General features: G+C 58.1%; 56 protein-coding genes and 1 pseudogene (2 of these 57 only partly in view). 14 read left to right on the top strand and 43 right to left on the bottom strand.

From position 1 onward, the window contains the following. The 8 genes from LCH97_RS06905 to LCH97_RS06940 all read left to right on the top strand — a co-directional run. Nucleotides 1–822, top strand: partial view of a nickel-dependent hydrogenase large subunit gene (locus LCH97_RS06905; protein WP_227304331.1) — the 3' portion only. The gene continues 624 nt to the left of window position 1, outside the view; only the last 822 of its 1446 coding nucleotides appear in the window; the start codon falls outside the window, past its left edge; it ends in the stop codon at nt 820–822. Nucleotides 823–830: 8 nt separating this feature from the next. Beyond that, on the top strand, nt 831–2159 hold the full coding sequence (locus LCH97_RS06910; protein WP_227304334.1) for a sensor histidine kinase: 1329 nt from the start codon (nt 831–833) through the stop codon (nt 2157–2159). Between the two features lie 127 nt (nt 2160–2286). After that, the gene (locus LCH97_RS06915; RefSeq protein WP_227304337.1) at nt 2287–2727 is read left to right on the top strand and encodes a GNAT family N-acetyltransferase; all 441 of its coding nucleotides are present in this window, start codon (nt 2287–2289) and stop codon (nt 2725–2727) included. Between the two features lie 320 nt (nt 2728–3047). Continuing rightward, nucleotides 3048–3626 (top strand): HupE/UreJ family protein, encoded by a 579-nt coding sequence (locus LCH97_RS06920; RefSeq protein ID WP_227304340.1) that lies wholly within the window; start codon nt 3048–3050, stop codon nt 3624–3626. Nucleotides 3627–4017: 391 nt separating this feature from the next. Continuing rightward, nucleotides 4018–5127 (top strand): hydrogenase small subunit, encoded by a 1110-nt coding sequence (locus tag LCH97_RS06925; RefSeq protein ID WP_017508539.1) that lies wholly within the window; start codon nt 4018–4020, stop codon nt 5125–5127. Beyond that, nucleotides 5127–6917: a nickel-dependent hydrogenase large subunit gene (locus tag LCH97_RS06930; RefSeq protein WP_227304343.1), complete on the top strand. Its 1791-nt coding sequence runs from the start codon at nt 5127–5129 to the stop codon at nt 6915–6917. Before LCH97_RS06925 ends, LCH97_RS06930 begins: the two co-directional genes overlap by 1 nt. Nucleotides 6918–7126: 209 nt before the next feature. After that, on the top strand, nt 7127–7831 hold the full coding sequence (cybH, locus tag LCH97_RS06935) for a Ni/Fe-hydrogenase, b-type cytochrome subunit (protein ID WP_227304346.1): 705 nt from the start codon (nt 7127–7129) through the stop codon (nt 7829–7831). A 145-nt stretch (nt 7832–7976) separates the two neighbouring features. Beyond that, nucleotides 7977–8258 (top strand): HigA family addiction module antitoxin, encoded by a 282-nt coding sequence (locus LCH97_RS06940; RefSeq protein ID WP_227304349.1) that lies wholly within the window; start codon nt 7977–7979, stop codon nt 8256–8258. A 3-nt stretch (nt 8259–8261) separates the two neighbouring features. Here LCH97_RS06940 and LCH97_RS06945 read toward each other — a convergent pair whose 3' ends face one another. Next, nucleotides 8262–8696, bottom strand: coding sequence for a hemerythrin domain-containing protein (locus tag LCH97_RS06945; protein ID WP_227304353.1), 435 nt, complete (start codon nt 8694–8696; stop codon nt 8262–8264). Nucleotides 8697–8999: 303 nt separating this feature from the next. Between LCH97_RS06945 and LCH97_RS06950 the strand changes: the two genes are divergently transcribed. Further along, the gene (locus tag LCH97_RS06950) at nt 9000–9677 is read left to right on the top strand and encodes a methyltransferase (protein ID WP_227304356.1); all 678 of its coding nucleotides are present in this window, start codon (nt 9000–9002) and stop codon (nt 9675–9677) included. Nucleotides 9678–9737: 60 nt separating this feature from the next. Here LCH97_RS06950 and LCH97_RS06955 read toward each other — a convergent pair whose 3' ends face one another. Continuing rightward, nucleotides 9738–10667 carry a L,D-transpeptidase gene (locus tag LCH97_RS06955; RefSeq protein WP_227304359.1) on the bottom strand — a complete coding sequence of 310 codons (930 nt, stop codon included), beginning with the start codon at nt 10665–10667 and terminating at the stop codon, nt 9738–9740. Nucleotides 10668–10750: 83 nt separating this feature from the next. On the opposite strand from LCH97_RS06955, the gene rlmD reads away from it, so the two are divergent. The 3 genes and pseudogenes from rlmD to LCH97_RS06965 all read left to right on the top strand — a co-directional run bounded on the left by rlmD (nt 10751) and on the right by LCH97_RS06965 (nt 13642). After that, complete coding sequence (rlmD, locus tag LCH97_RS06960; protein ID WP_227304362.1) at nt 10751–12346, top strand: 23S rRNA (uracil(1939)-C(5))-methyltransferase RlmD; 1596 nt, start codon at nt 10751–10753, stop codon at nt 12344–12346. A gap of 114 nt (nt 12347–12460) precedes the next feature. Further along, a pseudogene (locus tag LCH97_RS18850) lies at nt 12461–12631 on the top strand (hypothetical protein); the annotation flags it as partial. 12 nt (nt 12632–12643) lie between these two features. Beyond that, entirely contained in the window at nt 12644–13642 is a 999-nt protein-coding gene (locus tag LCH97_RS06965) for a tyrosine-type recombinase/integrase (RefSeq protein WP_255619307.1), read from the top strand. Nucleotides 13643–13760: 118 nt separating this feature from the next. Here the strand turns inward: LCH97_RS06965 and LCH97_RS06970 are convergent, their stop codons facing one another. From LCH97_RS06970 to LCH97_RS06995, 6 genes are all read right to left on the bottom strand, one after another. Next, nucleotides 13761–14366 (bottom strand): hypothetical protein, encoded by a 606-nt coding sequence (locus LCH97_RS06970; protein WP_227304368.1) that lies wholly within the window; start codon nt 14364–14366, stop codon nt 13761–13763. 3 nt (nt 14367–14369) lie between these two features. Next, nucleotides 14370–15905: a hypothetical protein gene (locus LCH97_RS06975; protein WP_227304371.1), complete on the bottom strand. Its 1536-nt coding sequence runs from the start codon at nt 15903–15905 to the stop codon at nt 14370–14372. Nucleotides 15906–16764: 859 nt separating this feature from the next. Further along, nucleotides 16765–17433, bottom strand: a complete 669-nt coding sequence (locus LCH97_RS06980) for a recombinase family protein (RefSeq protein ID WP_227304374.1) — start codon at nt 17431–17433, stop codon at nt 16765–16767. Nucleotides 17434–17567: 134 nt separating this feature from the next. Next, a complete protein-coding gene (locus LCH97_RS06985; RefSeq protein WP_227304377.1) occupies nt 17568–18170 on the bottom strand; it encodes a hypothetical protein in 603 nt (200 codons plus the stop codon). Further along, nucleotides 18160–18597, bottom strand: coding sequence for a hypothetical protein (locus tag LCH97_RS06990; protein WP_227304380.1), 438 nt, complete (start codon nt 18595–18597; stop codon nt 18160–18162). Before LCH97_RS06990 ends, LCH97_RS06985 begins: the two co-directional genes overlap by 11 nt. Continuing rightward, the gene (locus LCH97_RS06995; protein WP_227304383.1) at nt 18590–19597 is read right to left on the bottom strand and encodes a hypothetical protein; all 1008 of its coding nucleotides are present in this window, start codon (nt 19595–19597) and stop codon (nt 18590–18592) included. Before LCH97_RS06995 ends, LCH97_RS06990 begins: the two co-directional genes overlap by 8 nt. Before the next feature lie 224 nt (nt 19598–19821). On the opposite strand from LCH97_RS06995, the gene LCH97_RS07000 reads away from it, so the two are divergent. Further along, nucleotides 19822–20142, top strand: a complete 321-nt coding sequence (locus LCH97_RS07000) for a hypothetical protein (RefSeq protein ID WP_227304386.1) — start codon at nt 19822–19824, stop codon at nt 20140–20142. A gap of 211 nt (nt 20143–20353) precedes the next feature. Here the strand turns inward: LCH97_RS07000 and LCH97_RS07005 are convergent, their stop codons facing one another. The 17 genes from LCH97_RS07005 to LCH97_RS07085 all read right to left on the bottom strand — a co-directional run bounded on the left by LCH97_RS07005 (nt 20354) and on the right by LCH97_RS07085 (nt 43914). Further along, nucleotides 20354–23938, bottom strand: a complete 3585-nt coding sequence (locus LCH97_RS07005; RefSeq protein WP_227304389.1) for a pilus assembly protein — start codon at nt 23936–23938, stop codon at nt 20354–20356. A 265-nt stretch (nt 23939–24203) separates the two neighbouring features. Beyond that, entirely contained in the window at nt 24204–27839 is a 3636-nt protein-coding gene (locus tag LCH97_RS07010) for a pilus assembly protein (protein WP_227304392.1), read from the bottom strand. Between the two features lie 438 nt (nt 27840–28277). Further along, the gene (locus LCH97_RS07015) at nt 28278–31700 is read right to left on the bottom strand and encodes a pilus assembly protein (RefSeq protein WP_227304395.1); all 3423 of its coding nucleotides are present in this window, start codon (nt 31698–31700) and stop codon (nt 28278–28280) included. Between the two features lie 77 nt (nt 31701–31777). Further along, nucleotides 31778–32554, bottom strand: coding sequence for a DNA adenine methylase (locus LCH97_RS07020; protein WP_227305280.1), 777 nt, complete (start codon nt 32552–32554; stop codon nt 31778–31780). A 152-nt stretch (nt 32555–32706) separates the two neighbouring features. Beyond that, complete coding sequence (locus LCH97_RS07025) at nt 32707–33132, bottom strand: hypothetical protein (RefSeq protein WP_227304398.1); 426 nt, start codon at nt 33130–33132, stop codon at nt 32707–32709. Next, nucleotides 33129–33353 carry a tail fiber assembly protein gene (locus LCH97_RS07030; protein WP_227304400.1) on the bottom strand — a complete coding sequence of 75 codons (225 nt, stop codon included), beginning with the start codon at nt 33351–33353 and terminating at the stop codon, nt 33129–33131. The genes LCH97_RS07025 and LCH97_RS07030 overlap by 4 nt, the downstream gene beginning before the upstream one ends. A gap of 1 nt (nt 33354) precedes the next feature. Further along, nucleotides 33355–33984 (bottom strand): hypothetical protein, encoded by a 630-nt coding sequence (locus tag LCH97_RS07035; protein WP_227304403.1) that lies wholly within the window; start codon nt 33982–33984, stop codon nt 33355–33357. Nucleotides 33985–33996: 12 nt separating this feature from the next. Next, nucleotides 33997–34710 (bottom strand): phage tail protein, encoded by a 714-nt coding sequence (locus tag LCH97_RS07040; protein ID WP_227304406.1) that lies wholly within the window; start codon nt 34708–34710, stop codon nt 33997–33999. Further along, complete coding sequence (locus LCH97_RS07045) at nt 34707–35468, bottom strand: phage tail protein I (protein WP_227304409.1); 762 nt, start codon at nt 35466–35468, stop codon at nt 34707–34709. Before LCH97_RS07045 ends, LCH97_RS07040 begins: the two co-directional genes overlap by 4 nt. Continuing rightward, complete coding sequence (locus LCH97_RS07050) at nt 35461–36609, bottom strand: baseplate J/gp47 family protein (protein WP_227304411.1); 1149 nt, start codon at nt 36607–36609, stop codon at nt 35461–35463. Before LCH97_RS07050 ends, LCH97_RS07045 begins: the two co-directional genes overlap by 8 nt. Next, nucleotides 36606–36971 carry a GPW/gp25 family protein gene (locus tag LCH97_RS07055; protein ID WP_227304414.1) on the bottom strand — a complete coding sequence of 122 codons (366 nt, stop codon included), beginning with the start codon at nt 36969–36971 and terminating at the stop codon, nt 36606–36608. Before LCH97_RS07055 ends, LCH97_RS07050 begins: the two co-directional genes overlap by 4 nt. Before the next feature lie 69 nt (nt 36972–37040). After that, complete coding sequence (locus LCH97_RS07060; protein WP_227304417.1) at nt 37041–37661, bottom strand: hypothetical protein; 621 nt, start codon at nt 37659–37661, stop codon at nt 37041–37043. 111 nt (nt 37662–37772) lie between these two features. Further along, nucleotides 37773–38408 carry a phage baseplate assembly protein V gene (locus LCH97_RS07065; RefSeq protein WP_227304420.1) on the bottom strand — a complete coding sequence of 212 codons (636 nt, stop codon included), beginning with the start codon at nt 38406–38408 and terminating at the stop codon, nt 37773–37775. Nucleotides 38409–38410: 2 nt separating this feature from the next. Continuing rightward, on the bottom strand, nt 38411–39571 hold the full coding sequence (locus tag LCH97_RS07070; RefSeq protein WP_227304422.1) for a phage late control D family protein: 1161 nt from the start codon (nt 39569–39571) through the stop codon (nt 38411–38413). Further along, nucleotides 39559–39771 (bottom strand): tail protein X, encoded by a 213-nt coding sequence (locus LCH97_RS07075; protein ID WP_227304425.1) that lies wholly within the window; start codon nt 39769–39771, stop codon nt 39559–39561. Before LCH97_RS07075 ends, LCH97_RS07070 begins: the two co-directional genes overlap by 13 nt. Before the next feature lie 10 nt (nt 39772–39781). Further along, nucleotides 39782–40711: a phage tail protein gene (locus LCH97_RS07080; protein ID WP_227304428.1), complete on the bottom strand. Its 930-nt coding sequence runs from the start codon at nt 40709–40711 to the stop codon at nt 39782–39784. After that, nucleotides 40711–43914, bottom strand: a complete 3204-nt coding sequence (locus tag LCH97_RS07085; RefSeq protein ID WP_227304431.1) for a phage tail tape measure protein — start codon at nt 43912–43914, stop codon at nt 40711–40713. Before LCH97_RS07085 ends, LCH97_RS07080 begins: the two co-directional genes overlap by 1 nt. Before the next feature lie 29 nt (nt 43915–43943). Between LCH97_RS07085 and LCH97_RS07090 the strand changes: the two genes are divergently transcribed. Further along, nucleotides 43944–44204, top strand: coding sequence for a hypothetical protein (locus LCH97_RS07090; protein WP_227304434.1), 261 nt, complete (start codon nt 43944–43946; stop codon nt 44202–44204). A gap of 53 nt (nt 44205–44257) precedes the next feature. Here LCH97_RS07090 and LCH97_RS07095 read toward each other — a convergent pair whose 3' ends face one another. The 18 genes from LCH97_RS07095 to LCH97_RS07180 form a co-directional block, all read right to left on the bottom strand. Beyond that, a complete protein-coding gene (locus tag LCH97_RS07095) occupies nt 44258–44566 on the bottom strand; it encodes a phage tail assembly protein (protein WP_227304437.1) in 309 nt (102 codons plus the stop codon). Nucleotides 44567–44709: 143 nt separating this feature from the next. Then, on the bottom strand, nt 44710–45234 hold the full coding sequence (locus tag LCH97_RS07100) for a phage major tail tube protein (protein ID WP_227304440.1): 525 nt from the start codon (nt 45232–45234) through the stop codon (nt 44710–44712). Nucleotides 45235–45236: 2 nt separating this feature from the next. After that, on the bottom strand, nt 45237–46667 hold the full coding sequence (locus LCH97_RS07105; RefSeq protein ID WP_227304443.1) for a phage tail sheath subtilisin-like domain-containing protein: 1431 nt from the start codon (nt 46665–46667) through the stop codon (nt 45237–45239). After that, nucleotides 46657–46851, bottom strand: a complete 195-nt coding sequence (locus tag LCH97_RS07110) for a hypothetical protein (protein ID WP_227304446.1) — start codon at nt 46849–46851, stop codon at nt 46657–46659. Before LCH97_RS07110 ends, LCH97_RS07105 begins: the two co-directional genes overlap by 11 nt. Then, nucleotides 46848–47312, bottom strand: coding sequence for a Gp37 family protein (locus LCH97_RS07115; protein ID WP_227304449.1), 465 nt, complete (start codon nt 47310–47312; stop codon nt 46848–46850). The genes LCH97_RS07110 and LCH97_RS07115 overlap by 4 nt, the downstream gene beginning before the upstream one ends. Next, nucleotides 47312–47761, bottom strand: coding sequence for a gp436 family protein (locus LCH97_RS07120; RefSeq protein WP_227304452.1), 450 nt, complete (start codon nt 47759–47761; stop codon nt 47312–47314). Before LCH97_RS07120 ends, LCH97_RS07115 begins: the two co-directional genes overlap by 1 nt. A gap of 2 nt (nt 47762–47763) precedes the next feature. Continuing rightward, nucleotides 47764–48096, bottom strand: a complete 333-nt coding sequence (locus tag LCH97_RS07125) for a capsid cement protein (protein WP_227304455.1) — start codon at nt 48094–48096, stop codon at nt 47764–47766. Next, nucleotides 48093–48368: a hypothetical protein gene (locus LCH97_RS07130; protein ID WP_227304458.1), complete on the bottom strand. Its 276-nt coding sequence runs from the start codon at nt 48366–48368 to the stop codon at nt 48093–48095. The genes LCH97_RS07125 and LCH97_RS07130 overlap by 4 nt, the downstream gene beginning before the upstream one ends. A 9-nt stretch (nt 48369–48377) precedes the next feature. Then, on the bottom strand, nt 48378–49304 hold the full coding sequence (locus tag LCH97_RS07135) for a hypothetical protein (RefSeq protein ID WP_227304461.1): 927 nt from the start codon (nt 49302–49304) through the stop codon (nt 48378–48380). Between the two features lie 27 nt (nt 49305–49331). Further along, nucleotides 49332–50456: a peptidase gene (locus LCH97_RS07140; RefSeq protein ID WP_227304464.1), complete on the bottom strand. Its 1125-nt coding sequence runs from the start codon at nt 50454–50456 to the stop codon at nt 49332–49334. A gap of 89 nt (nt 50457–50545) precedes the next feature. After that, a complete protein-coding gene (locus LCH97_RS07145; protein WP_227304467.1) occupies nt 50546–50995 on the bottom strand; it encodes a hypothetical protein in 450 nt (149 codons plus the stop codon). Further along, nucleotides 50992–51426, bottom strand: a complete 435-nt coding sequence (locus LCH97_RS07150; RefSeq protein ID WP_227304470.1) for a hypothetical protein — start codon at nt 51424–51426, stop codon at nt 50992–50994. Before LCH97_RS07150 ends, LCH97_RS07145 begins: the two co-directional genes overlap by 4 nt. A 230-nt stretch (nt 51427–51656) precedes the next feature. Continuing rightward, a complete protein-coding gene (locus LCH97_RS07155; RefSeq protein WP_227304473.1) occupies nt 51657–52109 on the bottom strand; it encodes a phage virion morphogenesis protein in 453 nt (150 codons plus the stop codon). Then, on the bottom strand, nt 52106–52939 hold the full coding sequence (locus LCH97_RS07160) for a phage minor head protein (protein WP_227304476.1): 834 nt from the start codon (nt 52937–52939) through the stop codon (nt 52106–52108). Before LCH97_RS07160 ends, LCH97_RS07155 begins: the two co-directional genes overlap by 4 nt. Continuing rightward, nucleotides 52932–54398: a DUF935 domain-containing protein gene (locus tag LCH97_RS07165; protein WP_227304479.1), complete on the bottom strand. Its 1467-nt coding sequence runs from the start codon at nt 54396–54398 to the stop codon at nt 52932–52934. Before LCH97_RS07165 ends, LCH97_RS07160 begins: the two co-directional genes overlap by 8 nt. Continuing rightward, nucleotides 54395–56014, bottom strand: a complete 1620-nt coding sequence (locus LCH97_RS07170; RefSeq protein WP_227304482.1) for a hypothetical protein — start codon at nt 56012–56014, stop codon at nt 54395–54397. The genes LCH97_RS07165 and LCH97_RS07170 overlap by 4 nt, the downstream gene beginning before the upstream one ends. Further along, nucleotides 56014–56583: a DUF3486 family protein gene (locus LCH97_RS07175; protein WP_017507948.1), complete on the bottom strand. Its 570-nt coding sequence runs from the start codon at nt 56581–56583 to the stop codon at nt 56014–56016. The genes LCH97_RS07170 and LCH97_RS07175 overlap by 1 nt, the downstream gene beginning before the upstream one ends. Nucleotide 56584: 1 nt before the next feature. Continuing rightward, nucleotides 56585–56724 carry the 3' end of a hypothetical protein gene (locus LCH97_RS07180; protein WP_017507949.1) on the bottom strand. The gene runs 172 nt beyond the window's last position, so only the last 140 of its 312 coding nucleotides appear in the window; the start codon falls outside the window, past its right edge; it ends in the stop codon at nt 56585–56587.

The raw sequence follows: 56724 nt of genomic DNA on the forward strand, positions 1-56724 counted from the left end.
GCCGCCTGGGACAGCCCGGCAGCGCTGGCCGACTACGCCAGCCGCCAGCCGCAGGCCGACCTGGCGCGCTTTCTGCTGCTGGCAGACAGCCTGGGCCTGGCCACGCTGGGCCGCTGCGACGCGCCGCTGATTGCCGGCCCGGCCTACCTGGAAGGCGAAGGCAGCAGCGCCTGGGCGCCGGCCGGCGTATGGCAGCAAGGTAAAACCGACATACTGGATACCGCGCTGATCCGCGAACACAGCCGCCACGCCTGGCTGGTGGACTACGGCCCCACCCACCCGTTTGACGACGACACGCTGCCGGTGCCGGATAAAACCGACGCCTACAGCTGGAGCAAGGCACCACGGCTGGGTGGGCAGCCGGCGCAAACCGGCGCCATCGCCCGCGCCCTGCTGCGCCGCGACCGGCTGACCACCACGCTGGTGCAGGCGCAAGGCAGCACCGTGTACACCCGCGTGCTGGCACGGGTGCGCGAAATGGCGCTGCTGGTGCTGCAGATGCAGGCGTGGCTAGCCGCCATCGAGCTGGACGCGCCGTTCCAGACTGCGCTGCCGGCGCACCCGCTGTACGCCCGCGGCGAAGGCCTGACCGAGGCGGCACGCGGCATGCTGGGCCATTGGGTGACGCTGGACGGCAGCCGCATCCAGCGTTACCAGATCATTGCGCCCACTACCTGGAACTTCTCGCCACGCGACAGCGGCGGCCAGCCCGGCCCGCTGGAAGCCGCCCTGCTGGGCACCGTGGCCGACGACGCGCAAGCGCTAGCGGTGCAGCACATCGTGCGCAGCTTCGACCCGTGCCAGGTGTGCACGGTGCAGTAGAGGACCCCATGCCCGACAAACTCATTAGCAGCGCCGAAGCCACCCGCCTGGGTGGCGAGCTGGCCGAAGAAGCCTGGATAGACGTGATACGCCGCATGGACCAGGTGTACACCGAGCTGGTGCAATCGCAGGAAACGCTGGAAGCCAAGCACCGCGAGCTGGCCGACGCGCACCGTTTTACCGAAGGCGTGCTGGAAGCCATGACCGACGTGATGGTGGTATGCGACACGCTGGGCCAGGTGCGCCAGGTGAACCGCGCCATGGTGTCGCTAACCGGGCTGAGCGAAAGCCTGCTCACCGCCTGCAAACTCACCGACCTGGTGCCGGGCGAGGCCGAGCGCGAGCTGCTACTGCACAGGTTGGCCGCAGGCAATGCCGAGGGCAGCGATATCGAAATTGCGCTGATCGCCCACAACGGCGAATCGATACCGGTCACCTGGAATGTCAGCGCGCTGTTCGACGGCGAGCGCCGCTACAGCGGCTTTGTGGCGGTGGGCCGCCCGGTGGGCGAGCTCAAACGAGCCTACGCCGAGCTGAAACAAGCGCACGAGGCGCTGAAGGCGGCACAGGCGCAGCTGGTGCAGGCCGAAAAAATGGCGTCGCTGGGGCGGCTGGTGGCCGGCGTGGCGCACGAGCTGAACAACCCAATCAGCTTCATCGTGGGCAACACCCACGCCATGCAGCGCTACGCTGGCAAGCTGCAGCAGTACCTGGCCGCCGTGCACGCGGCCAACCCCGACGCGGCCACGCTACGCCAGCACCTGAAGATCGACCGCCTGCTGGCCGACCTGCCCTCGCTGCTGGACGGGCTGATGGAAGGCGCGCAGCGCAGCAGCGCGATTGTGGACGCGCTGAAACGCTTTTCTGCCATCGAAACCGACACCCGCCAGCGTGTGAACCTGGCCGAAGCGGTGCAGCGTGCGCTGCACTGGGTAGGCCAGGCGGCACCGCACCGCGTCGATGTGCACTGCCACGGGCTGGATGGCGCGCAGTGGGTCACCGGCTCGGCCAACCAGCTGCAGCAGGTGCTGGTAAACCTGATCCAGAACGCCTACGACGCGGTAGAAACGCAAGCGGCACCCGCATTGACACTAACGCTGGCCAGCGGGCAACACCAGGTGAGCCTGAGCGTGGCCGACAACGGCCCCGGCATTGCCGCGGCCAACCTGGCGCGTATCTTCGACCCGTTCTTTACCACCAAACCGGTGGGCAAAGGCACCGGCCTGGGCTTGTCGATCAGCTACGGCATCGTGGAGCAGCACGGCGGCACGCTGTCTGCGGCCAACCTGCCAGAAGGCGGCGCCTGCTTTACGCTGACGCTGCCGCAAGCAGGCTGACCGTGGCAAGGAGAGCGGCACCGGGTTAAGCCCCTGGCGCCGCGCGCAGCATGGCGGCGCGACATGACGCTACGATGGCCGTTAGTATGGCTGTTCCGCCACTGCGGCCAACCTTGGCACCACCGCCATGACCACCATGCTCACCTTCCCGCCCGCCGACAGCGACGACCTGACCGCCATCGACAGCCTTGTCCGCAACGCGATGGCCGAGCACTACCAGCGCCACCAGCTGGCCTGGGATAGTGCCGCCTTCCGGCTGCGCGCCGCCGACACCCGCTTCCACTGGCTGCAGCTGGGTAACACCCGTGTCGGCATCATCGGCTACCGGCCAGAAGCCAGCGCCGTGTATCTGGCCGAGCTGCACTTGCTACCGGCGTGGCAAGGCCGTGGTCTGGGCGCACAGGCGCTGGCCTGGCTGCGACAGCAAGCCGCCGGGCATAGCGAGCTACGGGTACGCACGTTTCACGACAGCCGCGCGCTGGGCTTTTACATACGGGAAGGCTTTAGCGTGGTACGCCAGGATGGCGTCTTGCTGGGGCTAAGCTGCCCGCTGCCGCCAGCGCCTTAGCAAAAGAAAACGGCCTGCATGGCAGGCCGCACAAGGCAGAAACGCACGGGACAAAACCTGAAGAACGGCGGCCACTGTAGCGCGCTGGCGTGACAGCGCGATGACACCCCGCCAGCAAAGGCGGCTACCGGCTGGCGCACCATAGTGCAAAGCCGCTTGCCAGCCGTTGTAACGCTAGCCGTTACAGCTCAGCCCCATCCCCTTGAAAAACAGCCACTTGCCCCGCCTGCCAGCCTTACCCGGGGCTGGCATGCTTCCTGCAGTGCCGCCACCATGCCCGGGCTAAAACGGGCAAGACACGCATCCACCTGGAGACACCAATGACCCCGACCCGCAGCTTGCTGGCTGGCACCCTTAGCCTGGCCGCCCTGCCCGCGCTGGCCCACACCGGCCACAACGATACATTTAACCTGCTGACCGGCATGGCACACCCGGTAGGCGGGCTGGACCACCTGCTGGCCATGGTGGCCGTCGGCCTGTGGGCCGCAGCCCACCAGGGCAAGGTACGCCTGGCGGCACCGGCGACTTTTGTGCTGGCCATGCTGGGCGGCTGCCTGCTGGGCGCTGCCGGTATCAACCTGCCTGCGGTAGAGCCAGGCATTGCGCTGTCGGTACTGGTGCTGGGCCTGATGGTAGCCGCCGGTAGCCGCGTGCAGGCCAGCATCGGCTTACCGCTGATTGCCGCCTTTGCCCTGGTACACGGCCATGCCCACGGCGCCGAAGCGCCGGCCGGCAGCCTGGCCGGCTATATGGCCGGTTTCGTGCTGGCAACCGCCGCACTGCACGCTGGCGGCCTGGTGGCTGGCCACACCCTGCTGGCCCGCGCCAGCCTGTGGGTTCGCGCTACCGGCGCCGCCATTGCCGCCAGCGGTGCCTGGCTGCTGGCGTCCAGCCTGTAATTCTGTTGCCGGCCGGGCTTGAAAACGGCCGGCGCATGCCTATCTAGCCAAGGCTGGTTGTACCCCGCGCGCAGCGCCTGCCCGACGGGCGCTGCACGAGTGGTATTGCCGCTCACACTCCTCCATCCAAACCTGGTTGTTATGCATGACAACAGCCGGGCAGGCCGCCCCCGCGCCTGCCCGGTATTTTTTTGCCCGCCCCTGCCGCACAGCTGGCAGCCAGTTGGCCGCACCCACTGCAAAGCCGCTTACCACCCCGCCGTAACACCACCAGCAAAACCAAGCAAAAACAGCCACTTGCGCACACCATCAAGCTGGCACGCTTCTTGTAACAGGCTGCCACCCATGTTGTAACCACCCCCCTATAAAACAGAATAAGGCAGAGACCACGATGGAGACTTTCTACCAGGCCATGCGGCGCCAGGGTGTTACCCGCCGCAGCTTTCTGAAGTTCTGCAGCCTCACCGCCACCTCGATGGGCCTGGGTTCGGCATTTGTGCCGCGCATTGCCCAGGCACTGGAAACCAAACCGCGTACGCCGGTGATCTGGCTGCACGGGCTGGAATGTACCTGTTGCACCGAGTCGTTCATCCGCTCGGCGCACCCGCTGGCGAAGGACGCCATCCTGTCGCTGATCTCGCTGGACTACGACGACACCATCATGGCCGCTGCCGGCCACCAGGCCGAAGCCATCCTCGAAGAGATCATGGCCAAGCACAAAGGCGAGTACATCGTGGCCATCGAGGGCAACCCGCCGCTGAACGAGGACGGCATGTTCTGCTTCCCCGGCGGCGAGCCCTTCGTGGAAAAACTGAAGCGCGTATCGGCCGACGCCAAGGCGCTGATCGCCTGGGGCTCCTGTGCCAGCTGGGGCTGCGTGCAGGCCGCCAAGCCCAACCCCACCCGCGCCACGCCGGTACACCAGGTGATTCTGGACAAGCCCATCATCAAGGTGCCGGGCTGCCCGCCCATCCCCGAAGTGATGGCCGCCGTGATCACTTATATGGTCACCTTCGACCGTATTCCGGAGCTGGACCGCCAGGGCCGCCCCAAGATGTTCTACGGCCAGCGCATTCACGACAAATGCTACCGCCGCCCGCACTTCGACGCCGGCCAGTTCGTGGAAAGCTGGGACGACGAAGGCGCGCGCAAGGGCTACTGCCTGTACAAGGTGGGCTGCAAAGGCCCCACCACCTATAACGCCTGCTCCACCGTACGCTGGAACGGCGGCGTGAGCTGGCCGGTGCAAAGCGGCCACGGCTGCATAGGCTGTTCGGAAGATGGTTTCTGGGACAAGGGCTCGTTCTACGACCGCGTCACCAGCATTCCGCAGTTCGGCATCGAGGCCAACGCCGACCAGATCGGCATGACGGTAGCCGGCGGTGTGGGGGCGGCCATTGCCGCGCACGCGGCGGTCAGCGCCATCAAGAGCACGGTGCTGAAAAAGCAGGACCTGAAGCCGCTTGACGACACCCAGAACAAGAACAAGGAGAACGTGTAATGGCCTACCAGACCCAAGGCTTTACCCTGGACAACAGCGGCCGCCGCGTGGTGGTAGACCCGGTAACGCGCATCGAAGGCCACCTGCGCTGCGAAGTGAACCTGGACAGCAACAACATCATCACCAACGCGGTATCCACCGGCACCATGTGGCGCGGGCTGGAAGTGATCCTGAAAGGCCGCGACCCGCGCGACGCCTGGGCGTTTGTGGAGCGCATCTGCGGCGTATGCACCGGCACCCACGCGCTGACCTCGGTACGCGCCGTGGAAGACGCGCTGAAGATCAATATCCCGGCCAACGCCAACCTGATCCGCAACCTGATGCAGGCCGCGCTGTACGTGCACGACCACCTGGTGCACTACTACCACCTGCACGCGCTGGACTGGGTAGACGTGGTGTCGGCGCTGAAAGCCGACCCCAAGAAAACCAGCGAGCTGGCGCAAAGCATCTCCAACTGGCCGCTGTCCAGCCCCGGCTACTTCCGCGACCTGCAGTCGCGGCTGAAGCGCTTTGTGGAAAGCGGGCAGCTAGGCCCGTTCCGCAACGGCTACTGGGGCCACCCGGCGATGAAACTGCCGCCGGAAGCCAACCTGATGGCGGTGGCGCACTACCTGGAAGCGCTGGATTTCCAGAAGGAAATCGTCAAGATCCACACCATTTTCGGCGGCAAGAACCCGCACCCGAACTGGCTGGTAGGCGGCATGCCGTGCGCCATCAACGTGGACGACACCGGCGCGGTGGGTGCCATCAATATGGAACGCCTGAACCTGGTAAAACAGGTAATCGACCGCACCATCGAATTCTGCGAGCAAGTCTACGTGCCGGACGTGATCGCCATTGCCGGCTTCTACCCGGAGTGGTTCAAGATCGGCGGCGGCCTGGCCAGCCAGAGCGTGCTGTCGTACGGCGATTTCCCCGACAAGGCCAACGACTACAGTGCGGCCAACCTGCTGCTGCCACGCGGCGCCATCATCAACGGCAAGTTCAGCGAGATCCACCCGGTAGACCTGTACGCGCCGGACGAGATCCAGGAGTTCGTTACCCACAGCTGGTACAGCTACGGCGACGACAAGAAAGGCCTGCACCCGTTTGATGGCATCACCGAGCCCAGATTCGAGCTGGGGCCGAACCACAAAGGCACCAAGACGCGCATCGAGTCGCTGGACGAGTCGGCCAAGTATTCGTGGATCAAGTCGCCGCGCTGGAAAGGCCACGCGATGGAGGTAGGCCCGCTGGCGCGCTACCTGATCGGCTACCATCAGAACAAGCCGGAGTTCAAGGAGCCGGTAGACGCGCTGCTCAAGCACTTCAACGCGCCGCTGGACGTGATGTTCTCCACCAACGGCCGCACCGCCGCGCGCGCGCTGGAATCGGTGTGGGCGGCGCGCCAGATGGCCAGCTTCTACGACCAGCTGATCGCCAACATCAAGAACGGCGACACCGCTACCGCCAACGTCGAAAAATGGGACCCGTCCACCTGGCCGGCATCGGTGAAAGGCGTGGGCTTTACCGAGGCGCCGCGCGGCGCGCTGGGCCACTGGCTGAAGATTGAAAACACCAAGATCGACAGCTACCAGTGCGTGGTACCCACCACCTGGAACGCCGGCCCGCGCGACGACAAGGGCCAGATCGGCGCCTACGAAGCCTCGCTGATGGGCACCAAGATGGCGGTGCCGGACCAGCCGCTGGAGATCCTGCGCACGCTGCACAGCTTCGACCCGTGCCTGGCCTGCTCTACCCACGTTATCGGCGATGACGGCGGCGAGCTCGTGAAAGTACAAGTGCGCTAAACGCATCGGGTTGGCCGCATGCGGCCAACCTTTGGCCCCCAGACCCGGCTGCCGCCACCGCACACCCCGGCGGCGGCCGGATCGCCGGAATGGCCCGCGGCGGGGGCTGCAATCCCCTGCCGCGGCGCTGCCGGTTCATTCAGAGCAGCGGCCACGGCCACGCTACTGCAGCACGTAGCGGGGGGGTGGCACAGACTCAGGAGCAAGCGATGAAAAGCTATGGTTTTGACGGCAACGCCCCACAAGGGCTGGGCCGCAAGGTAACGTCGGTTTACGTGTATGAGGCGCCGGTACGGCTGTGGCACTGGGTGACGGTGCTGTGCATCATCACGCTGTCGCTCACCGGCTATTTTATCGGCAAGCCGCTACCCAGCGTGCCGGGTGAGGCCACCTTCCGCTATGTGATGGGCTACATCCGCTTTGCCCACTTTGCTGCCGGCTACGTGCTGGCGGTGGGGCTGGTGGGGCGGCTGTACTGGGCCATTGTCGGCAACCACCACGCGCGCGAGATCATTCTGGTACCGGTGTGGGACAAGGCCTGGTGGCAGGAATTCTTCTTTGAAATCCGCTGGTATCTGTTTATCGAGCGCTACCCCAAGAAGTACATCGGCCACAACCCGGTAGGCCAGATCGCCATGGCCAGCTTTATCTGGGCCACGCTGTTCATGTGCGCCACCGGCTTTGCGCTGTACGGCGAAGGCACGGGCGATGGCAGCTGGGCGCATACCGCCTTTAACTGGGTGATTGTGGCCTTTGGCAACAGCATGGACGTGCACAGCTGGCACCGGCTGGGCATGTGGGCGATTTTGCTGTTCGTGATGATCCACGTGTACGCCGCCATCCGCGAGGACATCATGTCCAAGCAGAGCATGGTGTCTACCATGATCAGCGGCTTTCGCATGTTCAAGGATTAGGGCTGGCCGTGACAGCGTCTTGCTGTCACGCAGGCCCTGTAGCTACACGCTGGCCCGCCTGGCGGTGCCGGCAAACGATAGTTGTAGAGTGTGTGGGTAAGTTGGGCCGGGGGAAACCCCGGCCATTTTTTCAAAGGTTGGCCGCATGGCACACAAAATCCTTACCGCCCGAACCCCCATCGCCCCGGGGCGCTTTTTACACAGCCGCTTCTTGCGGCCTGCCGGCCTGACACAAACCGATGCCGCCAGCCGGCTGGGGCTGTCGCGCCGCCGCCTGAACGAAATCATCCAGGGCCACCGCGGCATTACCCCCGATACCGCGCTGCGGCTCTCGCTGCTGTTTGGCCTGCCGCCGCGCTTCTGGCTGGACCTGCAAGGTGACTGGGACCTGGCGCAGGCAAGGCGCAAGCTGCAGCACGCGGCTTGATACTCAGCCCCCGGCCGGGACACCCGGCCAACGCAATGCAAGCAGATCAGCGGTACTAAGCCGGCAAAACGGGTACAGGATGCTTTCTTCCTTGCTATGGTGCTGCCATAGCTGGCGTTGCAATACGCCAGCCAAGGGGGCGCATACGGCTTCATCGCGCTGCTGTACGGCCTGGTACAGCGCTTCCATCAGCTCGCGCAGCTGCTCGTGTTCATACCGCATCACTTCGGTGGGCCCGTTCTGCTGGCCATTTAACTGTTCGTACAGCGGGTACAGTACCTGCTCTTCGTCGGCAAAATGGCTATCCAGCTCGGCACAAAAATCGTGGCAGGCTTGCTGTGCCGGCACCCAGTGCTGCTGTGCTATATGGCACTGCAAGGCCTGGAACAACTGCTGGCAATGGTGGTGTGTCTGTATCAGATAGTCTTCTGGTTTCATCGGGTATCCAGTGTCCTGGTAGCCCTGGCAGCACCGTGCTGTACGGGCTGATTTCAGTATTGCACTGCGGGGGCACCCGCAACTGACGCGGATCAAATACGGGCCCACCTACCCGCACAGCATGAGAAAAACAGGCCAGCACAGGCCTGCGGGGCAGACTGTGCTACCATGCGGCCTCGTATTTTTCCGTTTCCCGCCTGCTTTACCCGATGTTCTCATCGCCCAAGCATCGCCTCTGCCCTTTGGTCGCGACGTCTGTTCGACGCACATAGAGTCCAGCTCGTACCGCACCAAAGGTTTGCCATGCCAGGCTATACAGTAAAAACCCAGCACGTTCGCGTGGCTGGGGCCCCCGATCTCGTCATCCGTTCCTTGCTGGACAACCAGCAGTACGCCGACCCGCTAGGCGAAGCCGCCGCGCTGGGTATTTCCGAAGCCAGCTGGCCGCTATTTGGCCTGGTATGGCCATCTGCACAAAAGCTGGCCGACCTGATGCAAGACTGGGAACTGGGTACGCAGCGCATTCTGGAAATTGGCTGCGGACTGGGGCTGGCCAGCCTGGTGATACAGCGCCGTGCCGGCAATATCACCGCCAGCGACTGCCACCCGCTCACCGCAGGTTTTCTGGCGGCCAACGTGGCGCTGAATGCGCTGCCGCCGCTGCCCTACCTTACCGGTAACTGGGGGCACAGCAACCCGGGCCTGGGCGAGTTTGACCTGATTATCGGCAGCGATGTGCTGTACGAGCGCGACCAGCCACTGACCCTGGCCGCATTTATTGCCCTGCATGCCGCCCCAGCCGCCCAGGTCATCATCATCGACCCGAACCGTGGCAACCGCAGCCTGTTTCACCGCCAGATGGCCTTGCTGGGCTTTACACTGAGCGAAACCATGATCGAAGCCCCGTTGTGGGACGGCACACCCTATCGTGGCCGCCTGCTGCACTACCAGCGCAGCCTGCCACCAGCCAGCGTGTGCTAGCCCATGCAAAAGCCCACCGCAAAGGTGGGCTTTTTACTGTCAGGCTGGCTTGAACGGATACTAGCCTGGGCTCACAACAGGCGCCTTGCTTTGCAAGGCACGCCCCTGTACCGGCACGGTTGCCTCCTGCTGCGAGGGCTCCGGGTCTACGCTGAGCCAGCGCTTGATGCTGAGGCCGCCGGTAATGGTGGCGCTGGCGGCATCCTTGCACGACAGGCATACCGGCTTGCCGGTGCGTTCGCGTATCGCCACATCCACACGGGCACCATGCAGCACCTTGGACTTGTCGCGTTGCCATTCCAGCAGTGTGTTGGCCAGGTGGCGGTAGGACGGGTCTTTCATGCCGTAGATATCACGATAGGCGGTGAGCCACAGCTCGCCGGCCTCGTCCTCGTTCAACACCAGAGGCTGGTAGGCAATGGTCACCTGGGCGCCATTATTCACCCAGTCGGCCAAGGCCAGCGCATTCTCGTTTTTCAAGCGGACACAACCATGGCTACGCACCCCGGGCACGCTACCTGGCTGGTTGGTACCGTGAAAGCCCAGGCCCAGACGCGGCTCGCCAAAACGGATGAATACCTTGCCCAGCGGATTATCCGGCCCAGGTGGTACTTCGGTTTTCACCGGCTGGCCTTTTTTGGCCATTTCCGCCTGGATGGACTTGGGGACATGCCAGGTCGGGTCACGGTGAATACCGGTAATGCTGTAGCTGCCGGTAGGCGTACGCGTGATCTGCTTGCCCACCGCTACCGGGTAACTGCGCAGCAAAACGCCATCCTGATACAGCAACACACGGGTTTGCGGCAGGTTCACCACCAGATGCTGGCCCAGGGGGGCGATATCGACATCCGGCTCGGGGGTGGACGCCCATACAGTGCTACTGATGAAGGCAAAGAGGGCAAGGCTGGGCTTGAGTGTCAATTTGGTACTTTGAACAGGTTGCAATAGCGAGGATGGTAGCAGATGCAGACCGATTTGTTGTATTGCCATGCGGCCAACCGGGCACCGTGCGTTTTGCTGTGGTTTCTGCGACAATTGCCGCCTTTGCCAACGCATTTTGACTTTAAAAAACAATGACTCAACAGCAACAAATCGCCCAGATCGAATCCCTGGACCATGAAGGACGTGGTGTTGCCCACGTCGAAGGCAAGACAATATTTATCGAAGGCGCACTGCCTTACGAAGTAGTTACTTACAGCAGCTTCCGTAAAAAACCCAGCTACGAGAACGCGGTAGCGGTAGATGTGTTGAAAGACAGCTACATGCGCACCCAGCCATCCTGTCCGCACTATGGCGTATGCGGTGGCTGCTCCATGCAGCACGTGGAGTTTACCGCCCAGGTGGCCATCAAACAGCGCGTGCTGGAAGACAACCTGGCCCGCATCGGCAAGGTTCGCCCGCAAGTGGTCATGACCCCTATCGCCGGCCCGGCCTGGGGCTACCGCCACCGCGCCCGCCTGTCTGCCCGCCTGGTAGAGAAAAAAGGCGGCGTGCTGGTAGGTTTCCATGAAAAGCGCTCCAGCTTCATCGCCGACATGAACGAGTGCCACATTCTGCCCAAGCACATCTCGGCGCTGATTACCCCGCTGCGCCAGATGATTTACCAGCTGTCCATCAACAACCGCATGCCGCAGGTAGAAGTGGCCGTGGGCTCGGACGTGGACATCCTGGTGTTCCGCAATATGGACGCCATCACCGATGACGACTTCGCCATCCTGAAAGGCTTTTCCGACCAATACAGCCAGCCAGGCCGCCCGCTGCAAATGTGGCTGCAGCCCAAAGGCCCGGAAACCTGCTACCCCATCTACCCGCTGGACGCACCACGCCTGACCTACCGCCTGGCCGACTTCAACGTGGAAATGCCGTACTACCCCACCGAGTTCACCCAGGTCAACCCGGACATCAACAACGTGATGGTCGCCCGCGCCCTGCGCCTGCTGGACCCGCAAGCCGGCGAACGCATTGCCGACATGTTCTGCGGCATCGGCAACTTCACCCTGCCGATCGCCCGTAGCGGCGCCACCGTGCACGGCATGGAAGGCAGCCAGGCGCTGGTAAAACGCGCCGTGGAAAACGCCACCCACAACGGCCTGCAAGACAAGGTGAGCTACGAGATGGCCAACCTGTTCGACGTGACCGAAGAATCGCTGGCAGCGCTGGGCAAGTTCGACAAAATGCTGATCGACCCGCCACGCGACGGCGCCATCCAGCTGGTAAAAGCCTTTACCGAGGAAACCGCCCCACAGCGCCTAGTGTACGTATCGTGCAACCCGTCCACGCTGGCACGCGACGCCGGCATTCTGGTCCACACCAAGGGCTACACGCTGAAATCGGCCGGCATCGTGAACATGTTCCCGCACACCGGCCACGTGGAGTCCATTGCCTGGTTCGAAAAAACCAGCCCGTGCAAGACCCATGCCGAAGTAGCGGAAATGGAAGCGCGCGAAGAAGCCGAGCGCGACGCCGCCCGTGCCATCGCCATTGCCGCCCGCGAAGTGCGAGAAACCCAGCTGGCCGAGCTGCGTGCCATCGAAAAGGCCGAAAAGCAGGCTGCCAAAGCCGCCCGCACCGCCGAGTTCCAGGCCCGCACTGCGGCCAACGCGGAAAAGCGCGCCGCTTTCGAAGCCCGCCAGGCTGGTGGTGATGCGGGTAGTGAGCAGGCGGAGTAAGCACCAAGGCGGCAGCTACAGAGTTCCGTCACTAGGCGACTGTTCCGATAGGGCCACCGACTGCATTAGATGATTTTTGTATCGCTCGACCCCAGTTTTACCCCAGAGCGAACCATGAAGATTCATCTAACTGATAGTGCAATCGCTAGACTAAAGACCCCGGTTGACCGTGTTGAGTACAAAGACACGAGGCTTCCGGGGTTTACTTTACGCGTAGGACGAAGGGCGAAGGTCTGGTACTTCCGGTCTACCATCAATAGAGAGCGTGTCAGCGTTAAGCTTGGAACATGGCCTATCGTGAGCGCTGACTTAGCAAGGGCGCGTTGCACTCACTGGCTTCAACTGAACAGAGATACCTACGCTCTTGGTACTAGCACTGCCACTTCAAATCCCGCCCCAACACTGCCCACCACACCAACGCTCCAAGAAGTGTACGAAGAGTACACAAAGTCAAAGCAATTAAGATCGACCACGCTTGCTACCTACGGCAAGACATTACGGCTATATCTTTCGGCCTATATAAATCAGCCTCTCACAGCTTTGACATCGAAAACAGTAAGAGCTATATACTCTGGACTAAAAAGTAAAATCTCAGTTGCCAAGGCGAATGCTGCTTTATCTCTCATTAAAGCACTATGGCGCTGGTGGAGTGCTACACAAGAAATTGAACTTCCCGATATTTTCACAGCACTAGCCGCATCAGGAGAAAAGAAAAAAACAAAAGCAAAGGATGACGTATTAATTGATAGTCAAATTCAAGAACTCGGAAGAAATTTAAACAAGCTCAGAGAACAAAAAAAGAATTTCATCCTCACAGGGCTTTATACAGGGCTTCGTCTATCAGAACTTCTAAGACTCACTCCTTCATCCATCGACCAAAAATGCAAAACCATCAAAATTGACAACACAAAGAATGGGAAACCACACACTTTACCGATTAGCACACATCTAATGAATGTCCTAATTGAGCTATGTAAGGGCAAGGCTAACAGCACTCCGTTGTTTCCAGCACAAGCTAAAAATTGGTGCTCCAGCATATCAAAATTAGTGAACATACCCTTCTCAGCACATACACTGAGAAGAACTTTTGCATCACAAGCAACCAAAATAAACATCAACGCCTACACCATTAAAGCACTTCTAAATCATCACGCAGGCTCTGACATAACTCAATTGCATTACATTAGATTAAATGTAGACGATCTCAAATCGCCAATGCAAAAAATCTGCTCACACATTAACAACCTAATATACAACACCAGCAATACTGACGAAATACACAAAACACCTATTTAACACACTACATCTGCTTAGCCAAACACAGAAAAATCAACAGCTTAAAAAATAAAACCCCTATTTATTGCAGCTTTCCAATCGGAAAAATACAATATTTAGGGGTCATTTATGAAGAAAATCAAGACTTATTATAAGAAATCAATGCCTCGAAAACTCTAGGCTCAATTCGACTCTTGTACTTATGAGCCAAATCAGATAGAACCTTGTTCTTTTTCGCACCATTGACACGAGACAAGGCATAGTTAATTTCCGGAGGAATAAGACAGCAAGTCTCAGCAGAGTACACCTTATATCCACCAGAAAACAAATCTTTATCAACATGAAAGTCTTCTTCATCACATCCAACTTGAGAATGCCACCATTTGGCGAAATTCTGAAAACAAAGGAACTCATCACTAATCCCAGTCCCCACATAAGACAGATTATTTTTATAATTAAAAGCAGTCGCCAAATAAATCCTACTTTTCCATGCCCGATAGCACTTGGCACAATCTTTGGGAGTGTACTCACCATGTCCTACATAACCCAACCCGTTAATCACCCGATCAAAAGGCGACTTAAACTTCCTGCTAATTAGCTTGGAATTATCGATCTCCAAATAAACCTTAGAACCAGTTTGAAAATCTGCAAAGACAACTATAGATTTATTTTCGTCAACCCACTCAACTACCTCAGCATAATTTTCATATTTATTCTTAAAACATTCACCAATCCAGACAGACATAATTCAATTCCAATGATTATAAACAGTTGCCCTACTAAAACCAGTCTCCCGCTGCACTTCAGACTTTGAGAAGCCTAAAACCTTCAATCTCTGCACTATTATATATGTTTCATCCGCTTTGGAATTCAGACCAACGAGACCAACATTGCCAACCTTAGCATCTGGCGCGTAATTATTTACGAAGTAGTCCATTGTGGGCTTATCAATAAAGACAAATTCAACAGGAGCGTTAGAGCTTGCGTCCCGCAACTTTGTACGCAAGCAAAACTGATACGCTGCTTCAAAGCTATTGAATACCTCAATCGCATCAATGATATTTACTGGATCACCCCCGAGAAATTGGCAAACCTCTTTTAGATGTGACTTTACTTCCCCATTGAGTCTTGAAACACCTAGCCAAATTGCCTTCTGAAAACCATTTCTATATAACTCAATATCATGAAAACCTTGGGTTTCAAGCTCGTGCTCAGAGTACCCATGTACATTAGCGCCTCCAAAAATATTGAGCCCATGACTAACATAAGCCGCTCTAACGCCAACACCTGAAAATACCCCATCAGCGATAGACTTAAATTTACAATCGAGTGCACCTGACTTATTCGCATTAGTAGCGTATATAAAATCACTAGTGAGCAACCGCTTGGACTCCTTACATATATCTTCAAAAATTCCATTTTTTGCGATACTAGACAAACCAGCTCGTTTTTTTAGAATTGCATGGCACAATATTCTTTTTGAATCATGCCTATTTCTAGCTGCATCTGGCTGTAAGATATCAGGAGCAGACTCCAGCTCCATTCCATACCACTCGCATGCAACTCTAGCAAATGGAGAATTTACAACATTTGAAGACATGAGATAGAAGTCTTTACAGAACCTAGCAATTTGCATAATAGGGCTTGGTGCATAACCATGAATAACAAACCCCCCGCCAGAAACCCGACTTCGTATAAGTGGGCAACCAGCCAGAGCAATCCATATCGCATTCTTCGTATGTTCATCACCATTCTGATAATCAGAATAGAAGCTCTTTAACCTTTTCCTATCTTGTGGAAACCAGTATCTTTTCTGCTCAAATCGTTCCATTTCGACAGGACGAAGATAAGCAAGCCAGCGATGATTCTCCACAACTCTGACAGAAACCCTAGCACTCAAAATAGGAGAAGGAACCTCATCAACAAAAATGACATATTCCCCCAAAATCTCTGAAAACGTGCCATCCAGTAATATACGCTTACCAATCATCTCAAGAGCTTTATGAGTCAAGACAATTACATGCCTTTTGGAAGAGTCTCTAATAGCCATAGAAAATAGCTCAGTGACACTTGGTTCACCATCGTGACTTACCAGCCCATAAATATTGGATAATCCAAAGCTCCTGCGGAGAATATTTGCCGTTTGGTGAACCATCTGCTTTGTTGGCATGGCAAGGATATACTTACCCTCAGTCGGGCTATCAGCAATATTTCGCATGACGTTATATGATTTACCACTACCACATACACCAGTAATAAACTTTATTTTTTTCTTTCTACTCATATACCTTACGTATCTTACTCGAAGCCTAGACCCAACAGGGTTAGTGTCTAATTTTGTCTAAAAGGCTTATAGAGAAATTTAGACAAAACTATAGCCATGCAAAAGCACTATAGGTTTATTGCCAATGCAATCTAGAGCTCAAATTGGATAACAACGCCCTCCGCAGGAGTCGCCTCGCCCGGCGAATTCGGGCGTAAATAACTACTACATAAAATCTTCCCACTCCTCATCGAGGCTAATCAGAGGAGCGCACCAATTTCAAAGAAAACCTATGCGAGGTCAGTGAGGACCGCATCATAGTTCCATCATCAAAAATTTGGCAATAAAAATTTCCAGCAAATTTATTTAACAGGTATCAAATATGTTTTGTTAAATAAAACTCCTCTCTAATTCTAAACATAGGTGTAAATTAAATATCGCCATCATTGTCATATTTTGATGAAAAATTAATCGCAATATCACAAAAAGCTATAGGTTGGAAAGGAAACGTTGCGATCTGGAATATTGAATTGAATTGATTTTTTTTAAGGGAAGAGGATTTTTGAACAGAAAAGTCCCAGATTTGATGCTGGATTCCCAAGGTGGGTTAGCGGTGCAGACTATTGGAAGTCACCGCTGAGCGGTGCATAGTGAGGGCTTTGGAAGGGAGAATGACATGCCGAACAACAGAAAATGCATATAAAATATCTGATATGCAATTACGATAGCATGATCTAAAGAGGGCCTAGGGTGGATATCCTAGGTGTCAGTTGTAAACTTTGGGGAAAGCGCTATGTATTTCTTTTGTTGCTTAGCAAGAAGGATGTATGCTATCCAGAGCAAATCACAATTTCGAAATATCAATAGGCAAGGTGATATCTCACAGGCTTAACTTTGCTAGGATGCGCTGTACTTGGAGTAGAGACCATACTCCTCCCTTGGCTGCTTTTATTCCCAATAGATTAAGCTCTTGGACCATAGCTCGTTGTGATAGGTGCCTAGCCTTCATCCCCACAAAAACACCTCTGAGTCTCTCTGAAAACTCTTTAGATGCTTTTTGACGATCTTCTATGTTTGGTTTCAGGTTCTGTGAACCTGCCTTACCAAGTTGAACGCCTCGTGCTTTAGCTGCTGCCAACGCGGCTTTCGTACGTACACTAATTTGATCACGCTCCCATTCTGACATCACTGCATGCATCTGGATCATTACTTTGTTAGCCTGTGGCATATCAGCAGCAACGAACTCAACACCGGTTTCTAGCAATCCCGAAACAAAATGAACATTCCTGGCCAATCGATCAAGCTTAGCTATGACTAGTGTTGCCCCATGCTTTTTGCACTCCCCAAGGGCCGCTTTTAGCTGGGGGCGTTTATCGATAGCATTTGCGCCTTTAGCAGTTTCTATCTCTTGAAATTCATCTATCAGCTCCCATGCGCCATTAGCTAAGAAACTGGCTACCGCCTGTCTTTGCGCCTCAAGTCCAAGACCACTAAGTCCCTGCTTCGTAGTGCTCACTCTGTAGTAAGCCACACACTTTCCGACCTTCATATCGCCTCCGACTACAATATAAAACGTTCATTTAATATGTAGTCATATTAGTCAACAAGAGCAGGAATGTAAATGTCTACGGGTAAATAAAAAAAACGACCTCCAAAATGAAGGTCGCTTCACAAAATACGGAGTCAGCTGCTTAACCATTCAACGTTTACTGAAAAATGCCTGACTAATATTTTCGAACCACTAGAGTGGGGATGCGTACTGGAAAATGAAAAATCTGTGATAGGCTCACATTTACAACAATAGGTTTTTGGCAATAACGAAAGATGCTCAAACCACTTTTTCATCTTAGTCACAATCCCCTGCTCTTTAAAATAGACCAAAAAACCAAGATATATTTGACGGCCTGTAGCATACCTATCTAATAGTTGATCCATTCCACTTTGAAGGTATGCAACACCATCCCAAATCTTTGCCTCACCATACCATTTCATGGCACTGCGTTGTTTAGGTTGAACGAGCATATCAACATGACCGCCTTGCGTTGGATCTTTCATAGCCACATAACCGCTTCTTTGTAAGCAAGAAACAATCTCTATCGATAACCTGTCTTCTCCATCTTCCGATCGTTCTTTTTTACCAGCCTCCAAGCTAACGATTATTTCATCAAGCTCTTTATAAAGCCTAGTGATAAAAACTTCCTCTGTTTCAGGGGCTATTATTTCCATAGTGCGTATCAGATCTACCGCTCCATACAGCGAGAGAAAATCTTCAAGGTCATGTCGCATTAGAATTACCTTGCAGATTACAAAGCAGCTGAAAGTCATCCTTGGACAATAAATACGGAAAAATCATGCTTGCTGCTGCTTTGGGTGAGTAGACTCTGGAGCCAAAATATAGATCAACCCCATTAATAACAGACTCTATATCAGAGTGACTAACATCGAAGCAATCATCATCATCGATTAGATGAAATTTTAAATCAAACAAGTTATTTTCAACGCAAAGAAAATCTATAATAATTTTCCAGAACTTTTTCTTATCAACACCAGCCGAAGCCATGACCGCTTCCAACTCGTACGCAGGAATATACAGTGGCTTGCAGCCAAGATATTTCAGACAGAGTGCAAAAAGGACCTCAATCTGTGGGCGACGATGCCCATAGTTTTTTGTGAGCGTTTCCCACAAAAGAGGGTTGTCTTGTTGACTAGACATATAAAGCTATTCTGTGTAGCGCGAATGCAAGTTCATTAAACGAACCCTGGGAGCTTAAAACAGCACAATGCATACCCCCTTGCCGGTGAAGTTGCTTACGAGTGCCTAGGATCTCAAATTCTACTTGACTGACAGTTTTAGTAGCTGCGCTGGGCAACCATGTCACTCCAATCTTAAAGGGACGAATTCCACCTCCAATAGCAGCCTTACCTTGTATATGGTAACCTTCATTTCTTAGATCAAGCTGACCAGGTTTTAGTTTTTCATCTCGAACCACACCAGTATTACATTCAAACTCCAGCCTATGAATAACCCCTTCATTTGGCTGCTGATAAATACCCTCGATAGCCGGATAAAAATCTATCATGCTTAATTTAGAAAAAGATGGGCAAACACCCCTGAGCTCAGTAATAAATGACGCCTGCAACTCATAGACGCTTTCTTCAAAAGTATACTTTTTATTATCAATAATAACATACAAAATGTCATTATGACTATCGTAAATGACACTATCAAAAACGGTAACTCTAACATTGGTTTTAATTCTAACAACAGAATCAGGAGTCCACAATTTCCTCTTTGTTTCAGGAATCAAGTCATTCCCAGAAAGTACATGTGTTTCGCCAGCCATTCTCGTACGGCAAAATGTATATGAATAAAATCTACCGTCATTTCTCTTATCAATTAAAGCATAGTTCTCGCTACCAAAACTTAGCGCAGTTTCAATAGACATACTTGAAACTTTTAGACCTTCAAGCTCAGCAATAAGATGCTCATTTGCATCAAAAGCGAAGATGGATTTATTGCCGAAACAAACAACATCCCGCAGCAGATCTAAGAAGAACACCTGCTCATTGCTATTTTTCGCAAAAATTTCATCCCATGACCTAGCTACAGGCTTTTTATGCGCCTTTAAAAAATCACATAGCAAAGAATGGGAGATGTGCTTTCTTACCAACTCAGCTAAATTTTGAGGAATTGAATTTGTTCTAGCATTCACGGCAGAGCTCCAGCAATTGATGTATTAGGTGCGATTAACATTTCTTATCATGGTGACAAGCACCTTCAGGCACACCCAATGAATGCCCTCATCATACCAAAGCCTTTGATCTTGTTGCCATGTTTAAGTGCTAGAATCCCCCAGTAGGATCCCAAATTTTGACCAACACAGAGCTGGACAAGCGTATACAAAAGTTCTTTTTGCACCCATAGCACATCGTGAACATGTTCCCGCACACCGGCCACGTGGAGTCCATCGCCTGGTTCGAAAAAACCAGCCCGTGCATGACCCACGCCGAAGTAGCAGAAATGGAAGCACGCGAAGAAGCCGAGCGCGATGCCGCCCGTGCCATCGCCATTGCCGCCCGCGAAGTGCGTGAAACCCAGCTGGCCGAGCTGCGTGCCATCGAAAAAGCCGAAAAGCAGGCTGCCAAAGCCGCCCGCACCGCCGAGTTCCAGGCCCGCACTGCGGCCAACGCTGAAAAGCGCGCCGCTTTCGAAGCACGCCAGGCTGGTGGTGACACCGCTAGCGAGCAGGCGGAGTAAGCACCAAGGCGGCAGCTAAACGCTGAAGCCAAATACTGAGGACAGCACCGGTTTACCCCGGTGGCTGTCCTTTTTTGTTGGCTGCTTCAGCTCATCACTGACAGGTCTCTTGCCTGATTGGGCAAGGGTTTGCGGGGGAAGAATTACCCAATCATTCCCCAAACCCTTTAAAAGGTTGGCCGCATGGGCAAAGCGCTGCCGGCCATACTGCTTACGGGGTAATGATCTCGCGCCAGCTGACCCGGCTTACCACCCGGTTCAGCACCTCATCCAGCTCCCCGCCAGTGCCACCTGAGGTCAGAGACAAGCCCAACGATACACGGCTGCCGGTTCTGATACGCGCCCTGCCTAGCGAACCGGCGGTACGCTTGCCCACAATGCGGCTGGCATTCGTCTGACTGCCGAGTGCACTTTTAACCAGCGGGTCATCAAAGCGCGGCTTGGCAAACACACCACCGGTACGATAGTTCAACCGCAGCAAGTAACCGCTGTCTTTACCGACCTCGCAGGCATTGGTGGCTGGCGCCGCAGGAATATAGGTTTGTACTTCCAGCCGCTTTTTGTAGTAGTCCAGCGCACCCACCACCCGCTCGCCAGAGGTAGGCAGGTCGATGTACCAACCCAACCAGTAGCTGCCCGCGGCATCGCGCTCGGCTTGCGGTTTGTCAAACGCCGGAAACGGATAGAGCTTATCGGTGCTACCGTCCGGGCGCAGAGTTTTGACAGCCGTACGGGCACGGCCGTTTTCATCACATGGCGAGCTGGCAATGGTGGCGGGCGGGTAAGCCAGCTTGTTATCCGAGCCTTGCCGATAGGTACCGGCCTCTGCACCAGTCAGGGTGATATCGGTCAGATACTGCGCCAGCAGCTCTTTGCGCTGGCAAATGCGGCCACCGTAGTCCCACAGCCCGTAAATGGATTGCTGGCTATCCTCGCCCTGGCAGCTGCCACCCAGCTTGTCGCAGTTGTCCAGATAGCGGCCGGTACCCACATACACCATCAAGCCCGGGCGGCTAGCTGTCGCAGTCGTCTGGGGGTAGTCCGGATGGGGTGCAACAACCGGGGCCGACATGATGGGCTGGACTTGGCCATTCGGGCCCAAGGCACGATACAGCAGCACCGGGCTGGTCTTGCCCCAGTCAGCCGGTTCTTTGGCAGACAAGTCAAACTTCCACACGTTGCCCAGCAAATCGCCTGCGTAAACCAGGTCTATCGTGCCGTTATTGTCCAGATCATAAGTGGCAATATCGGAAAGGCCATTACCACTGCCGGCGGCTGCCTGCAGACGCCAGTAGTTGCTGCCTTCGCCCCAGCTACTGATGCCACTCTTTACCGGCAAGATGAATAATGAAGCACTGCCCTGCTTGCTGTTGTAGCCATTGGGGGCCAACACATAGTCTTGGCCATCGTTCAGGCGGACTATTTGCGGTGTCAGGCCATGCTGCTTGCCCATGTGTTCGCTGTGCTGGCTGCCAAACTCCCAGCGCACCAGTTTTCTGGCGGTACTCAGATCTTCGGTCACCTGTGCTGGCTGGGTGATATCCAGCAGGAACATCGCCTCGCCACCCCGCCCCAGCGTGCCGGCCAGATAGGTGGCTACCGTCTTGTCTGTCTGGTTCACCGCCTCTGCCACGGATAGCGCACCATCAACGTAGTAGCTGTGCTGGTCTTTGTAGTTTTGCTGCGAAAGATTCTTCAAACGGGGCAGCAAGAGTGAGGGAATATAGGCAAAACGCTCTTCCCCCGTACTGGCATCAAAGGCATGCAGCATGCCGTCGTTTGCGCCCACATAGACCATGGCCGGCCGGTCTTGTGCTGCCTTGATCTTGTCGGATGGTGCGCCCACGTACACGGGTGCCGACCCGATGATATCCCCCAGCAGTGTGGTTCGTTGGCGATAGCCACTATTGCCTTCGAGGTCACCACTCCCCCGCAGATAGTCCACCAGGCTGGTATCCAGGTTGCTCGTCAGGCCGGCGAGTTTGAGGTGATCCCAGGTAAACGGACGTGCCAGGCTACCCGTACCGCCACCGCCCATCAGAATGACACGGCCCTTGCCTTTGCTTAGCTTGTCTGCAGCATTCCATTGCTGTGCCCCAACGGTAACAGAGCTACCCGTCTTGGTTAGCTTGAAGGCGCGCAAACTGCCTGTCCAGTTATCTGAATCAAAACCCGCCTGAAAATACAGCGCACCATCACTATAGACTTGCTGACTCATGCCACCGGCTGCCTGCGAGCCGGACATCTGGGTGATCTCGTTCAGTGCATCCAGCAATCCTTTGCGGAATTCGTCCGGGTTGGCCGCTGCGACAAACCTACCGCGAGTATTGACTGCGGCATGCAGCAGATCATCGATTTTGTTGATCTCTGCCGAATTAGGGGCTGGCCAGCTTTTGCTGCCTGCGGCCAACAAGGGGAGATCCGCCACCGGATCCAGCGTGCCTTTCAAGCCCAAAGACAAGCTGAAGGTCGTCATATGCTGCCAGGTTGCCGGGTTTTGCGTGGTTGGCCGCACGTTATTGGGCTGCGACGTTTTCAGGTCGTTCTTCCAGTATTTCATTGCCACATCTGCCAGCGTATTGCTGTGGGCATCAGGGTATGGCGCATCACTGAAATTATCGGTGTTACCGACATTGATGCTCTCGTCACTCCAGTAGCCATCCGTAGTCAGAATGGAAAACGCCCGTCGGCAGCTGACCCCGTCATTCCAGTAGTTATTCTTGAAATTTTCTCCAGACCACTGCAGTGCCGAGCGTAGCGGCGTACCCTGCTGATAAAGCTGTAAATTCAGCAAGCTATCAAAAAAATCTGTACGGTTTTGCCCGGTAAACCCACCGCTTGTTGGCACAGGAAGGTAAGAATTCCCATCCCGATTAATTGTGACAAAGCCTACACGGTACTCGGACCCCAGTTCGGAAAATGCCAAGGCGGTGCTGGCCTTGGCCGCCAGAATGCGCGAGCGGTAATACTGGAACCAGATGGCAAAATTGCGTGCTTCATCCGCAACGCTACGCCCCCAGGGAAACTGGTCGATTTCTTTCCCTACATCATCCTGCTGGCTATTCACCTGTGCCAGGTCGGTACGGTAGGCTTTGCTGCCCTGAATCTGGTAGCGGATATAGCTTTTGCGATCCTGGGCAGACCCCGTGCCTTTGTAGACATAAAACGTCATGGGCCAATAGCTTTGGCGCGTTATCACATCCCGCGTATCTGTCCAGTCACATGCGTCGTGGGTCTGGCAGTAACTCGGATTTCCAACACTATGCAGGGAATTCTTGGTATACCAGCGCCCCCAAAGAGACTGTCGCCGGGTCAGATTGATGACATCTGCCCTTTGGTACGCCGGGTTGAAACTGGCTGACTCAGGGTCATCGTAGCGCCCCTGCGGGGCATAGACCGAACCATCCGCATTGACCCAGGGCTTATAGGTCTGCAGTGGGTTGTAATACACGGCATTGTTGTTCGATGCACGCAGAAAGACTTCATAGATATTCAGCCCGCTTTGTGCCGGCATGTAGTACTGGTTCAGGCTGGCGTAATTACTGCCGCCATACACCACATTGTTATTGCTCGGCGGGAACAGGTAGCCGCTAGGGCTGCCTTTGGGCATATAGCTGTCGGGCATGATGTCCCACATCATCGAACCGGAATCATCGATCTGGTACATGATTTTCGGTTCTACCGTTCTGGTTGCCGTCAGCGGGGCAGGAGGAATATCCAGGTTACGGGCTGCGGCAAACGAAACCAGGCTCGATAACAAGAGTGCTACCAGGCGGAGCTGATGAGTAGAAGACATGAGCAGCGCGGCAATGAAGCCGAGTCAATAAGATTTATCGATATATGTCAAATGGTATCACCTATGCAGCATTAATGACGATGCGAATTACAAAAAGATATAGTGTCTCACCCAGCCCTACTCGCCTGTCGCTGGCTCGCACAACTCGACAACCTGACAAAACAAAACCCCACGCTATAGCGTGGGGTTTCCAATCACATCCAGAGCAAAACGCCTTCTTTACCCAACTCTCAGCAGCCGCGGTGGCAAGTCTGACGCCGTGTGATTAGTCGGCAATGATCTCGCGCCAGCTTACCCGGCTGACCACACGGCTGGACGAGCCCAGCTGGTTACACTCGATGGTACCGCTGACACCGGTGTTGCAGAGCACCAGCTTGTTCTTGTTGCCGGCCAGTGTTACCAGCAAAGAACCACCGTAGTTGACGCCTGTGGATAGCGATTGCCGGTTTGCCTTGCTGTCCCGGCTGGTGACGCGGCCATCGCCATCGGTATCCATCAATGGCTTGTCGGGCGCGGCACCATTGCTCAGGCTGACGATGGTGCGGAATGACGCCTCGCCTGCTGTCGAACACTCCTGCCGCAGACGGATGCTATCCACCACCACCATATCGGTTTTCAGTACCGACATATAAAACGGCGACGAGACGACCTGCTCGTTGGTAGTAAGCGGGATATACCAGCCTTTCTGGTTGGCCGCCATGCTACTGGTAGAGGTGCGCGAGTAACCGGAATCCGATGATGGCGTGGCATGGGCCAACAAGTTGCGCGGGTCGCCTACTGCGCTGCCATTGTCGTAAATGCCATAAATAGCGTGCCCGGTAGAGGCACGGTCTTGCTCGTCGTAATTGATACCGGTGCCAAACACGACAACCTTCTGCCCCCCCGCAGTCTTCATCAGTACAGGCGCGGCGGTAATGGGTTGGCGGCTCCCCAGCGTGGTGCCGCTCATGGTGTAGGCGGTAAACAGCGGGGTTGCACCCAGGGCCACGTTCCAGCTGGTGGGCGAGGCCGCGCTGATATCGAACTTCCATACATTGCCGTTCAGGTCGCCAGCGTAGAGATAATCCACGGTACCGTTGCCGTCGTCGTCGTAGGTGCTGACATCGGTAATGCCGTTTGGCGCATACAGCGGAGTACTAGACGGCGTGACCGTAAGCTTGAAGTAGTTGTCATTCAGTACCCAAGCTTGCCCGGCTGGCTTGTCCAGCATCAGCAGAAATACGCCCGCATTGCTACCCGTCTGGTTGATGCCGTTACCCAGCACCGCCGCCCAGCGGCCATTATTGAGCTTTACCAGCTTGGGCAGCGTCATCATATTGCCCAGTGTGCTGTCATTGGCCGACGAGAATTCCCAGCGTACGTTGGCCGCATTCATGCTGGTGGGGGTTGTGACGTCAATCGCGTAGATACTGCTGCTGCCGTAGCCGTCGGCCTTGGTAATGCCTCGGCCCGAGGCGCCAATCAGCAAGGTGGCTGCCTGGTTATTCAGGCAAACGTCCTTGATTACCGGGCTGCCATCATGCAGGCGTACGTACTCGTAGTCTTTTGCGGCCAACTTGGCTGCTTGCGGATAGACCGCAGAAGGCATGAAAGCAAACAGCTCTTTGCCCTGGTCTGCCTTGACCTTGTCGCCGTAGTTGAAGATATGCAGGAAACCGTCGTTCGCCGGCACGGCGTAAATGGACGGCCGCGCTTTTGCCGCTACAGAGAAGGTACCGCAGCCACTGATATCGACAGGCGCACCACCAAACGCCACCTTGGCCAGCTCGATTGGCCCCAGGCGGGCACTGCGGGTGCGATATGCCTTGCTACCGCTATTACCCGCATTGGTATTGTCGCCCATCAGATAGGCCAGACCGTTTGCATTCAGGCCGGTCTCGCTTTGCAGATAGCTGCTGGCGCTACTAAAGCTGATGCCCGTTTCATTGGTCTTGTTGTAGGCGTAAATATTACGGCCGCTGGCCGTGGTACCCAGTTGGGCCTCCAGCTTGGCCTTGGTGCTCCAGTCCAGGGAAAGGGAGCCGCTGTTCAGCACATTATTGGTCAGCGTTACCTTGTACGCCTCTACATCACCGTACCAGTCGGTGCTGTCGGTAGACGAGCGCTCGAAGGTGGTGCGGAATATATGGCTGCCATTATTGACATTGTTAGTGCCGGATGACACCGCCAGGCCAGACAGCGACGGCTTCACCGCCAGGGCTGCGTAGCTAAAGGCACGGTTCAGCGCTTTTACCAGGGCTTCCGGGTTGTTGGCGGGGGCGTAGTTGTCTGGCACGCCGTTGGGAAACGCACTGATGGTTTGTAGATCGCTGGACCATTCCGACTTCACGTTAGGTGTTTTGCTGCCGTCGTTGTCTTCGAAACCGCCCCACTTGGCCGCCAGGTAAAACGAGTTCGTGGTTTCGGATTTGTACGAGCCGCTTTCCACCACGTCGATCATGAACGCTTTGACGTGCTGCTCGCCGGATTTATCGCTACGTATATCAAATACATTGCCCCAGTACGCCAGGGCGGCAATATAGCCGGGCGAATTGGTAGAGCCGATATTGTCTGTACCACCACTACGAACGGTACTGAGCAAGGTGCTGACATTCAGGTCAGTATCATCGCTGGGCTTTCTGGGGGTTCCCCAGGTAGAGCCTGGCAAGTCCACATCGCCGTGTACGTTGACATCACCCAGATAGATAATGAAGTTGTTCTGGTCGGAGCTTTTGAGCGGGTCGTCCCAATCGGTAATGACAGGGAAGCTGTCTTTCTGGTTATTGTTGGTGATATTGGTGTAGGCGCTAAGGTTGCCCTTGTTGCGCAGGTAGCGCTGGGCCGCGTAATACAGCTCGGCGGCCGGGTCGTAGGATTTGTAGCCACCCTCACCAAAACGGTTCAGATAGTTCACCACGCCGCTATTGCTCACGCTACTGTTACTCGCATCGGTAGGGTCGGGGTTGGTATAGAAGACACCGGTTTTCGGGTCCCACTCGCGCCCCAGCGCAATGGTATTACCACCGTTGGTGGTAACCGTCTGGTAGCAGCCCGGGTATTTCAGCCGCGCGCGCAACACACCACCATCACGGTCGTAGCTGCTATCCAGCAGATAACTGAACACCCCTACCCGCATGGTTTTGGCGTACTTCTGGATCAGGCCTTCCGGCTTGTAGTCCACCACACCTGTAGACGGCGTATACAGTGTGCAGTTACTACCCATGGCAAAGCTGCTGGACTGCACGCAGGCACGTACATTCAGATCGTAAAGCGTGGTGTCACTGAACGACTGCCAGCTATAGCCGTTCCAGCGTTGATACGCTCGGGTAAGGTTCAAAGAAAAAGGGTTGGCGCTAGGGCGCGCCAAGGTAGCACTTACATTCTGATAGTACGTTGACGTACTGCTGTGCCCTGACAACAGTGGCAAATAGCCGCGAAAATCACCATAGCTACGCGAGGTATCGCCATAACCGTGCCGTGAAAAACGCAGAATCGTCTTGCCGGTGATTTCTTTTACCCGGTACCCACCGGTCAGGGTTTTACGGAAGATATCGGTAGCGGTGCCTGCCGCCCAGTTCAGGAAGTTGCCCGACCAGTAACCATCGTTACACGTACGGTAGGTACTATTATTTACCTTGCTTACCGGGTTGAAATAGTTCACCCCAGCTGTACTGTCATTGGTGACGTAGCTGTAGCACAGGCCAGAGTCGAAATAGCCCAGATACTCGTTGCTCGTGGTGTAGCCCGTCTGGTAGGCCCAGCCGGCAGTAGGGAACTCGATAGACAATGCCAGCAGCACATTGGGGCCGTCGGTATCCCCCGTACCGGCCAGCGGCGAGGTACTGGATGGCACAATAGCGTGGGCAAACCCAGCCAGCATGCAAATGGCGGATAGTTTCAGTCCGTTAAAAAACGATGTCATATCAAATCCGATAAGAAGCAAGGAAGCTAGCCAAGCTGCTTCATCGTAGTCGATAAGATCACGATTGGAAATAGCTTATAGAATGCAGATACAAAAACATAAAAATAAATTTAACCACGCGGCCATATTTAATAAACTTCCAATAGAAATGGCACCAGTTTATATAACTGGTGCCATTTCCATGAAACATCGCGTCACGTTTTTTATGAATCAATAACCAAAGCGTAGCGCTCGACCAACTGACAAAGTATTGTCACAGACTCAGGCCATCACTGGCGCTAGTAACATACACGTACCTGCATGATGATATGCCCCACAAGGCCCCGGCGGCAGACCGATGGTGCACTGCTCATGCGCGAGACTGCCGTCAGACACCAGCCACGCTGCGCCTGCCTGCCAAGCAGGTAAGGTGAACAAGCGAATGCCACACACCTGCCGCTAGTCCTGAATTACCTCTCGCCAGCTAACCCGCTTGGTGATACGGGAGGTGCCACAAGCGACAGGGCCGATAACGCTGCCGTTATAGCTAAGATAGCACTGGTTGCCTTGCTTGAAAGTATTGCGCCGAATCAAACCGTAGGAACCCGCCAATGCAAGGTTACCGGGGCCGCCAATACCGGCAGCCAACTGGCGTGCCTTTTCTTCCGTATACCCACGAGCCATTAGCTCCGCCACTAGGGCTTGTACTTCAGCAGTCAGTGGCGGGTTGATCACCCCCACCAAAGGCTTGCCGGTCAGACTAAAGTTATCGTATGGATAAGTGACATACTCGGACTCGCAGGCATCCGTACCTGACTTGCGGTAGTCGGTTTCAAAGATGACGCGGTTTTTACCGAACACCTCTAGGTTCACCACGTTTTCCTGCGGCAATTCCAGATCAACATAGAAACCCAGCTTGTAACTGGACAGACTATACGATGTCTTGCCATCCGGGCTAAGTAGCGTACGATCGCCGCTGGTGACACAAGCCGCGTTGTTTACTGCCGAACCGGGGTAGGCCAGCGCACCGTAGTCAAACACATGGCGGGTTTTGGGCAGGATTGTGGCAGGAAAGTGTTCCACGCCCACTGCGGCCAACTCGCTGCGTTTACAGATATAGCCTCCAAAATCCCAGATGCTGTATACGCTGCGGGTAGTAGATTCGCCGGTGCAACCCGCCGTGTCCTTGTCGCAGGATTCCAGGAACTTGCCACCGGAGAACGTCAGCACCAGGTTGGGCTTGCTGGCTGAGCGTGTCAGGCTAAGCGTAGGGTGCTGCGACAGCTGTGGCGCCAGTATCACCGGCTGCACCTGGTTATCCGGGCCGGTAGCGACAAAGATACTGCTCGCACTCCATTGATCTTTGTCGCTATGGCTGACATTAAAACGCCAGATATTTCCCTTGAGATCACCAGCGTAAATCAGATCGACCTTGCCGTCCTTGTTAAGATCGTAATACGAAAAGTCAGACAAACCGTTGGCCGCACTGGCATCTTCGACCACCATTTTCTTGTAGTTGTCTGCAGCCCAGCTGGTGCGTGCATTGACAGGCAAGAAGAACATAGCCGCCTTGCCCGCATTGCTGTTGTACCCATTGGGAGCAACTACGTACCAGTTGCCGTCATTCATCTGCAGAATCTGCGGCTGGGCAAAAGTGAGGCCGAAGTCACCATCGTCTGCCGAGGTAAATTCCCACTGCACCAAATCATTGGCTTTGGACTCCAACAGATTGGCAGGCGCGGTTACATCCAGCAAGAACAGGCTACGCCCGCCACCGCGCAAGCCACCAGCCAGCAAGGTTTTCCAGCGGCTATCAGCCCACGCAGCACTGCTATGCAGCTGGCCATCAACAAAGTAACGGTGGCTGTAATTGCGATCGGAGAGATCGATCAGCGGCGACTGCCCTACCGTAGATGACAAGAATACTTTTGGCACGAAGGCAAATTTTTCTACCCCGCTAGCGGCATCAAAACCATGCAGCATGCCGTCGTTAGCCCCGACATACAACATGGCTGCCCGGTTTTTATTGCTGCTGTAGAAGCTGGCGTAGCTACTATCACTACGAAAGCTACTCAGCGGCGGCCCAACGTAGGCCCCGCGTGAATGCAGGATATCGCCCAACTTGGTACGGCTACGAACGCGGAACTTGCCGGTAGTGGTGCCTTCGTTACTGGCACTACCGCGCAGGTAGTCAACTCGGTTGCTGGCTACGCCGGCAGCTTCAAAGCTTTCACGCAATGACGGCAGCAGGTTATAGGCGGGCAAGCCCAGGCTGGCGGCGGTAAACGGAATGGCTTTGACACTGCTGTGACTGACCCCGGCAATGATCTGCCGGTTGCCACTGGCTGGCAGCAATTCAGCGGCAGACCACAATGTGGTGGCAAACTTCTTCTGCGCGCTGTCATACTTTTTGGCTATCAGGCTACCCGACCAATCGGAGGAGTCGTAACCACCCGTATATTCCGCAGTATCGGTTTCCAGTTTGCTGCCACTGCCCACTGCCGGCACCAGAAATGGTGCCTGCTGCTGGATGGTATTGAAGATACGATCCAGCTGCTGCTCCAGCTCCAAAGGGTTGGTCGCCGAGGCATATGCATCAGGCGTACCATCGCCATCGGCATCCCACTGGCTATTGTCTACCAGCGCATTAGGATCCGTACCGGTTTTGGCATCGGTGTAGCCGCCATACTTCGCCATATACCACAGCGGCGACTGCAACCTCTCTACAGTGGCGTCGCCATTGCTTACCGTAAAGATACGGTCGAAGTTTTCCGGCAGGATCGGGCAATTACTGCGCCTCGGGCTGTTGTACAAGCCGTACAGCAGGCTGTAGTAAGGCTGGCCGGTAGAAATGCACTCGATACTGGTGCCCTTGTACCCGTTCCAGGTCAATGCCCACGGTTCGTCTTCTTTCTCGCGGATCACCAGATAAGGGCCGGTCTTGTTGCCATCACTGGCCCCGCCAAGCGGGCTAACACCGGAAATGATGAAACCGGCGTAAGTTTGCGCGCCATTGGCAGCATAGAACGTGTCTACCTTCACCCGCACGGTACTGCTGCTGTCCTTGCTGATACGGTAATCTGCAATGTGGTCTACGTCCCAGTCGCTACCGTCCTCAGAGTTTTCGAAGTTCACCCGGAAGCGGTAGCAGTTTGGCCAGGTGCAGCTACTGTCGCTCTTGAACAGGTAGTAATCCACAATGGACATGGTGTTGGCACCCGAGCGCGCGTACGGGATAAACGTTACCGTCTGCTGCGAAAACTTCAGTTCGACCTTGGGCAAGGAGTTGGACAGCGCAATGGCAAAGGTACGAATGGCAGGCTTGCTCTTGCCGGCAGGCACGGTGACATCCACGAGTGGCTTGGTACGGGCGTAGTAAGCGGCCATCGCGCCATAGAACCCGCCTTGACGGGTAGGTTCTTCCGGCGAAATGCCGCGCACATTAAAAGCACTGGCGAGCTTACCGGTTGGCAGGCCCACACTGTTATTGCTGCCAGCCACCTGACCGATCATGATGGTTTTCATCGCGCCGGCAAACTCCCTGTTCCACAGCGTGCCAGCCAGGGTGCTAACGTTCAGATCGCTCATGCCGGATTCGGCCCCCATGCTCTCGAACGGCGAGCCGGGCAACTGACTATCAAATGAGGACACCGCATCGCTAACCACGGTGATAAATGGTTTGGAGCACCAGTACTTGCCGGCATAGGGCTTGTAGCCGGCCCAGTTTTCCAGGAAATTGATGCCGATATTGTTTTTATCGATAGTGCTATTGCTACCCGCAGTAAAGTAGAAAGGGCTGGTTTTTCCGGCGTAGTAGCGCAGTGCTGAAGCGCGCCGCGAAAATTGAGCGCCATTCTGCGCGATAAATGGGACAGTTTTCATTTTCCAGCATTTGCAAAGGAATTTCACTTTTACAGCTCAAAGGGGCCATTCGGCCCCTTCGTCGTTTCTGTCAGTGATCACCAGTTGCGGATGATGAGCTCGCCCTTCCTGTCCTTGCTGCGGCCGGCACCGCCCACCGTGTAGTTGATGTCCACTCGGTCAATGGTCAGTCCGTCGAACGCCTGGCGCATTTCCGGGATGTCGTTGACCGAGATGATCATGCGGCCCTGGATGGTCTTGGCCAGCTCGGCCATGCGCTGGTACTGGTGCAGGCCGAAATCGACGCCGTAGCCTTCAGTGCCCCAGTATGGCGGGTCGCAATAGATCAGCGTGTGCTCGCGGTCGTACTTCCTGATGCAGTCTGCCCAGTCGAGGTTTTCGATGTAGGTACGGCTCAAGCGCAGGTGTGCGGCCGACAGGTCTTCTTCCAGGCGCAGCAGGTTCAGCTTGGGCGGGCTGGTGGTCGCCGTGCCGAACGATTGCGATTCGACCTTGCCGCCAAAGGCCATCTTCTGCAGGTAGAAGAACCGCGCGGCACGCTGGATGTCGGTCAGCGTTTCCTCGGGGGTGATCTGCAGCCACTTGAAGATTTGCCGCGAGGTCAACGCCCATTTGAATTGCCGGACGAACTCTTCCAGATGGTGGCGCACGACTCTATATAAGTTCACCAGCTCGCCGTTCACGTCGTTGATCACCTCGACCTTAGCCGGCTCTTTCAGGAAGTAGAGCGCGGCCGCACCGCAGAACGGCTCGACGTAGCAGGTGTGCTCCGGGAACAGCGGGAGAATGTGTTTTGCCAGGCGACGTTTACCGCCGATCCACGGCACGATGGGTGTTGCTGTTGCTTGTAACATCTGCAAGCCTCTTTCCAAATGTGAAAATCACCGATAGGCTTACCGAACCGTGGGCCTACGGTAGGCAGCCTTGGGATGACTTGCAGGCTATCTCTGCGGGTCAGCTGGCCGGGCGGGTGCTCCAACACCCACCCGGTCGCTGTCTTCTCTTCCTACGCGCTCAACAAGCGGCGCGCGTCGTTGTAGTGCAATCCCAACTTGTAGCGGGGACTCATCAGCCGGGCAACGGCGTCATCCAGGCTCAGGCCGTGCCGCATCTGCACCCGGTAGGCCTGCACCTCACTCCACAGCCGGTGCGATGCACACAAGGCGTAACCCAGCGAGTGCGCGGCCATGCCGGCTGGGGCGACAGCAAGGGTCAGGCTCCAGTGGCAGCCACCCACCAGCGCGAGCAGCGCTACCAGCAGCATGCCCACCATGCCCTCCTGGTACCACTGGATCACATGCTGGTACTCGTGGGCATGGATGCCGGCGTCGGCGCGGTACTCGGGGCGGATGCGCACGATTGGCCCGTTGGCCGTGCCGCCCACCCCGGAGGGCAGGCGGTCGGTATAGATCACCCAGTGGCGCAATCTCACGGCTTCACCGGCCAGACGACGTTGTCCAGGTCTTCGGCGGCTTCGGGCAGATCACGCAGCGCCTGACGGTAAGTGGCCCAGGCGGTCTTCTGTTCTGCGGTCAGCGGGGCATCCGGCATTTGAGTCCAATCGCACTCCCGCAGCAACAGACTACGGCGCTGACGTAGTTCAATGAGCTTGGCTTCACGGAATGCGGCCACGACTTGAGGGGTAATCTCCATCTCAACCTCCACGGATGTAATTGTTGGCGATCATCGCAGCAGCGACGGCTGTCATCGCATCGATTCGAATATCGTTTGCCGGGCTTGGATCGTCATGAACCAGATTCGCCAGATCCTGCGAAAACACATCAACGAGCGCCGGGTATGATGTAGTGACGGTGTAGTGACGGTCACCGAGCAGCCAGACAACGCATCGCTGCCCGAAGACGGACAAGGCAAAGTCGGCGACCGGAGACTGCGCAAAGACTGAATATGCAAATGAAACTGGAATTAAACGGGGAGGTAGCCCCCCCCACTCGCCATTTACCCCTTGTAGGCTCAATAGGAGGGCACCGTTAGACATGCCGTACTTGTCGCTATCACTATGAATGTAACGCAAGATGTTTATCTGTCCCAAGAATCTCCTGGGCAGATCAATCAGCACCGGATACCATTTGTTATTAGCACCGCCAACGTAGATTTCTTTCGAGAACGCATTGGCGAACTGGTCGTTCGCACCGTTCTTCCAGGCATCCAGCTCAGCTTTCTTCGCTTCCACCTTGGCATCAATGGCGGCCATTTTCCCGGCCACCTCGCTTGTCAAGTCACTTGCCGCCTTTACGAGCGCGCCAACCTGTTGTTCGAGACTCATGTGCATACTCCTTTACTGCTTGTTGAGAACTGGCTGCAGCACGATACGCTGCAAGTTGATTAGGGCGGCAGCCTGGGCTGTCGCCAGTGCGGTCTGCGCGGTGTGATGCTCCTGCTCAAGCGTGCGAAGCTGACGCAATGCAACGTCCGTTTCGGCATGAGCCTTGTCGTGCTCTGCCAAGCGCTGATCGATAGTGGCCAGGTGATCTGCTTGCTCGCTGGCTTTGTCATCACGCTTGAGCCCGCGCTGCATTTCACTGATTTGTGCGATGGCCAGCGCGGTGTATTCCTCGGCCATCGCCAGCGACAGCCCGGCTCCGGTCGACTGCACCGTGACGCTGTCCGCCGGTACCGCCGACAAAGTGAGGTCGTAGGCCAGCAGCAGGTCGACGCCGGCCGCTTTGTAGGCCAATGGCTTGTTCGGGTCGCTCCAGATCGCCAGCGTGGTGCCGTCGCTGAGGATGAACGCGACCTCACGCACCCAGAACTCGGCGTTGCCATCCGCCAGAGCGGTCAGGTGGATCTGGCGCGAGGTCAGGCGCTTGCCATCGGCCACCGGGTAGCGGGCGCGCTCGGACTGCAGCCGCGTCATACCCTGGTTCGGGGTGTACGCGGCGTCGCCGAGGGCGATGTGGGTGATCTGGGCCGACACGCCGTCGTTCGACGCGCGCCAGATCGCGTTGAGGCCGGCCTCGGTGATGATCGGCAAAAGTGGCGTACTACTCATTGGGCCTCCATGGATACGCGAATGATGGACAGCGGCCGCGCCGCGTTGGCGAGCCGCACAGGGTTGAGGGCGGCGGTCGGTTGCACGGCGGACGGCGTGCCGCTGACGCGGGCGACAGCGGCAGCCTGGCCAACACTGGCGAACCGCAAGGGCTGCTGCGCCGGCGTCGGTTGGACTGGCTGAACCTCGCTGCTCCAGCGGCCAACTGCTGCGCCCTGACTTGCGCAGGCAATCTGCAGGGGCTGGTCGAAACGCACGCCCACCTTGAAGTCGAAGCTGGAACGCACCGGCTTGACCATGTCGACCATGCGCTGTAGCCGCTCGTACAGCTCGGCCGTCAGTACTGGCGCGCCAGGCAACAAATTGCTGTTGACCCAGGCAGTCAGCGCGAAGGTATACGGCGCGGCCGGCTGCTGCTGCTGCCACCACTCCACCAGTTCCACGTCCACGTTCAGTACGCCGAACACTTCCTTCACCGCCCACACCGTGCCTTTGTAGCGGTGCAGCTCGACGGCCCGCTTGATCAGGCTGCGGCGCTGGTCGTCGGTGTTGGCCAGCAGCCAACCTTCGTCGCCCATCACATGCATTTGCTCGGCCAGTACCGGCAGCAGGTCGGCGCCGACCAGGTCGACCAGGTAAACCAGCAATGCCGACAGGTCGAGCTGAGAAAAGCGCTCGGTCAGGGTAGTGAGCGGGCCGAAGCGCGGGTCGTTGGCCAGCACGTTGGGCACGGCTGTCTGCTGTAGTCGATTAGCCATTGGTACCTCCTGCCAGCTCCACACTGATCCCGGTGCAATGTGCCCAGCCTTCGGGCGGTACCGCCAGTGCCTGCATCGGCGCCAACAGCTCTACCTGGTACACGCCGGGCACAGACAGCACCGCCACGATCTGCGATGGGACCGGGTCGCGGCCGAGGGCTGCGGACTGGGTGAGCGCGTAAGCTGCAGCCGCGTCGTGAGCAGCGTCCAAGGTGGTGCTGGCATCAGCACTGGTGAACAGAGTCAGGCGAGCGCGGATCGCGTAGGGGTATTCCACTGGTGGCAGCACTTCGACCAAGTCGGTCATCGGCCGCGTCTTGTCGGCGCTGCAGGTGGCGGTGACCGCTGCCAAGATGGGGGCACCCGGCAAGCCGGACTTCACAAGCGGGAACAGCCGCACTACGCCGGCAGGGACAGCGTTCTGCGAGACCAGCTGGCCGTTCTGTATCACCAGCTGCGGGCCCACCACCGCCACGTCGACAATGTCTTGGTGCGCGCGCAGGGCGTGATGGCGGTACGCCAGGCGGCTGCCGGCAACGGTGAACGACTCGGGGGCCAAGCGGATGCGATCGCGCAGGCGGTCGTCGGTTTCCTCGTCAGCCCCGCCCAGCGTCACGCCGAGGTTGGCCACCGTATCGACGTCGACACCCACGTCGTCGACCAGCGCATTCACCTGGCCCTGCAAGTAGCCGTTGGCGGCCGAGCCGGGCTCGACCGCTATCACGGCCAGGTCGGCATAGGTAGCGGCGGCCGGGACGATGATTTGGGCTTCGGTCTGGAACTGCACGCCGCTGCCGGTCTCGACGCGGGTCTCGGCGGGGATGGCCAGGCTACTTGCCAGGGCTTCGGTGAAGATCAGGCGCACGGTGCAGCGGGCGCTTTGTGCCGGCAGCCGGCTTACCCCCACCAACTCGCCCAGGTAGTCCAGCATCGGGGCGCGGGCGAAGGCCACCAGGTTCTGGCGGCCAGTGTCGTTGATGGCGGCGCGGGTGACGCTCTCGCGGTAGGCAATCAGGTCGATCATCAGGCGGTCGACATGGGCCGGGTACAGCGTTTTGCCGGTCATCGCCTCGTAGGCGCTGATCAGCTCCTGGGTGACCGCTGTCGGGTCGTCTGGAATGAACTTGGGGAGGTCGCTCACAGCGCTACCTCCGTCTCGATCTGTACGCCGTTGGCCAGGCGTGATTGCACACGCAGGCGGACGTGGCCAGGCGTGAGATGGTCGAACAGTACGCGCTCGACGGTGACACGCGGCTCGCCGTAGAGCGGGTCGCTGATGGCCTCTACCACCTCGCGCACCACGTGCGGCCGAGCGCGGTCCACCGGGTAATCGAGATACTGGTGCAGCTTGCTGCCAAACTGCGGGCGCAGCGGGTCGGCGCCCTTGGGCGTCCGCAGGATCACGCGGATAGCCTGGTGGATGTCGTCGAAGTTTTCGACGACGCCGTCCCCGCCAAGGGCGGGCTGCCAGTGCAGTGAGGAGATATCAGATAGCCGGGTCATGGCGACATGGTGCCGCCGTGACCGGCCGGGGGATATTAAAGAGGTTTAAGGCTTGTCAGTATGTCCACGCTATAGCCCTACTACTGAGGCACCCATTGCTTTGAATGCCTCGCCTGCTTGCTTGTTTACGAGGAGGGTCACACCAATGAACTCACAGTGCTCGACTGTACAATTCTCAAACACCAACACTCCTGTGAGGTATGTGTTCTCCGGGAGCACCACAAGACTTCCCGCCTCTATAAACCCACTGTGCACGTAGGATCCACCAAGTATGGCTATCGCACCCGGGCCTACGATCTTGCACCGTTTGAATAGTTTGTGTGAGTGAAGCTGCTTTCGAGGGAGGTAAAGGTCTGGCAGGTAAATGATTTGATCGGTAAAGCTTTCCGCTAACGGGTTGATACTGGTTCTCGGCTGCGTCAACGTTTGAAAGTAAGCGGACTCCGCAGACCGAAGGTTACCCAGCTTCACCAGAAAGAAGATGAGCGAGACAATACCAGCGGCAAAAAGCCCTATTGCCATCCACGCTAGTGGCCCGAGGGCAGAAAAGAGTTGAGATCCTTTTGCGAGTAAACCTGCCGTAGTGCCGCCACCAACTACAACCATCAGGGTGATGATCCGCCAAGCCCATTCGGCCGCCGATAAGTGGCTTTCAAAGATTCCAGTCCATTCGAAAAATTTCTTCATCATTATTTTCCCATCTGCAGAGCAAAACTGAGCGTATGTAGATGGTATTCTGAATGCTTAGGGTGGTCTATCGTAGTATCTCATTTGCTTCAATCGGTTAATTTAGGGCGCTGCTCAATGTGAGTGGTGGTTGGAGTTCCCGCCACCATCCATCACGCTACCGCTGGCGTGGATATTGCCGTCAACCTGGACGTTACCATCGACCTGCACGCCACCGCTGATTGTGGCGGCCGCACCAGCGCCACCAGAGCCGGCCATGCCGCCCTGATAGGTCAGTTTGCCCTTGACCAGCAGATTGCCGGTGGTTTCGGTGTCCGGGGTGTCGATCGTGACCTTGGTGCCAGCCTTGAGCAGGATCTCCGCGCCGACTTCGACGATCACCTTCTGGATGCCGCCCTTGACCGTCAGCACATGGCTGGCGCGGTCGTATTCCAGCTCGGTGTCGTCGGCAAAGCGGCGGTGCCATTTGTCGCGGCTGGCCACCGGCACCGCGTCGGCCTCGGAGAAGATGGCACCCAGCACCACCCCGTCTTCGCCTCGCGCATCCAGCAGCACTGCCACGTGCTCGCCCAGGTCGGGCAGCCAGTAGTCCTTATCGCGCTTGCTCTTGCGTGTCAGCACGGGCAGCCAGGCGGTGCGCAGGTTGTCCAGCTCGGGCAGGCGCACCCGCACGCGCATGGTCTTTTCGTCGACGGCGGCCACGGTGCCGAACTTCAGGGTCGAGCCGGCTTCGGTAAAGGTCTCGTTCATGGTCATTTCTTCTTGGTTGTCGTGCCTACCGCCTGCACTTTGCCGTCCTTCACGCCGTACACCATCATCCCCTTTGGCGCGGCCGGCTTCTTGCTGGTGCTCTTGGCCTTGGCTGCAGGCGCTACGCGCTTCAGCTCCAGTGTGGTCAGGTAGCCATCGCCGCGGCTGATGCGGTGGGTGGCGCGGGTGATGGTGTAGCTGCCGGACAGCTTGCCTAGGTCGGTCAGCGTGATCACGCTGCCGGCGGCCAACACCGGGTCGCCCTCGAGCGTGATCTCCATGCTGGTGCGGTCGAGCAGCCTGCGATCCAGGTGGGCGCGGGCCTGCGCCTCGGCGGCCTGCTTGGTCGGTGCGCGACGGGTCAGTTTGACGGTGTCGGCGCTGCTACCTTTGCCGGCATCGATGCTGCCAACCACTGTGGTCTCACCGTTTTTCACGCCATACACCACCTGTTTTTTCCGCCTGGGATCGTGGTACTTCACCTGGGCAGCGGCTGGCACGTCGCTCAGCTTGTCGGTGGCCTGCCAGTTGAGCAGCTGCACCGGGCCGTAGCTGCGTACAGCCTTGGCCAGGTGCAGATCAGCAGTCTTCCAGAACACTAGCTTGCTGTTGTTCTCAGTCACTTTGAAGGCGTAGCCGTACTCCCCGGCCAGGCGGGCGAGGAAGGCCAGATCGGTTTCGTGGTACTGCGTGGCCCGGTCGATGGCGATGGCTTCTATCTTGCCCACCAGCGTCATCTTGTGCCGTTTGGCGATGCGCTGGGCGATACCGGCCAAGGTTGTCTTTTCATACGCACCTGGCTTACGGGTACGCAAAGCCTTCTGCACACCGGTGGCCAGCGCGCGGATGCGGACAGTAGATGGCGGCGCCTGGTAGCCGACCTCATCAATGTCGAAGCGACCGACCGAGACCAGCGGCGCGCCCAGGTAGCCCAGCTTCAGCGTCAGCGCTGCGCCTTTGTCCGGGTACCAGCTGTCGAGCCAGCGGCCGTCGCTGTCCTCCAGCTCGACGTCCAGCTCGTCCGACTCGCCCGACAGATGGTCGGTGTAGGTGATGCCCAACACGAAGGGGGCGATGTCGGCGGTGATCGCCTTGCCGTTGTACGCCAGGTCGAAGGCCGGTGCCGGCACATCCGCCAGCCGGTAGTTATTCAGCGTTTCCATGGTGGCAGCGCCTCGAGCGCGGTGGCGGCCTCGGCCTCGATCACCGGGATGGCCAGGTTCAGGCCACCGGGCAGCACCTCGACGATGGGCACATGCGGGTTGGCTTCGATCAGCAGCGGCACGTGTTTGACGTCGCCGTAGTAGCGCCAGGCGATCGAGTCCCAGCGGTCGCCGTCTTTGGTTAGGTGATTCAGGTACATGGTGGGCCTATCAGGAAAGGGCGCTGCGCGTGGCAGCCTTGGCGGCGAGGCGGGCTAGCGGTTTGGCCAGCGCGTCCAGCTCTTGTTCGGTGCGATCGGTCAGACCGCCGGCCGCCGACAGCTTGCCCAGCAGGTTGCTGCCATCGGCGCCGGACAGCAGGCCAGGCAGCGAGCCCAGGTCGCTTTTGACCCGCGCCAGCCCCTTGGCCAACCGCCCGGCATCGCTAGCTGTGGCCGCTAGCTGCCCAAACTGCTGGATGCTGACCGTGGCCAGACCGAGGCCAGGCAACACGCCCTGGGCATCGCGCATCACGCCTGGCAGGCGGCCGATGACAGCCAATGGGTCGCGGCCAGCCAGGCTGCGCAAGCCCTGCACCGTTCGGATCACACCGCCGGAGGTAGCCAAGGCGCTCTTGGCGCGCGCCACCGCCAAGCCCAGGCCGCCCGCATTGGCCTTCAGTAGCACGCCGGTTGCCAGTGGAAAGCTCTTGGCCAGCGGCACCCGGCTGGCCGGCAACAGCGCGCTCGTGAGTCCCTGCAGCGCGGGTGCTTGGGGCTTACGCGCCTGGCCGGTGAACTCTTTCAGTGACAGCTGTGCCTCAGCAGCCAGCAGGCTGCCGGCACGGTCGGTATGGCGCCCCGTAGCTTGCAGGTCGGTAATGACGAAGCGCCCCTTGTAATCACCGTTGCCCAGCACCAATGCCAATGCTGCGCGAGACTGCATGGCCCCCCGCAGGCGGATCAGCTCGGCCTCCGGGTCGCAGTAGGTAGCGTGAAACACCAGGTCGATGCGGATTTCGTCCAGTTTGTCACCGACGAACTGCAACTTCGGCTTGCCGCCGATCAGCGCGTGCTCCGCGTAGTCGCTGCCGAAATGCGCCTCCATGCCATCGAAGTAGGTAATCAGGTCGAATTCGATTTCACCCAATACGGCATACATCAGCTGTTACCTCCATAGCTACGGCGTTTCTTGTCGGCCTCGTAGCGCTTCATCATTCGCTCGAACTCGGCAAAGGACAGCTGCATCGCCTGGCTGACCTGCTGCTGTACTTCCTTGGGCGTGCCCGGCTGCAGGGTGATCTGTGGGGAGAACACGATGTGCATGGCTGCCGGCGCGCTACCCGCTGTGCCCGTCGTCGGGGTTCCGGTACTGGCTTCTTTCACCCGCTCGGCCAGGCGCTCCCGCTCCGGGGTACTACCAGGTGGTACGACCGTGGGTAGACGTGGCACCAGCAGCGTTGGTGTGGCAGGTACGATGCGCTGGTGCACCATCTGCATGGTGTTGTTGATGGCCGGGAGCGCACCCAGGGTGGGTGCAGGCAAGGCTGGCTGGCCCCACGCGGTGGTCGTGGCCAGCGCCATGCCGGCGGTGGCCTTGGCTACCATGCTAGCGGTACGGCCAATGCCGATGGCCGCACCCTGGGCGATGTTGTCACCGAACCCCATAAAGACACGCGAAGGCGACTTGATGCCAAGGGTGCTGGTAAACCAACCCTTGATGCTGCTACCGAACTGGACGATGGTGTCGCGGGCTGCACCAAACTTTGTTTTGATGCCATTCACCAAGCCATCGACGATGTCACCACCGAGCCGAATGAACTTGCCCGGCAGATCGAACACCGACTTGACCAGCCGGCCAACCCACATGACCGCATTGGCAATACCCTGGCCAACCGCCACGCCAAGGTTTCTCGCCGCACCGCCGGTGTCGTTGGCTTGCTGGAAGATATTCTTTAGCCAGCCCCACACAGCACGCAAAGGGGGCATCAACGGGACGAAGGCGGCGCTGGCCACGCTGGCCAACTGACGGAATGCCGGTATCAACGGGGCGAGCCCCGAGCGTAACCCTTGCCACAGGCCGGCGAAGAAGCCCTTGATCGGTTGCCAGTACTTGTAAACCAGGAATGCGGCACCCCCGATGACGGCGACTGCAATACCGATGGGGTTGGTCAGCAGTGCAAGAGAGAACGCCCGTACCGCTACCGTCGCGGTACGAATGCCCGAAACCAATTGCCCACCGAATGAGGCCGCCAAACCCCGCAAACCTGCAGTGGTGAGCAGGTTGGTGCGCACCCAAGACAATGACGCAGCTGTCCAGGCCCGCATTGCTCTAGTAACCGCCTGGAATCTGCCTAGCAAAGCACCGGCCATAGAATTGGCTAGCCCACGAATCCCCGCAGTGGTCAGCAGGTTAGAGCGGACCCAAGACCACGAAGTAGCCGCCCAGGCTTGCATCGCTGCAGTAATCGCATGCACTCGTCCCAATAAGGGGCCGACCATGGAGCCAACCAGCCCACGGATCCCCGACATGGTCAGCAGGTTGGCACGCACCCAGGCCCCTTGTGTGATGATCCAGGTACGTGCTGCAGTTACCGCCCCCCGAATGCTGCTAGTCAGCTGACCGGACATCGCACTGATCCAAGTACGGCTTGCTCCCACTAGTTCCTTAACACCATTGCCGAAAGGTTGCAGGAATCGACCGACGGCCATGATGCCCTCACGAAGTGTCCGCAGTCCCGAGGCTGCAGACGTGAAGTGGCCGGTCTGCCACATGGCACGCAGCAACGTCCACTTGCCCGATACGGTTGTGACCAGGGTGCTCAAAGCGTTGAGAGGCGATTGCACCAGGTTAATGCCATACCTGATACCAATGAGAGCCATCTTGCCAGCCAGCAACCCGGCTACCAGGCCAACTACACCCTTGATCACGCCGGGATGAGCCTTGGCCCAGTCGCCGAAGGCTTTGATGCCGGGCTTCAGCTCTTGCAGCATCTCGGTTAACGGTGGCAATAGTGCGTCACCGATGGTGAGGCCGATATCCGTCATGCCGATCTTGAACGCTTTAAATTGCTCGGTGGCTGTCTCCATGCGCTTCTTATAGTCCGCTCCCAGCAGGTCTTTCTCACTGGCGTCCTTCGCACCCTGCTGGATGTCCTTCATCTCCTTCATGTTGGCGATGGCTGGGCGAATGAACGACATGGCCTGCATGTCCTGGAACAGCTCACCGAGTTTGTAGGCTTCAGATAAGCGCTGCAGGGCGGCTTCACGCTCCTTGTCATCCTTGATTGCCATCACTTTCTGGAACTGCCCGGCGGCCTCCGGCCCTTTCTGACCCATGTACTGGGTGATGATCTCCAGCATGGACTGCACCGGCGTCATGCCTTGGGCGCGCAAGTTCATCATGCTTTGTTTGAGATCGATGCCTGCTTTCTCAAAGTCCTTGAGGGTGTCCGGAGAGGTGATTTTCTGCAGAAAGTTCTTGAAGTTGTTGGCGGCCTCGTCGTTTGAGCCGGCGCCTTTGCGGGCGATCTGCAGCGCAGCACCGATCTCGGCCACAGCCTCTTTGCCAGTGACACCGAGCGCCTGAAACGATGGCGACAGGGCCGGCAGCCACTTGGCCATATCGCGGATTTCAAACTGGCCGCGCTTACCGGCGTAGGCCAGCATATTGAGTGCACCCTCGAAGCCCTGCTCGCCAACTTTGAGGTTGTCCTTCAGTGCGATAGCAACACTACCAAGGTCATCCATGCTGGCGCGGGTGGCAGTCGCAGCCTTGGCCATGACCGGGGCGTACTTCTCCAGAGCCTTAGCGTCCTGGATGCCACCCGCCACCAGCACGGAGGTGCCGCGTGCCACCTCAGACTGGACTTGGTTCCACCGTACTGCCGCATCGCGCACGGCACTACCAAGCTTGGCCTCTTCGGCGCTGGAAAATTCGCCGGTGATGGCGGTGTCACGCATCTGATCCTGGAAACTGGCCGCCACGCGTACCGACTGCACGACCGGCGCGCCCAAGGCGAGTGCTGTACCGGCAGTTTCTATCGCTTGGCCGCGCAGGTCGGCGCGCCCCGCCTTGAGCGCTTCGCCACGTGCCATGCTGGCGGTCAGTTTCTCTTGCTTGGCGTGCAGTTGATCAATAGTCTGACCGAGCCGTTCATACTGGCGCCGTAGCTCACCTACGTTACGGGAGGGATGGAGCATTGCGCGTGCCATAACATCGCCCAGCCGGGCGTGCTTGATGCGCAATTCGTCGGCTGTCTGGCCTAGCTTCAATGCGGTACCGCGTGCCGAGGCGAAAGCGGCCTGGAAAGTGCCGGATAGTGCCGCGCCGATCTTTACCCCGATAAGCAGTTCGTTGGCCATGTGGTCTGATCTTTTGCTATGCTGAAAACATGTTTGAAAAAACCGCCCTCACTACCGCCAAGACGATCTACTGGTTGGCCATCGGCAGCTGTGCCGCATGGCTTGCTTGGGTGTGCTTTGCGCACCTGCCGTTTTGGGCTGCGCTGTTACTCTTTCCCGTTACGCTGGTGCTGATGGGGTTGGCCGGCGCGCCATTGGCGGCCGGCGCTTCACTCGTGGTGGGCTTTCTGGCGGCGGCGGTGCTGTTTATCGTCCGTAAAGCGACCGCATCATCTCGTTCCGACGCTTGATCTCGCGTTCGGCCACTTCGATCCAGCCCCAGTAATCGTCCATGTCCAGCGCGTCAATCTCGGAAGGCTGAATCCGCAATACCGTCAGCAGTACTTCGTCCAGTGGCTTCAGTGTCTTCTCGGCCATCCACCATGCCGCGAAAAGCATCTTGCAGTGCCTTGGAGTCGGCCAAATCCAGTTGGTCGATATCTTCCAGCGTCAAACCAGTCAGACGGGCAAACAGGAAGTCTTCCTGGTCGGCATCGTCTTTGCTGAACTTAGCGGCGGCTTTCATATCGCCGCGCTTGCCGCGACGCATGGTGAGGCTTTCGATACGCTGACCAGCAGCGTTGGTGAACGGGAACTTCAGGGGGATATGCATGGTAATTCCTTCGTGTGGGTTATATCGGGAAACATTAGGTACACGAAGGATTGTCGACTGGTGCCGGGCGGGGGTCAGTTAAACGGCTTTAACAAATGCAAAAGGCCCACCGAAGTGGGCCTGCAGGGGGAAGTGTGGGGCAATCAGCCGCCGATATTGGCGCGGTAGTTTGTCAGCATGTCCTCACCGCCGACGCGGAAGATGTTGGCCAGGTAATCCAGCTCCAGGATTTCCTCGCCGTCCAGCACCTGCTTGATGTAGGTGGCGGAGAAGCTCGACGGGAACTCAGCGTTATCGTGCTGCTTGTAGGTGCCCAGCGGGTTCTTCTTGAAGGAGATAGTCAGGTAGGTGACCAGCGGCTTCTCCTCCAGGCGGCCACCCTGGCCATAGGTCTCGACACTGGAGCGGCACTGCAGCTGCACCGTCTTGTACGGGTTGGCCGTGGCCTTCATCGCCTCGGGGTAGAAGCTGTTCCACTTGATCTCGCCTTCCAGCTTGTCGAAGCCAGACGGCAGCTCGATCTTACCAATCATGCCCAGCGCCTTGTGCTCGGTCATGATGGCTTGGACGTCGGGTAGCTTCACCTCTTCGGCACGGCCCAGCAGGCTATTGCCTTCCATATAGATGTTGGCGTTGGTGATGCGGTTGACCTGGATTTTGCCAGCCATGATCAATTACCTCCCTTCAGGGTTGCCAGGTATTCGTCGGTGATCTCGGTCTCGAAGGTGAGCCGTTCCATCGGCGGTGGCGGGGTGTACTTGTAGCTGATCAGCACGTGGCCGGCTGCCAGCTCGGTCTTGGTGTTACGCGCTGGGTCATACCACGCCTTGAAGCCTAGTACTGCGCCATCACCAATCAGCTTGCGGCCATAGCCGTTCACCGACTCCACCAGTGCGTCGATCAGCGCCTGTTCGATCGGCCGGTCCATATACTGCAGGCTGAAGTAGCGGATCGACTCGTTGATGATGTCTCCGGTGCGCCGTACCGGGATGAAGTTCTTCATGTGCGTCAGCACCGGCCAGGCTGCCGAACGGTTGCCCCACACACGCATGCCACTACCGAAGCTATTGAACACGGTCACGATACCGGCCTCGTTCAGCAGGTTCACTTCCGCGTTCGGGTCGTCGATCATGGCCGACAGGTTGCGCTCCAGGCCGACGATGCCCTTGATCTCGGTATTGGACGGCGACCACCAGAAGCCACGCTCCAGGTCTTTGGCTGCAATCACGCCAGCCAGCCGCTGGCTATAGGGTTCCAGCCGCTCGCTATCGCTGGCTGCGTCGTACACCTTCAGGTGCGGATAACACAGGATGGCCCGCTCGCTGGAGGTGTTGAAGTTGATGCTGCCAGCGGGGCCACGTCCTGCTAGTGCCTGGGCGAAGGTAGTACCTACCGGCGCGTCGATCAGCGCGAAGGCGTCCAGATAGTCGGCCATGGCAATCAGCTCGGCCGAGACCGAGGTCTGGGTGCAGTACGCCGGGGCGATCAGCAGCTTGGCGAAGAAGCCCATCAGGTTGTAGGTGTCGCGCAGCGCCTTCATACCGGTGCGTTGGCCGGCGGCGTTGACGGTGCCGATGATGTCGGCGGCTGTGACTTTGCTTGGATCAGCGTAATCGTAGCCGGCCTTGATGCTGGCACCTGCCGCGATGGCACCGCCCTTGATGCGGACAATCTCGCCCGTGACCGGTGTGACGGTGTAGTCGGTGTCCTTCACGTAGGTGGTCGCGTTGTCGTTGCTTTTCAGCACAAGATTGGCCACCGCACCGTGGGCCAGTTTCACGCGGTCAGTCGAGGCGTCGAAGGTGATCGCTTCGCTCGGTACGTTGGTCTTGTGGATGGCCGGGTCGAGCACGTTGATCACGATCACCGTGCCAGCGCCCTGGTCGTAGATGGCATCCAGCGCCTGCGGGATGGTGAAGCCGGCCAGCTGCGGGCCAAAGTTGGCCGCGTCACGATCGGACAGCACCAGAATAGGCTGATTGATTGCGCCGATTGCCGCAGTGCCAATCAGGCCCACGACCGCACTTTTGATCGTTTTAACGGGGCGCCCGCCGTTATCCTTTTCGATGGTCTCAACACCGTGCAGATAGTTAGCTGGCATTGCTGCTCTCCTTGGCTTTGGTTTGCTTGAGCTGGGTGGCCGGCTTTAGGTGGCCTAGCGCCAGCAAAGTCTGGGTGTAGTCGTGCGCTTCCGGCAGCTCGACTTCGCCGCCGGGGCACAGCATCACTTCTTGGCCATCAGCGAGCGTGACGCCGCTCATCGGGCCGGAATACTGGTATTTCATGGTTGCTCCTCCTGGGTAACGTCGGTGAGAAGGGGTTCGGTGCCGATATCGGCGTCTTCGACCAGCATCGCCTCGCCAGCAAAGTCGACGGCGTACTGCCACAGGCCGGCGTTTTCGCCCAGGAACTTCTCGGACACGGCCGTGAGCTTCCTGCAGTCCGGTGGGCGGAAGCCCACCAGCGCCCGGCGCACCAGGTCGAGCACGTCGACCGCGCCGCCCCGGCCATTGAGCTGGCGCAACACCACGGTGACTGACAGCTTCACGGTGCGCGGCTGGGCGATGTAATGGGTATCAACGGTGTCGGCAAACTGGCTGCCCAGGTAGCTCACCAGTAGCGCACCCTTGGGATGATTGAGCCGGTAGTCCGCCGGCCGCTCCGGGAAGTATTCGACCGCTAGGGCGGGCAGCTTGGAGCGCAGGCAGCCCGCCACGGCATCGATGATCTCTAGCGTGGTGGCCATCAGTAACGATCCAGCAAGTTGGAACTGAAGCGGCGCGGCCGTGCCCGCACCTTCATCTCGCCCGGCTCTGGGGCAGCCTCGCCGGTCGGCACGCCGATGGTCAGCTTGCCGTCGCGGATCGCCTCCAGCATCTGCAGGGCGGACTTGTAGGTGCGGGTGACCGCATCGGGTAGCTCGCTGCCTTCCGGCCGCCGGGCGTACAGCCAGTGCCGCGCCAGGTTGACCGTCATGTTCTTGACCATCGACGGTACCGGGTCGAGCGGCAGGTTGTAGCGGCCACGCAGATGGGCGTCGACTAGCTCTTCGCCCTGGTGCACGGCTTCCTCCACCACGGCCAGGTTAAGCGTCAGTTCCGGTTGGCCATATTCGACCATCGTGTCGTTCGACAGCTGGATCAGGGTGGCCAGCGGCATAGCCAGCTGCAGGTCGGCAAGCGAGCAGTAGCGCATGGTCAGATGCCCCGCACGATGCGGATCAGCTCACCGGCGGCCGTGGCCGTATCCCAGGCAACACCGTTGGCCACACCGGCGGCCTTGGTGATGGCACGGCCCTGGCTGTCTGCCTGCACCTCAGCACCCGCCGCCACAGCAGCACCGGCCTCCACCAGGATCACACCCAGCACGTTGGCCGGGGCCATGTTGTCCGCTTCGGTGTCGGTCTCCGTCACGCCCAGCGCCTTGGCGCCCTCGGCGCAGACGCCACCGTTGAAGCCGACGAAGCGGCGCGCGGAAAGGTTAGCGATGGCCAGCACCGAGGCGACCAGGATCACGTTTTGTGACTTCATTGCTTGTCTCCTTCACCCTGGCCGGTGGACTGGCCCTTGTCACCGGCCTTATCGGCATCGCCATCGGGCGCTGTTTTGTCATCGGGCTTGGAGGTTTTCGCCGGCTTAGGCTGCTCGACCAGAGTCAGCGGCTCGGTAGAGGCTACCGGTTCCAGCCAGCGGCGCTTCTCGGCCGCCTCGTCGTCACCCAGTTCGATGGTGCTGCCTTCCGGGTAGCGTTTGCCATCGTGATCCAGATCGATGCCGCGCACGCGGTAAGTTTTCGTAGCCATGTTGCCCCCTTAGTTGACGTCTGCAATCAGATAGCCGGCGTCGGCACCAACCACCACCAGCTTGTAGATATCGGTGTGACGCACAAAACTGACCTTGCCGCCTTCGGCGTCGTACTTGTCGGTTTCCGGCATACCCTTCTTGCGCAGGGTGTAGCCGAATGACGGGGTGTCGTGGTCGGCATTCTGGCCAGCACCCGGTTTGGCCACGTAGGCCAGCACCACGTTGTCGCCCCAGATATCACCGGTGGCACCGGCGCCATTGGCGGCGAGGGCTTCGCCGATGAAAATGTCTTCCACACCCCACAGCGCTTTGAGGTGCTCCAGCGTGATGAGCTTGCGTTCACCGCTGCCCAGCGCGGCGGCCAGCTTGGTGTGGAACTTGAGCGAGGCATAGGTGGCTGCACCGATGACTGCGGTATTGGGGCGCATGCCAGTGCGCTGGCGGATGACTTCTTTGCCGTCCTCCACGTCTTTGATCGGGTCGCCACCGTTATTGACCCATTTGCTGGAACCAGACAGCGTCACTTTGGCGCCGGACAGATAGGTGTTCGGGTTCTGCGCCAGGTAGGCCGCGCGTACCTCACGGCCCAGGTCGATGGCGTCCTTTACGCGCCGCGCGGCTTTGGCTTCTTCGTTGAACATGGCTTCGGCCTGTTCGCGGTAGTCCACCGGGTAAGCCAAGTCGTGCTCGCGCAGTACCACGTCCAGGGTGTCGGCATCGTCCGCCGTCATCACGTTGGACTTGGCACGGATAGCGCGCTCGGTATCCCACAGGCGGAAGGCTTCTTTGCCAAACAGCGGGATGATGCCGGACTCTTTGTCGATGTCTGCCACCGGGAACAGGTTTTCACCGATGTACTGCGCGTTGCGGTAGCCACGCGCCAGGCTGGTCAGTACTGGGTCGACGACCCGGAGTTTTCTTAAACGGTCTACCATGACAGGATCCTTGCAAGTGGGTGGTGGTTACAGCAGCTGGCGCACAGCCTGCTCGTAGGGGATACCTTTTTCGGCGGCCAGCTCGGTGGCGCGCACGTGAAGGCTCAGGCGATCGGGGTCGGTGGGCTTTTCGGCAAACTCGGCGGCATGGGTGTCGCCGCCTTTGCCGGACTTGTCCTTGGTAGCGGTCTCGCCGAACTCGACCACCTTGGGCATATCGCCCAGGAATGACTTGAAGGCGGTAGCCAGCGGCTGTTTAGCAGCACCTTCGCCAAATTCCACCGCACTCTCGCCGTCGGCAAAATCGAGGAAAGCCACCACGGCATCCTTGTGTTTCGGCGCCAGCTTGCCTTCACCGATCATCTGTTCGGCAAAGGCGGCGTGCTCGCCGTGGCGCTTGGCGGCTGCTGCCGATTTCGTCGCGGCCTCGGCCGCTACCAGGCGTTGTTTCAGCTGGGCGTTTTCGGCCTCCAGCGCGGCCTTTTCTTCAGGGGTCACATGACGCTCCTCTTCGGTGGTTTGGGTCAGGGAAACAGTGGTGTCGGTAGGGTCAGCAAAGGCAGCACGCGGCGCATCGTCTTGGCGCGCAGCTTCGCGGATAGATTCGATCTGCCAGTCGGGCACAACCTGGTCGGCGGTCTCCTGGTCGAACTTGGCCAGTAGCCATTCGCGCATGCGGCGCCACAGTGAGGCATTGGTCTCCATGCCCCAGTCGCCGAACTCGACCACGCCTTCTTCGGCATCTGCGAACTCGGCCTGCTTGAGGCCCTTTACGGCCGGTGGCATCGCGCCCAAAAAGCCGACGTGGCGCAGGTAGTACACGCCAGGCACCGGATTGTTAGGAGCGTCGGGTAGATAGAAACTGGCGGAAATTTTCTTGAAGCGTTTGGCAGCGAGCAGCTCAGCGAAGGCTGCGTCAACTTGATGCGCCTCGGCATTCAAGCCATCACTGTCGACAGCCAGCGACTTCACCCAGCCGTAGGCCGGGTCATCGTGTTTGGGGTGTCCAATGACGATGGGCGCCTCATGCAGGGCCGGATCGTAGGCGCGGGCACTGGCCGCAAGATCGGACTCGGAGAAATCAAGCACCGCACCAGACATCGCGGTCTGACGGCCGGGCTTGAAGATGTGTAGGGGTTTGGATGTGTTCATGCCACCATGATCGGCGGCATGTCGGGATGGAGCTTTTAAATGAGGTTAGTACTTAGAGATGAGCTCGGCCAGAGGCTGAATAAGTTGGCTTACTCGCCTAGCCCGAATGCAATACCAACATTAGTGAAGGTGTTACGACTAAGTTGCATGCCACCAAGACTAAGACCCATCGGGGATCCTATTACATTTAAACCAAGTGGACGGAAGTCAATTTCTGAAACTGAGGCTTTGAGATCACCCTTTGTTTCCGCCTTGAGTACTATTTTTCCATGCACAGAAACAACAATCTTGCTTCCCATGGTCTCAACACTAACGGCTGGGTGCGTTGAGATGGAGTCTGCCACGATAGGTACGAACTCTTTACTTCCAGGTGCTGCTACAGCTTGAAGCCAAACTCTAGGCGCCGGTCCAACCCCAATCAGTAGGGGTAGGGTTTTTCCAACTGCAAAGATATGGCCACCACCATTGATCACATTGCTGCAGAAGTTCAAATAGTCGTAGGGCTTGTAGTCTACCGGTAAATTTTCAGTAGTAATCATTTTTGCCCTCTGACAAGGCGTGTCTTAGGTGCAGATTTGAAATGCGTGCTCATACGCCCCAAGAGCTCTTTTTTCTCGTTAGCCACAAACTTGCTCAAGATAAAAAGCACAGCACTAACAAGCAAGCCAGCGATTAGCACAATCCATTCACTTTTTGTGACAGCTTCGGACTTTCCGGTGATTTCCGATATCCACTTTGGGAGAATACTCATTGCGTATCCAACGGAGGCGAAAAACACATTCACTGCCCAGCTTGTAAGCGGTGTTGATTCATTGGTAAGGCGAAGAAAGTCTGCTTCACACAGTTGGAAGTCTTCTTGAAACGTGCCTATCGACATGCCTGTGAACGAGCCATGCACGGGCACTGTTTCTGTAATGACCCGATCTTCAAAGACATTCTCAGGCATGTCCCCCCCATCAACTTTGTCCATGGCAGCCTAGGGCTAAACTCCAGCGTTGGTGATGTTAATCATGCAGATCAAAAAGCAACTGTGGAAACTGCATCACCCATTTAGGAAGCTGCCATCCTGTATTCCTGTGCTAGCGATGCCAAGCGCACAATATACCGAATTTCTAAAGCCTTTATAAAGCTTTATGGCTTTGTGAGCGGGGCTAAGGGCTACCGTTGCGCGTCAGAGAGGTCACAACGCCGCCAGAGCGGCTAGATTCCGGCAGCGGTTTTCAGGTGGCGCAGCACGGTGCCGAGCACCGCTTCGCTGGCTTCGGGCTGCAGATCGCCGTCTGCGGTGACGGGCAGATAAGGGCGTGCTGGCAACTCTACCGCGTGGCCACGGCCGGCTTGGCCGCCCACCTGGTGGATGCGGGCGTACTCGGCATTACTACCGATCACCACCGAGGCGGCGTCATAGTCCGTGACGATGGACGAGGCCAGGCGGCCGGTCTGCTGCAGGGTGACACCGTTCTCGCTGCTGGCTCGTTGGCTGGGCGTCCAGCGCGGCCGGCCTTCGGCAGCAAAGTTGTCTTCCACCACCATGGCCAGCGTGCCGGCAATCTTGCGCATGGCCGGGGTCATATCGAGCACCGACGACTCCAACCGCGCCAGCGCCGCCTGCAGCTGGCTATCGTCGACGGTGATACTGACGAAGTCGCTCATCGGAGTTCCTTCCTGGCCAGCGAGGCCAGCTTGCCGGTATAGCGCCCAAGGTCGGGTACCCAGGCGGCGGCACCGGGGTTGTAGCTCCAGCCCACGTCTGGCGAGACGGTGACCGTTTTGCCTGTGGCAGGGTCGACGGCACGGAAGGTGGCCACCTCGCGCTCCTCGCCGGTTTTCACCGAAACGGTCTTCATCGCAGTGCCCAGCTTGCCTTCGGACGTTTCCACCTGCACGCCCCGCGCCGTGATGTCGTCTGCCGACAGGGTGGTGACCCGGCAGCGGCAACCCCAGCCGTTGGGCGGGTAGAACGATTGCCAGAACGGGTCATCGTAGCGCAGCACTTTGCCGTTCATCGCGCGGTGGCTGGGTCGGGTGCTGCCGTCCAGGATGGCGACGTAGCGCCAGTACGGGCGGTCGTCGACGTTCTCGATCTGGGCTTGCCAACGGCCGGCCATGTAGGCGGTCTGCAGATTGGTGCGGAAGATGGTCTGCAGGCGCCACGGGCTGCCCAGCTGCACCTGGCTGATCTCGCCGGTGTCGGTATCGACGTGCTCCTGCTTGCCCCACCAGCCCTTGGCCTGCAGCACCGGCGTCAGCTCCTTTTTGAACCAGGCAAAGGTCTTGCCCTCAGCCAGTGCTTTCCCCACCGCTTCGCGGATGTCCTGCAGGATGTCCAGGCGCGTGGCCTTGGCCACGGTGAACGCCTGGGCCTGTGCGTCTTGCCATAGTTCCTCCCAGTACCAAGTGACGGCGTAGCCCTTGTTCTTCAGGTACTCGACCGCCTTCTTCGGCTCCAGGCTCATGCAGTAAGCGAGATCCACTTTAGCCATGGAGGCGCCCCCACAGCTTGGCAACAAAGAGAGCTCGCGCCAGGCGCTCCTGCAGGCCACTGGCGTCCATCTCCGGGTATAGCTCGGCCAGCGTGCCGAGCAGCGCATCGGGTTGGGCACCGCCTTCAATCCGCTTTAACAGCGGCGCCAACATCGCCTGAGCGTCGGCATTCAGGGCATCGGTCGACAGCGCATCGAGGGCTGCGTCCAGCGCGTCCTGGTCAGGTGCTTCTTCGGCCTCGGCAAATTCGGCCGCCGGCGTATCGGGAGTGGCCGCCTCGACCAGGTCACCGTCCTGCAGCTTATAGGCACGCTTGAAGTAGGCCGGTGTCAGCTTGGCACCGGCGCGGGTCAGCTTCTCGTCACGCTCGGCCAGCACCTTGTCGACTTCCTCCTGCTCCCACAGCGAGAACACCGGGCGGGAGCCGTCGCCCCAGTTCAGCTCGCACACCCAGCGGATCAGGGTGTTCATCGCCTCTTCAACAATGGCTTTGTCACCGTCGCGGATGTCGCGGGTGACCTCCAGTCCGGCCTGGGCCGAGGCGCGGTTAGCGGTGGCCTCGGTGGTCTGGTTTTGCCCCAAGAGGGCAATCGACACCTCTGAGCGGCAGAAGGTCAGCAGGCGCTCATATACCTCGGCGCTACCGGTCTTGCCGGCCGCTTCCTTGATCTCTACGCTGGCATCATCAGGGATCACCGCCACCGCGTCCTGCACCATGGCTTCCAGGTTGTCCAGCAACAGATCGGTCTCGGCCGGCGTGGCGCTGCGCGGGTGTTTGCCGATGATCCACGGCGCGCCGTACTTCTCGGTGAATTGCACCCAGAACTTGAGGCCACCCTTCTTGAAGGTAGTGGGCCAGAACACCATGGACAGGTCGGCAAAGCCGTAGGGGTTGTCATAGCTGGCGTCCTGGCGTGGCACCAGGAACTTGCGTGCGGGTAGCGCCTCGCCATGGAGTCGGTTGTGCCTGGAGCGGAAGCGCAGCTGGTTGTCCTGGTCGTACACGAACCAGTCGGCCGGCTTGCCGATGATGTCGATCGGCACTACGTAGCCGCCAACCTTGCCCCACATCACCTCCATCGGCTGGTAGCCGTAGAGCACGGCGTCCAGCATCTCGGTGATGATTCTGGATAGGTCCAGGTCGGCTAAGATGCTCTCGATCGACTTGGCCACACGGCTCTTGGCCTTGTCACGATCCAGCCCCCATTCCAGCGCCTTCACCGCCGCCTTACGACGGCGGATGCAGCCGCCTACATGGGCATCGGCACGCAGCTCGCGATAGACCTTGATGTCCTTACCCAGTGCTTTCAGTACGCTGTCCGGGTTGGGCAAATACATGCCCAGGGTGTGGAAGTCGATACTGCGCTCGCGCGTGGCGATCTGCTCGGACAGCGATTTGCGTGGCTCCCCGAACTGGACAAACTCGGTGGGGCTGACCCACATGCCTTTAGCTTTCATTGGTACCCCTGGGTAATTTTGGTGCCGGAGCGACGGCGGCGGGACTTCACCGTCACCGGGCCTTTGTTGATTTCGCGGCTGGCAAAGTAAGCCAGCGCCACTGCCACGGCGGCATCACCGTGGCGTTTGCCCTGGTCTTCTCCGGTACTGCGACTATCCGGGATACGAGGGACGCCCTTGACGATTTGTACCGCCCGTAAGTCGGCCAGCACATCGGCGTCTTTGGGCAGGCCATCCAGCGTGCCGTCCTCGAGCGCAGCTTTCACCGGCGGCATGTGTTCCCGGTACCAGGACTCGGTCAGCATCACCTGCTGGATACGGCTGGCACCGTAGCGTTGCATGGCGTACTCGGCCAGAAACTGGCCGTTGCCACGTGCATCGAAGGCGCCGCCGGTAAAGCCCGGCAAACGATCTAGCAGGTAAAAGCACACTTGCTCCTGCTGGCGGAACGGCACATTGCGCAGCTCCAGGATGAAGGGCACACGGCGTACCAGGTTTTGCTGCTGGATCAGCGGCACGTGCACGGTAAGGTCGCCGGTGCGGCCAAAGTCTTCGCCGTTAAAGCTGATGGCATCTGTCGGTAGTGCAGCCAGCAGCGGCGCCAGATGTTCCTCCAGCCAGTCGCGGCAATCGGCGATGCGGATGTGATCGGGCAGCAGCTCGAAGCCCGGCGGGCATGCCCAGCGCAGCACCGGTGTATCGGCCGACATGCGCGACTCCACCAGGGCACGCGACAGCCAGGCACCGCCGCTGTGCTTGGGAATGCAGCCGTATTCTTCCTCGGCAGACTCGGTATTGGGCGCGTTCTTGTACAGGTCATCGCGCCATTTCTTTTCGCCTTCCGGCGTCCAGGTCTGGCCGGTCACGTAGCAGATGCGCTTGTACAGGCCATCCGCGATGGCATCGTCCAGGGTGATGCGGTGGATGCTGTAATCCTTGCGACCGGCGCGGGCGTCTTCGATGTACTGGTTGAAAAGGTTCTCCACGCCGTTGTGCGTGCTGATCAACCGTACCTTGTTGCCCCACATGGTCAGTGCCAGCGCGGCCTTCAGCAGCTCTTCCAGGCTGTCGTGGAAGGCGGCCTCGTCGATCACCACATCGCCCTGCAAGCCGCGCAGGTTGGACGGCCGGCTGGATAGCGCCTGGATTTTGAAGCCGGACTTCGGGAAGCGGATCATGTAGGTGAGGATTTCTTCCTGCTTCCCCTCATCCCAGAAGGTCTGCTCGTACACGTCGGCCTGCGCCAGCTCGTTGAACGCCTTGGCGAACAGTGCGCAGGCGGCGATGTACTCCAGCGCCATTTCCTTCTTGCTGCCTACGTAGAAGGTATTGCAGCCCTGGCGGCGGCGCGGCCGGGCCGCCTTCACCACGTTGCGACCGGCCTCTGCCCAGGTCAGGCCGGTACGGCGCGACTTCTCCGCGAACATGATCTGGGCTTCGTCTTCGAACCAGCGCTGCTGGTACGGCAGGAATACCGGCTGATTAGAAGGGATGGCGTCGGCCACCTCTTGCGGTACCACCACGCCGGCCAGCTCTAGCTCCTCGGCCAGGTCGATCTTGCGCGGCGTGCCGACCGGCGTCAGCGTAGAGGCGGCTTGTGCAGCTTGCTTGGCCATCACTCTTTACCCAGCAAAATGCGGCGGATGCGTGCTTCCATCTGCTCGCTCATACCATCTGCGCCGCGCATTTCTTCCAGCTTTTCTTCCTGCTCGGCCAGCAGCTGGGCGCGGGCCTCGCGCTCGATGCGGGCTTGCTCGTCCAGACGGAAGCGTTTCTGGTTCACGCTGGCGCGGGCCAGGGTGGCAATGTTCTTGGCCGCACTGGATAGCAGACCGATGCGCTCTGCCGGGTCGACGTCTTCGTCACCGGCCTCCTGCAGGTTGACGATGCTCTCGAACAGCTCGGTCTGCACCAGGGCGATCACGGCTTCGGAGCGAGCGTCCTGGTCGTCGGCCGCACCTTCGGTCAAGAGACGCGCAGCCTCGGTGCTGGCCTTGATGGCGGCGAAGCGGCGCTCAATCTTCTGGCCGTAGCGGTGGATGGCAGATTTGCTGATGGCGAAACCCTTGTCGCGCAGCGCGGCTTCCAGCAGCTGGTAGCCACTGAAGTTGCCCTCCACCAGAGACTTATCAAGCCACTCGCGTACCGACTGGGGCAGTTGGCCAACACTGTTGCGGCGGGCCATATCACTGGCTCCAGTACTTCTGCGGCCGGGCAATACCGGGTTCGCAGTCGATGGTGTACTCGGCAATGTCGGTGCCGTAGCGGGTCAGGCTGCCCCACCAGCGGCCGGAAGGTTCCTTGCGCAGCTCGACCAGGTCACGGT

Origin of the sequence: Vogesella sp. XCS3, from assembly GCF_020616155.1 — a bacterium.
Lineage (GTDB): Bacteria > Pseudomonadota > Gammaproteobacteria > Burkholderiales > Chromobacteriaceae > Vogesella.

Coding starts and splice junctions, on each gene's coding strand:
- LCH97_RS07125 (WP_227304455.1), bottom strand. CDS start 48,096: ATGAAGTCACAAAACGTGATCCTGGTCGCCTCGGTGCTGGCCATCGCT.
- LCH97_RS07085 (WP_227304431.1), bottom strand. CDS start 43,914: ATGGCCAACGAACTGCTTATCGGGGTAAAGATCGGCGCGGCACTATCC.
- LCH97_RS07000 (WP_227304386.1), top strand. CDS start 19,822: ATGTTCCCGCACACCGGCCACGTGGAGTCCATCGCCTGGTTCGAAAAA.
- LCH97_RS06925 (WP_017508539.1), top strand. CDS start 4,018: ATGGAGACTTTCTACCAGGCCATGCGGCGCCAGGGTGTTACCCGCCGC.
- LCH97_RS07170 (WP_227304482.1), bottom strand. CDS start 56,014: ATGGCCAAGCAAGCTGCACAAGCCGCCTCTACGCTGACGCCGGTCGGC.
- LCH97_RS06955 (WP_227304359.1), bottom strand. CDS start 10,667: ATGGCAATACAACAAATCGGTCTGCATCTGCTACCATCCTCGCTATTG.
- LCH97_RS07015 (WP_227304395.1), bottom strand. CDS start 31,700: ATGAAAACTGTCCCATTTATCGCGCAGAATGGCGCTCAATTTTCGCGG.
- LCH97_RS06970 (WP_227304368.1), bottom strand. CDS start 14,366: ATGTCTGTCTGGATTGGTGAATGTTTTAAGAATAAATATGAAAATTAT.
- LCH97_RS07120 (WP_227304452.1), bottom strand. CDS start 47,761: ATGCGCTACTGCTCGCTTGCCGACCTGCAGCTGGCTATGCCGCTGGCC.
- cybH (WP_227304346.1), top strand. CDS start 7,127: ATGAAAAGCTATGGTTTTGACGGCAACGCCCCACAAGGGCTGGGCCGC.
- LCH97_RS07130 (WP_227304458.1), bottom strand. CDS start 48,368: ATGGCTACGAAAACTTACCGCGTGCGCGGCATCGATCTGGATCACGAT.
- LCH97_RS06950 (WP_227304356.1), top strand. CDS start 9,000: ATGCCAGGCTATACAGTAAAAACCCAGCACGTTCGCGTGGCTGGGGCC.
- LCH97_RS06920 (WP_227304340.1), top strand. CDS start 3,048: ATGACCCCGACCCGCAGCTTGCTGGCTGGCACCCTTAGCCTGGCCGCC.
- LCH97_RS06930 (WP_227304343.1), top strand. CDS start 5,127: ATGGCCTACCAGACCCAAGGCTTTACCCTGGACAACAGCGGCCGCCGC.
- LCH97_RS06940 (WP_227304349.1), top strand. CDS start 7,977: ATGGCACACAAAATCCTTACCGCCCGAACCCCCATCGCCCCGGGGCGC.
- LCH97_RS07045 (WP_227304409.1), bottom strand. CDS start 35,468: ATGGCTAATCGACTACAGCAGACAGCCGTGCCCAACGTGCTGGCCAAC.
- rlmD (WP_227304362.1), top strand. CDS start 10,751: ATGACTCAACAGCAACAAATCGCCCAGATCGAATCCCTGGACCATGAA.
- LCH97_RS07060 (WP_227304417.1), bottom strand. CDS start 37,661: ATGATGAAGAAATTTTTCGAATGGACTGGAATCTTTGAAAGCCACTTA.
- LCH97_RS07075 (WP_227304425.1), bottom strand. CDS start 39,771: ATGTACCTGAATCACCTAACCAAAGACGGCGACCGCTGGGACTCGATC.
- LCH97_RS06910 (WP_227304334.1), top strand. CDS start 831: ATGCCCGACAAACTCATTAGCAGCGCCGAAGCCACCCGCCTGGGTGGC.
- LCH97_RS07005 (WP_227304389.1), bottom strand. CDS start 23,938: ATGTCTTCTACTCATCAGCTCCGCCTGGTAGCACTCTTGTTATCGAGC.
- LCH97_RS06980 (WP_227304374.1), bottom strand. CDS start 17,433: ATGAAGGTCGGAAAGTGTGTGGCTTACTACAGAGTGAGCACTACGAAG.
- LCH97_RS07105 (WP_227304443.1), bottom strand. CDS start 46,667: ATGCCAGCTAACTATCTGCACGGTGTTGAGACCATCGAAAAGGATAAC.
- LCH97_RS07080 (WP_227304428.1), bottom strand. CDS start 40,711: ATGTATGCCGTATTGGGTGAAATCGAATTCGACCTGATTACCTACTTC.
- LCH97_RS07035 (WP_227304403.1), bottom strand. CDS start 33,984: ATGAGTCTCGAACAACAGGTTGGCGCGCTCGTAAAGGCGGCAAGTGAC.
- LCH97_RS07140 (WP_227304464.1), bottom strand. CDS start 50,456: ATGAACACATCCAAACCCCTACACATCTTCAAGCCCGGCCGTCAGACC.
- LCH97_RS07135 (WP_227304461.1), bottom strand. CDS start 49,304: ATGGTAGACCGTTTAAGAAAACTCCGGGTCGTCGACCCAGTACTGACC.
- LCH97_RS07150 (WP_227304470.1), bottom strand. CDS start 51,426: ATGGACAAAGTTGATGGGGGGGACATGCCTGAGAATGTCTTTGAAGAT.
- LCH97_RS07055 (WP_227304414.1), bottom strand. CDS start 36,971: ATGACCCGGCTATCTGATATCTCCTCACTGCACTGGCAGCCCGCCCTT.
- LCH97_RS07065 (WP_227304420.1), bottom strand. CDS start 38,408: ATGAACGAGACCTTTACCGAAGCCGGCTCGACCCTGAAGTTCGGCACC.
- LCH97_RS07090 (WP_227304434.1), top strand. CDS start 43,944: ATGTTTGAAAAAACCGCCCTCACTACCGCCAAGACGATCTACTGGTTG.
- LCH97_RS06985 (WP_227304377.1), bottom strand. CDS start 18,170: ATGCGACATGACCTTGAAGATTTTCTCTCGCTGTATGGAGCGGTAGAT.
- LCH97_RS07020 (WP_227305280.1), bottom strand. CDS start 32,554: ATGTTACAAGCAACAGCAACACCCATCGTGCCGTGGATCGGCGGTAAA.
- LCH97_RS07030 (WP_227304400.1), bottom strand. CDS start 33,353: ATGGAGATTACCCCTCAAGTCGTGGCCGCATTCCGTGAAGCCAAGCTC.
- LCH97_RS07115 (WP_227304449.1), bottom strand. CDS start 47,312: ATGGCCACCACGCTAGAGATCATCGATGCCGTGGCGGGCTGCCTGCGC.
- LCH97_RS07010 (WP_227304392.1), bottom strand. CDS start 27,839: ATGACATCGTTTTTTAACGGACTGAAACTATCCGCCATTTGCATGCTG.
- LCH97_RS07165 (WP_227304479.1), bottom strand. CDS start 54,398: ATGAAAGCTAAAGGCATGTGGGTCAGCCCCACCGAGTTTGTCCAGTTC.
- LCH97_RS07155 (WP_227304473.1), bottom strand. CDS start 52,109: ATGAGCGACTTCGTCAGTATCACCGTCGACGATAGCCAGCTGCAGGCG.
- LCH97_RS07095 (WP_227304437.1), bottom strand. CDS start 44,566: ATGCATATCCCCCTGAAGTTCCCGTTCACCAACGCTGCTGGTCAGCGT.
- LCH97_RS06975 (WP_227304371.1), bottom strand. CDS start 15,905: ATGAGTAGAAAGAAAAAAATAAAGTTTATTACTGGTGTATGTGGTAGT.
- LCH97_RS07110 (WP_227304446.1), bottom strand. CDS start 46,851: ATGAAATACCAGTATTCCGGCCCGATGAGCGGCGTCACGCTCGCTGAT.
- LCH97_RS07160 (WP_227304476.1), bottom strand. CDS start 52,939: ATGGCTAAAGTGGATCTCGCTTACTGCATGAGCCTGGAGCCGAAGAAG.
- LCH97_RS07175 (WP_017507948.1), bottom strand. CDS start 56,583: ATGGCCCGCCGCAACAGTGTTGGCCAACTGCCCCAGTCGGTACGCGAG.
- LCH97_RS07040 (WP_227304406.1), bottom strand. CDS start 34,710: ATGAGTAGTACGCCACTTTTGCCGATCATCACCGAGGCCGGCCTCAAC.
- LCH97_RS06945 (WP_227304353.1), bottom strand. CDS start 8,696: ATGAAACCAGAAGACTATCTGATACAGACACACCACCATTGCCAGCAG.
- LCH97_RS07145 (WP_227304467.1), bottom strand. CDS start 50,995: ATGATTACTACTGAAAATTTACCGGTAGACTACAAGCCCTACGACTAT.
- LCH97_RS07100 (WP_227304440.1), bottom strand. CDS start 45,234: ATGGCTGGCAAAATCCAGGTCAACCGCATCACCAACGCCAACATCTAT.
- LCH97_RS07070 (WP_227304422.1), bottom strand. CDS start 39,571: ATGGAAACGCTGAATAACTACCGGCTGGCGGATGTGCCGGCACCGGCC.
- LCH97_RS06990 (WP_227304380.1), bottom strand. CDS start 18,597: ATGTCTAGTCAACAAGACAACCCTCTTTTGTGGGAAACGCTCACAAAA.
- LCH97_RS06915 (WP_227304337.1), top strand. CDS start 2,287: ATGACCACCATGCTCACCTTCCCGCCCGCCGACAGCGACGACCTGACC.